This is a genomic window from Paenibacillus sp. MMS20-IR301 (genome assembly GCF_032302195.1).
In the GTDB taxonomy this organism is placed as follows: Bacteria; Bacillota; Bacilli; order Paenibacillales; family Paenibacillaceae; genus Paenibacillus_AQ.
On sequence record NZ_CP135275.1, the window covers coordinates 4,151,399 to 4,209,069 of the forward strand.

54 protein-coding genes (2 of these 54 running past the window's edge) are annotated in these 57,671 nt (G+C 51.2%); 19 read left to right on the forward strand and 35 right to left on the reverse strand.

The window, feature by feature from the left end; all coding sequences use genetic code 11:
* The 3 genes from feoB to LOS79_RS17810 all read left to right on the forward strand — a co-directional run.
* Positions 1 to 707 carry the 3' portion of a ferrous iron transport protein B gene (gene feoB, locus LOS79_RS17800; RefSeq protein WP_315411400.1) on the forward strand. Its footprint begins 1,306 nt before the window's first position, so only the last 707 of its 2,013 coding nucleotides appear in the window; the start codon falls outside the window, past its left edge; its stop codon occupies positions 705 to 707.
* A 44-nt stretch (positions 708 to 751) separates the two neighbouring features.
* Entirely contained in the window at positions 752 to 934 is a 183-nt protein-coding gene (locus tag LOS79_RS17805) for a FeoB-associated Cys-rich membrane protein (protein WP_315411401.1), read from the forward strand.
* A 109-nt stretch (positions 935 to 1,043) separates the two neighbouring features.
* Complete coding sequence (locus tag LOS79_RS17810; protein WP_315411402.1) at positions 1,044 to 1,175, forward strand: hypothetical protein; 132 nt, start codon at positions 1,044 to 1,046, stop codon at positions 1,173 to 1,175.
* A 91-nt stretch (positions 1,176 to 1,266) separates the two neighbouring features.
* Here LOS79_RS17810 and LOS79_RS17815 read toward each other — a convergent pair whose 3' ends face one another.
* The 6 genes from LOS79_RS17815 to LOS79_RS17840 form a co-directional block, all read right to left on the reverse strand.
* Positions 1,267 to 2,802 carry a leucyl aminopeptidase gene (locus LOS79_RS17815; RefSeq protein WP_315411403.1) on the reverse strand — a complete coding sequence of 512 codons (1,536 nt, stop codon included), beginning with the start codon at positions 2,800 to 2,802 and terminating at the stop codon, positions 1,267 to 1,269.
* A gap of 144 nt (positions 2,803 to 2,946) precedes the next feature.
* Positions 2,947 to 4,050, reverse strand: a complete 1,104-nt coding sequence (locus tag LOS79_RS17820; protein WP_315411404.1) for an ATP-binding protein — start codon at positions 4,048 to 4,050, stop codon at positions 2,947 to 2,949.
* Between the two features lie 333 nt (positions 4,051 to 4,383).
* Positions 4,384 to 4,791, reverse strand: a complete 408-nt coding sequence (locus LOS79_RS17825; protein ID WP_315411405.1) for a hypothetical protein — start codon at positions 4,789 to 4,791, stop codon at positions 4,384 to 4,386.
* Positions 4,792 to 5,018: 227 nt separating this feature from the next.
* On the reverse strand, positions 5,019 to 5,558 hold the full coding sequence (locus LOS79_RS17830; RefSeq protein WP_315411406.1) for a peroxiredoxin: 540 nt from the start codon (positions 5,556 to 5,558) through the stop codon (positions 5,019 to 5,021).
* A gap of 214 nt (positions 5,559 to 5,772) precedes the next feature.
* Positions 5,773 to 6,855 carry a 3-isopropylmalate dehydrogenase gene (gene leuB, locus LOS79_RS17835; protein WP_315411407.1) on the reverse strand — a complete coding sequence of 361 codons (1,083 nt, stop codon included), beginning with the start codon at positions 6,853 to 6,855 and terminating at the stop codon, positions 5,773 to 5,775.
* Positions 6,856 to 7,010: 155 nt separating this feature from the next.
* Positions 7,011 to 7,769 (reverse strand): hypothetical protein, encoded by a 759-nt coding sequence (locus LOS79_RS17840; protein ID WP_315411408.1) that lies wholly within the window; start codon positions 7,767 to 7,769, stop codon positions 7,011 to 7,013.
* A gap of 126 nt (positions 7,770 to 7,895) precedes the next feature.
* On the opposite strand from LOS79_RS17840, the gene LOS79_RS17845 reads away from it, so the two are divergent.
* A complete protein-coding gene (locus LOS79_RS17845) occupies positions 7,896 to 8,876 on the forward strand; it encodes an aldo/keto reductase (RefSeq protein WP_315411409.1) in 981 nt (326 codons plus the stop codon).
* A gap of 90 nt (positions 8,877 to 8,966) precedes the next feature.
* On the opposite strand, the gene LOS79_RS17850 is transcribed toward LOS79_RS17845, so the two are convergent.
* From LOS79_RS17850 to ilvB, 9 genes are all read right to left on the reverse strand, one after another.
* The gene (locus LOS79_RS17850) at positions 8,967 to 10,055 is read right to left on the reverse strand and encodes a DUF4097 family beta strand repeat-containing protein (protein ID WP_315411410.1); all 1,089 of its coding nucleotides are present in this window, start codon (positions 10,053 to 10,055) and stop codon (positions 8,967 to 8,969) included.
* A 19-nt stretch (positions 10,056 to 10,074) separates the two neighbouring features.
* Positions 10,075 to 10,572 (reverse strand): hypothetical protein, encoded by a 498-nt coding sequence (locus LOS79_RS17855; RefSeq protein WP_315411411.1) that lies wholly within the window; start codon positions 10,570 to 10,572, stop codon positions 10,075 to 10,077.
* 99 nt (positions 10,573 to 10,671) lie between these two features.
* Positions 10,672 to 11,139, reverse strand: a complete 468-nt coding sequence (locus LOS79_RS17860; protein WP_315411412.1) for a zf-HC2 domain-containing protein — start codon at positions 11,137 to 11,139, stop codon at positions 10,672 to 10,674.
* The gene (locus LOS79_RS17865) at positions 11,136 to 11,684 is read right to left on the reverse strand and encodes an RNA polymerase sigma factor (protein WP_315411413.1); all 549 of its coding nucleotides are present in this window, start codon (positions 11,682 to 11,684) and stop codon (positions 11,136 to 11,138) included. The genes LOS79_RS17860 and LOS79_RS17865 overlap by 4 nt, the downstream gene beginning before the upstream one ends.
* Before the next feature lie 243 nt (positions 11,685 to 11,927).
* Positions 11,928 to 19,682: a SpaA isopeptide-forming pilin-related protein gene (locus LOS79_RS17870; protein WP_315411414.1), complete on the reverse strand. Its 7,755-nt coding sequence runs from the start codon at positions 19,680 to 19,682 to the stop codon at positions 11,928 to 11,930.
* 326 nt (positions 19,683 to 20,008) lie between these two features.
* Positions 20,009 to 21,550, reverse strand: a complete 1,542-nt coding sequence (locus LOS79_RS17875; RefSeq protein WP_315411415.1) for a 2-isopropylmalate synthase — start codon at positions 21,548 to 21,550, stop codon at positions 20,009 to 20,011.
* Between the two features lie 107 nt (positions 21,551 to 21,657).
* Entirely contained in the window at positions 21,658 to 22,650 is a 993-nt protein-coding gene (gene ilvC / locus LOS79_RS17880; protein WP_036727672.1) for a ketol-acid reductoisomerase, read from the reverse strand.
* Between the two features lie 178 nt (positions 22,651 to 22,828).
* Positions 22,829 to 23,308: an acetolactate synthase small subunit gene (gene ilvN / locus LOS79_RS17885; protein WP_315422309.1), complete on the reverse strand. Its 480-nt coding sequence runs from the start codon at positions 23,306 to 23,308 to the stop codon at positions 22,829 to 22,831.
* Positions 23,309 to 23,313: 5 nt separating this feature from the next.
* Entirely contained in the window at positions 23,314 to 25,062 is a 1,749-nt protein-coding gene (gene ilvB / locus LOS79_RS17890; RefSeq protein WP_315411416.1) for a biosynthetic-type acetolactate synthase large subunit, read from the reverse strand.
* Positions 25,063 to 25,684: 622 nt separating this feature from the next.
* Here ilvB and LOS79_RS17895 point away from each other — a divergent pair.
* Positions 25,685 to 26,131: a GNAT family N-acetyltransferase gene (locus LOS79_RS17895; protein ID WP_315411417.1), complete on the forward strand. Its 447-nt coding sequence runs from the start codon at positions 25,685 to 25,687 to the stop codon at positions 26,129 to 26,131.
* A gap of 23 nt (positions 26,132 to 26,154) precedes the next feature.
* Here the strand turns inward: LOS79_RS17895 and LOS79_RS17900 are convergent, their stop codons facing one another.
* The 5 genes from LOS79_RS17900 to LOS79_RS17920 all read right to left on the reverse strand — a co-directional run bounded on the left by LOS79_RS17900 (position 26,155) and on the right by LOS79_RS17920 (position 31,493).
* On the reverse strand, positions 26,155 to 26,499 hold the full coding sequence (locus LOS79_RS17900) for a hypothetical protein (RefSeq protein ID WP_315411418.1): 345 nt from the start codon (positions 26,497 to 26,499) through the stop codon (positions 26,155 to 26,157).
* Between the two features lie 168 nt (positions 26,500 to 26,667).
* The gene (locus LOS79_RS17905) at positions 26,668 to 27,618 is read right to left on the reverse strand and encodes an ABC transporter permease (RefSeq protein ID WP_315411419.1); all 951 of its coding nucleotides are present in this window, start codon (positions 27,616 to 27,618) and stop codon (positions 26,668 to 26,670) included.
* Positions 27,619 to 28,695 (reverse strand): ABC transporter permease, encoded by a 1,077-nt coding sequence (locus LOS79_RS17910; protein ID WP_315411420.1) that lies wholly within the window; start codon positions 28,693 to 28,695, stop codon positions 27,619 to 27,621.
* Complete coding sequence (locus LOS79_RS17915) at positions 28,688 to 30,226, reverse strand: ABC transporter ATP-binding protein (protein WP_315411421.1); 1,539 nt, start codon at positions 30,224 to 30,226, stop codon at positions 28,688 to 28,690. The genes LOS79_RS17910 and LOS79_RS17915 overlap by 8 nt, the downstream gene beginning before the upstream one ends.
* A gap of 184 nt (positions 30,227 to 30,410) precedes the next feature.
* Positions 30,411 to 31,493, reverse strand: a complete 1,083-nt coding sequence (locus LOS79_RS17920) for a BMP family lipoprotein (RefSeq protein ID WP_315411422.1) — start codon at positions 31,491 to 31,493, stop codon at positions 30,411 to 30,413.
* 305 nt (positions 31,494 to 31,798) lie between these two features.
* On the opposite strand from LOS79_RS17920, the gene LOS79_RS17925 reads away from it, so the two are divergent.
* Positions 31,799 to 32,341 carry an acyl-CoA thioesterase gene (locus LOS79_RS17925; protein WP_315411423.1) on the forward strand — a complete coding sequence of 181 codons (543 nt, stop codon included), beginning with the start codon at positions 31,799 to 31,801 and terminating at the stop codon, positions 32,339 to 32,341.
* 169 nt (positions 32,342 to 32,510) lie between these two features.
* Here LOS79_RS17925 and rplT read toward each other — a convergent pair whose 3' ends face one another.
* From rplT to LOS79_RS17945, 4 genes are all read right to left on the reverse strand, one after another.
* Positions 32,511 to 32,870 carry a 50S ribosomal protein L20 gene (gene rplT / locus LOS79_RS17930; RefSeq protein ID WP_189025884.1) on the reverse strand — a complete coding sequence of 120 codons (360 nt, stop codon included), beginning with the start codon at positions 32,868 to 32,870 and terminating at the stop codon, positions 32,511 to 32,513.
* A gap of 32 nt (positions 32,871 to 32,902) precedes the next feature.
* Entirely contained in the window at positions 32,903 to 33,103 is a 201-nt protein-coding gene (gene rpmI / locus LOS79_RS17935) for a 50S ribosomal protein L35 (RefSeq protein ID WP_062320217.1), read from the reverse strand.
* Between the two features lie 56 nt (positions 33,104 to 33,159).
* The gene (gene infC / locus LOS79_RS17940; RefSeq protein ID WP_315411424.1) at positions 33,160 to 33,657 is read right to left on the reverse strand and encodes a translation initiation factor IF-3; all 498 of its coding nucleotides are present in this window, start codon (positions 33,655 to 33,657) and stop codon (positions 33,160 to 33,162) included.
* A gap of 287 nt (positions 33,658 to 33,944) precedes the next feature.
* Positions 33,945 to 35,183 (reverse strand): glycosyltransferase family 2 protein, encoded by a 1,239-nt coding sequence (locus LOS79_RS17945; RefSeq protein WP_315411425.1) that lies wholly within the window; start codon positions 35,181 to 35,183, stop codon positions 33,945 to 33,947.
* A gap of 406 nt (positions 35,184 to 35,589) precedes the next feature.
* On the opposite strand from LOS79_RS17945, the gene LOS79_RS17950 reads away from it, so the two are divergent.
* Together LOS79_RS17950 and LOS79_RS17955 are read left to right on the forward strand one after the other, a co-directional pair.
* Positions 35,590 to 36,117 carry a phosphatase PAP2 family protein gene (locus tag LOS79_RS17950; RefSeq protein WP_315411426.1) on the forward strand — a complete coding sequence of 176 codons (528 nt, stop codon included), beginning with the start codon at positions 35,590 to 35,592 and terminating at the stop codon, positions 36,115 to 36,117.
* A 65-nt stretch (positions 36,118 to 36,182) separates the two neighbouring features.
* Positions 36,183 to 37,298, forward strand: coding sequence for an MGDG synthase family glycosyltransferase (locus tag LOS79_RS17955; protein ID WP_315411427.1), 1,116 nt, complete (start codon positions 36,183 to 36,185; stop codon positions 37,296 to 37,298).
* A 131-nt stretch (positions 37,299 to 37,429) separates the two neighbouring features.
* On the opposite strand, the gene trmB is transcribed toward LOS79_RS17955, so the two are convergent.
* Entirely contained in the window at positions 37,430 to 38,146 is a 717-nt protein-coding gene (trmB, locus tag LOS79_RS17960; RefSeq protein ID WP_315411428.1) for a tRNA (guanosine(46)-N7)-methyltransferase TrmB, read from the reverse strand.
* Positions 38,147 to 38,474: 328 nt separating this feature from the next.
* The gene (locus tag LOS79_RS17965; protein WP_315411429.1) at positions 38,475 to 38,657 is read right to left on the reverse strand and encodes a hypothetical protein; all 183 of its coding nucleotides are present in this window, start codon (positions 38,655 to 38,657) and stop codon (positions 38,475 to 38,477) included.
* A 246-nt stretch (positions 38,658 to 38,903) separates the two neighbouring features.
* Here LOS79_RS17965 and LOS79_RS17970 point away from each other — a divergent pair, with 246 nt between their 5' ends.
* From LOS79_RS17970 to LOS79_RS17990, 5 genes are all read left to right on the forward strand, one after another.
* Entirely contained in the window at positions 38,904 to 39,860 is a 957-nt protein-coding gene (locus LOS79_RS17970; RefSeq protein ID WP_315411430.1) for a tRNA modification radical SAM protein MnmL/YtqA, read from the forward strand.
* Positions 39,860 to 40,474, forward strand: a complete 615-nt coding sequence (locus LOS79_RS17975; protein ID WP_315411431.1) for a tRNA 5-(aminomethyl)-2-thiouridylate-methyltransferase MnmM — start codon at positions 39,860 to 39,862, stop codon at positions 40,472 to 40,474. Before LOS79_RS17970 ends, LOS79_RS17975 begins: the two co-directional genes overlap by 1 nt.
* A complete protein-coding gene (locus tag LOS79_RS17980; RefSeq protein ID WP_315411432.1) occupies positions 40,465 to 40,854 on the forward strand; it encodes a VOC family protein in 390 nt (129 codons plus the stop codon). Before LOS79_RS17975 ends, LOS79_RS17980 begins: the two co-directional genes overlap by 10 nt.
* 45 nt (positions 40,855 to 40,899) lie before the next feature.
* Positions 40,900 to 41,868: a type I phosphomannose isomerase catalytic subunit gene (locus tag LOS79_RS17985; protein WP_315411433.1), complete on the forward strand. Its 969-nt coding sequence runs from the start codon at positions 40,900 to 40,902 to the stop codon at positions 41,866 to 41,868.
* 89 nt (positions 41,869 to 41,957) lie between these two features.
* Positions 41,958 to 42,926: an alpha/beta fold hydrolase gene (locus LOS79_RS17990; RefSeq protein WP_315411434.1), complete on the forward strand. Its 969-nt coding sequence runs from the start codon at positions 41,958 to 41,960 to the stop codon at positions 42,924 to 42,926.
* Between the two features lie 50 nt (positions 42,927 to 42,976).
* On the opposite strand, the gene LOS79_RS17995 is transcribed toward LOS79_RS17990, so the two are convergent.
* The 4 genes from LOS79_RS17995 to recQ form a co-directional block, all read right to left on the reverse strand.
* On the reverse strand, positions 42,977 to 43,522 hold the full coding sequence (locus LOS79_RS17995) for a histidine phosphatase family protein (RefSeq protein WP_315411435.1): 546 nt from the start codon (positions 43,520 to 43,522) through the stop codon (positions 42,977 to 42,979).
* A 39-nt stretch (positions 43,523 to 43,561) separates the two neighbouring features.
* Positions 43,562 to 43,762 (reverse strand): GNAT family N-acetyltransferase, encoded by a 201-nt coding sequence (locus LOS79_RS18000; protein ID WP_315411436.1) that lies wholly within the window; start codon positions 43,760 to 43,762, stop codon positions 43,562 to 43,564.
* A gap of 84 nt (positions 43,763 to 43,846) precedes the next feature.
* Entirely contained in the window at positions 43,847 to 45,778 is a 1,932-nt protein-coding gene (locus tag LOS79_RS18005) for a B12-binding domain-containing radical SAM protein (protein WP_315411437.1), read from the reverse strand.
* Between the two features lie 15 nt (positions 45,779 to 45,793).
* Complete coding sequence (gene recQ / locus LOS79_RS18010) at positions 45,794 to 47,620, reverse strand: DNA helicase RecQ (RefSeq protein WP_315411438.1); 1,827 nt, start codon at positions 47,618 to 47,620, stop codon at positions 45,794 to 45,796.
* Between the two features lie 189 nt (positions 47,621 to 47,809).
* Between recQ and LOS79_RS18015 the strand changes: the two genes are divergently transcribed.
* The 6 genes from LOS79_RS18015 to LOS79_RS18040 all read left to right on the forward strand — a co-directional run bounded on the left by LOS79_RS18015 (position 47,810) and on the right by LOS79_RS18040 (position 53,698).
* Complete coding sequence (locus LOS79_RS18015; RefSeq protein WP_315411439.1) at positions 47,810 to 49,462, forward strand: spore germination protein; 1,653 nt, start codon at positions 47,810 to 47,812, stop codon at positions 49,460 to 49,462.
* Positions 49,410 to 50,507, forward strand: a complete 1,098-nt coding sequence (locus tag LOS79_RS18020) for a GerAB/ArcD/ProY family transporter (RefSeq protein WP_315411440.1) — start codon at positions 49,410 to 49,412, stop codon at positions 50,505 to 50,507. The genes LOS79_RS18015 and LOS79_RS18020 overlap by 53 nt, the downstream gene beginning before the upstream one ends.
* Positions 50,504 to 51,733 (forward strand): Ger(x)C family spore germination protein, encoded by a 1,230-nt coding sequence (locus tag LOS79_RS18025; protein WP_315411441.1) that lies wholly within the window; start codon positions 50,504 to 50,506, stop codon positions 51,731 to 51,733. Before LOS79_RS18020 ends, LOS79_RS18025 begins: the two co-directional genes overlap by 4 nt.
* A gap of 27 nt (positions 51,734 to 51,760) precedes the next feature.
* A complete protein-coding gene (locus LOS79_RS18030) occupies positions 51,761 to 51,946 on the forward strand; it encodes a CLC_0170 family protein (RefSeq protein WP_315411442.1) in 186 nt (61 codons plus the stop codon).
* A 116-nt stretch (positions 51,947 to 52,062) separates the two neighbouring features.
* Positions 52,063 to 53,103: an RluA family pseudouridine synthase gene (locus LOS79_RS18035; protein ID WP_315411443.1), complete on the forward strand. Its 1,041-nt coding sequence runs from the start codon at positions 52,063 to 52,065 to the stop codon at positions 53,101 to 53,103.
* Positions 53,104 to 53,281: 178 nt separating this feature from the next.
* Entirely contained in the window at positions 53,282 to 53,698 is a 417-nt protein-coding gene (locus LOS79_RS18040) for a GNAT family N-acetyltransferase (protein WP_315411444.1), read from the forward strand.
* Between the two features lie 90 nt (positions 53,699 to 53,788).
* Here the strand turns inward: LOS79_RS18040 and LOS79_RS18045 are convergent, their stop codons facing one another.
* The 5 genes from LOS79_RS18045 to LOS79_RS18065 form a co-directional block, all read right to left on the reverse strand.
* Entirely contained in the window at positions 53,789 to 54,052 is a 264-nt protein-coding gene (locus LOS79_RS18045; RefSeq protein WP_315411445.1) for a hypothetical protein, read from the reverse strand.
* Between the two features lie 847 nt (positions 54,053 to 54,899).
* Positions 54,900 to 55,781, reverse strand: a complete 882-nt coding sequence (locus tag LOS79_RS18050; RefSeq protein ID WP_315411446.1) for a cysteine ABC transporter substrate-binding protein — start codon at positions 55,779 to 55,781, stop codon at positions 54,900 to 54,902.
* A gap of 20 nt (positions 55,782 to 55,801) precedes the next feature.
* The gene (locus tag LOS79_RS18055; RefSeq protein WP_315411447.1) at positions 55,802 to 56,560 is read right to left on the reverse strand and encodes an amino acid ABC transporter ATP-binding protein; all 759 of its coding nucleotides are present in this window, start codon (positions 56,558 to 56,560) and stop codon (positions 55,802 to 55,804) included.
* A gap of 22 nt (positions 56,561 to 56,582) precedes the next feature.
* Complete coding sequence (locus tag LOS79_RS18060; protein WP_315411448.1) at positions 56,583 to 57,260, reverse strand: amino acid ABC transporter permease; 678 nt, start codon at positions 57,258 to 57,260, stop codon at positions 56,583 to 56,585.
* Positions 57,241 to 57,671, reverse strand: the 3' portion of a protein-coding gene (locus LOS79_RS18065; protein ID WP_315411449.1) for an amino acid ABC transporter permease. Its footprint extends 235 nt past the window's final position; only the last 431 of its 666 coding nucleotides appear in the window; the start codon falls outside the window, past its right edge; the stop codon is at positions 57,241 to 57,243. Before LOS79_RS18065 ends, LOS79_RS18060 begins: the two co-directional genes overlap by 20 nt.

Sequence of the window (57,671 nt, forward strand, 5' to 3'; positions counted from 1 at the left end):
CCCGACTCCCGGTATATCTGCTGTTCGCTGCAGTCTTCTTCCCCGCGCAGCAGGCAACCGCAGTACTGGCAATGTACGTGATGGGTGTAGTCTTCGCACTGCTGCTGTGCAAATTATTCTCGAAGCATCTGTTCAAGAATGAGTCCTCCATCTTCATCATCGAGCTGCCTCCATACCGGATGCCGCAGCTCAAGACGCTTGGCCGCAGCACCTGGGAGAAGGGCAAGGGCTTCCTGCGCAAGGCAGGGACGATCATTCTCGCCGGTTCGGTTATTATCTGGCTGATGTCTTATGCCGGTCCCGGCGGACTCAATGTGGACATGGATCACTCTTTTCTGGCTAAATTCGGCGGATTCATTGCTCCTCTGCTGCATCCGCTTGGATTCGGCACCTGGCAGGCCGGCTCCACACTGGTTCCCGGCTTCCTGGCCAAAGAGGTTGTTGTCTCTACCATGAATATCATCTACCATGCACCGGATACAGCCGGGCTGGAAGGTCAAATTGCTGCTGTATTCACACCGCTAAGCTCAATCAGTTTCATGGCCTTTATCCTGCTCTATATTCCCTGCCTGGCCACTGTGGGCGTAATCAAGAAGGAGACTGCTTCCTGGAAATGGACCTTCTTCTCCATGGGCTATTCCCTGGTGCTTGCTTATGCCGTGTCGCTGATTATTTTCCAGGGCGGCCGTCTGCTCGGCTGGTCGTAGAAGCATCAAGTCCAAGCTACATTTGAGAGGAAGCGAAAGCTGCGATGATCGTAAATGTCCTGATTGTAACGCTAATCTTCGGATATTCCGGCTGGATGATTTACCGCCATGTGCAAAAGGGCAAAGAAGGCGCCTGTGCCGGCTGTGACAAGAGCAAGAGCTGCTCTGCTGCAGCGATGGATTCACCTCTGTCCTGCTGCGGAAGTACGGCTGACAGCAAACATTAGTGCAGCGCTGTAACCCGGCACACAGAATTTATTTCGTTTAGAATCCTTGGCATGCGGGTATGTTAATTATAAGCTAATGACAGCCAGACCATTCCAAGGAGGAATTGCCATGAACACCAAGAAAACTTTGATTACTACGGTAGCCCTGGGAGCAGCCTACTTGCTGAAGAACAAGAGCACCCGGGATAAAATCATGAACGGTGTACAATCCATCACCTCACAGATGAAGGCCAGAAGATAGTACTATATAGAGCAAGCCGCAGCGGGCTGAAATGTCCGTCTGAACAAATAGCCGCAGGTCCCCGGAGTTCCGGAGTCCTGCGGCTATTATGTTATAACAAGGGCTGCTCCGCCTTGATGCCGGGCCGGGCAGCTGAACGCAGCAGATATTCCAGCAGGGTACGGACCATCACCCCGGTTGCCCCTTTGGGATTCACCCCGCGCTCCTTCGGAAGAAAGGCCGTTCCGGCAATATCCAGATGAACCCAGGGCAGCCCTTCTGCAAACTCCCCGATGAACAAGCCGGCGGTAGTGGCACCGCCATATCTTCCCGCAGCATTACGCAGATCGGCAACATCGCTCTTCAGCAGTTCTCGGAACTCCGGATATGCCGGAAGCTCCCAGATCTGCTCACCCGCGCAGCCGGCGGCTTCCAGAATCTCCTCCAGAAAAGCTCTATTATTAGTTACTGCTCCGGTAGCTATATCGCCCAGAATGGACACCACAGCGCCTGTCAGCGTCGCTACGTCAATGATCCGTTCGGCTCCCCATTCACGGGCATAGGTGATGGCATCACCAAGCACTATTCTGCCCTCGGCATCCGTATTAAGCACCTCGATCGTTCTTCCGCTTAGTGAGGTTATGATGTCACCGGGCTTGAATGCGTTCGCTGCCGGCATATTCTCAGCAGCAGGTATAAGCATGATCACATTCACCGGCGGGCGCAGGCGCCCGAGCGCCTCTATTACACCCAGTACAGCGGCTGCGCCGCCCATATCGCTAATCATGTCCTCCATTCCCGGTGCCCGCTTAAGCGAGATGCCTCCAGTGTCGAAGGTAATGCCTTTACCGACAAGTCCCACTACATCCTTCCATTCACTTCCTCCCTGGTAACGTATGGCAATCATCCGCGGCGGATGATTACTGCCCTGGCCGACAGCGAGCAGGCCTCCCATTCCCTTCAGCGCAAGTTCCTGTTCATCCAGCACCTCGGCCGGAAGCCCGTGACGCTCCGCCACTGCAACAGCTGCTGCTGCAAGCCCCGAGGGAGTCAGCATATTCCCCGGAAGGTTGGTCAGCTCCCTGGCCAGATTCGTGGCCTCCCCCAAAGCCAGCCCCCGGGCGATGCCCAGCTTCCAGGAGGCATCCTCCAGCGCTTCGCTCTGCCGCTGCATATGCAGCCGCACACGGCCGGGCCCGCTGTATGCCGGCTGCTCCAGCTTGTAATGCCTGCGGCGGTACGCGCCAAGCACCAGGCCTTCTGCAATGGCCTGCCCGGCGCTCTCCGCCGTCAGTGCAGACTGGCGGTGCAGTTCATCCGGCACCGCCACAATTAGTAGGGCTGCCTTCAGCCTGGCAGCCGCCCGGACTGTCTGCGCCATGAGCAGGCGCAGCTCCTGCATGCCAAGCCGGCCATCGCCGCTTCCCGCCAGGATGATAACCGGCAGCTCCGGCCGGTCCAGCACAGGCAGGATATAGATCTGGCCCGGCTTCCCGCTGAACAGCCCGGCTCCGGACAGCCGGCTGAGCCGTCCAGCCCATTCTGCCGGGATTCCTTCGCCCTGTATCTGTGCTTCCGAGATTATGAAGCATAAGGCATCGCCTTCCAGCAAAGCAGGGTCTGTACCACTGCCCCATTCAATATTCATGCTTCATCCCTCCAATGGATCGTTCATCGACTGCAGATAACGCAGATAAGGCTGATCTCCCGCACTTGTCCGTGCACCGCAGGAATCAGCCCTTAAGTATATTTATTATAACCGGCTTGTCTCCGGAATACCTCTCCTCTGTCCTCAATGCATCAGCGGCAGTGAGATTACGAACCGGGTGCCTTCATTCACCCTGCTGCTGACCGAGATGCAGCCCCCGTGATTCTTGATGATCCGGTCACTGACCGAAAGCCCGAGTCCTGTTCCATTCTCCTTCGTGGTGAAAAAAGGGTTGAACAGCCTGTCAAGTGTACAGACGTCCATCCCTTTGCCATTATCAGAGATGAAGATCCTGACCTCCGCCCCTTCTTTGCGTGCTCCTACTTCTATTCTGCCGGCCGAATCATCCGCTCTCTCCGAGATCGCTTCCATTGCATTTCTGATCATATTCAGAACAACCTGCTTCATCTGCTTGATGTCACCTGAGATGAACAGATCATCCTGCAGTACCTGCAGATTAATCTGGCAGCCCTTCATCAGTGCCTCACTCTCTGTAAGCAGTACTACCTCCTTGAGCAGCGCTGAGACAGGAATCATGCTAACCTGCGGGGCAGAAGGCTTGGAAGAGGTCAGAAATTCATGAATAATGTCATTGGCACGGTCGATTTCAGCTAATATAATCTTGGCATATTCCTCTTTACCGAGCAAATGCAGGTGAGGATGCAGCAGCTGGATGAAACCGCGGATGGCTGTTAACGGGTTGCGGATCTCATGGGCAATGGAGGCCGATAATTTGCCTAGCATTGCAAGGCTGTCATTCTGGTATGCAGTCTGTTCAATCAGCTTGTAATCAGAGATCTCCTTAAGGGTAAACAGATAGCAGCCTTTCATCTGCTCTCCGCTGCAGAGCGAAGCACGCCAATACCGGCCGTATTCATCTACAAATTCATAGCTTGGCTTACCTTTGAGGACCATTTCACGATAGCTCCGCAATACCTGCTTCTTCTTGAAACGGCTGAGTTTGATATGGGATAACAAATGGGTCAGAGTGCAGCCGAGAAGCGAATGGCGGCTCAGCTCCAGTATGCCGTACATTTGCTTGTTAACAAAAGTCAGCACACCCTCATCATCAAAAAGTAAAATTCCGCTGTCGATATGCTCCAGTACATCCTCATATGTAGTATCCATTGGACCAGATTGAAACGTTCTTGCCGGTAACAGCAAGCTTTCCTGATATTGGCTTATCACGATACGAAGTTCCCCCTTTTACTGCAATTGACGAAGACGCTTAAGCGACATCAAATTACTATGTATTTGAGTATATGACGAAGCCGCCAGAACATTCGGAAATCGTATTATATTATCCAACCGTTTCAACTATATTCCAATCATATCCAAGAGAAGAAGACAACGCAATCAGAGAAACTGTCGAATGAAGGAAATTTTCTTAAAATGATTCTTAGGACACATTAAATATTATTAGAATGATTTGTTTCATGAAAATACACATGAAAAGAGCCTCCGCAGACCGCGAAGGCTCTCTCATAACAGACATTGAAGCTAAGCTCCGCCCATGTAATCTCAGGCTTTCTGCTGGAGCCGGTGGCGCCGTTGACTCATCACTGCCAGCCGTTTCTTCAGCTCACGCTCCCACTTCGTATCACCGATCTGCTTGGCTACAGCCAGCAGGTCCAGTGACATATCAATCTGGCTGCGTACGATGGCAAGCGGATCTTCACTTTCTATATTTATAACGTTCTCGAAGATCGCTTCCTCATCTTCCATTACATAATCCTGGAAATCAACATCCGTAACGCCGTCGCCATGGGCATATTCCGCCAGTATTTCATATTCATTCTCGACTTTGTAATGGACCTCTACCCGGTGGCATACCGGACAAAAAAGCAGGGGAACATTATGGACTTGCGTGCGATAATGCTTTAGGGTTCCCTTCGTTCCAACCATACTCGCTCCACAGCAAAAGCTCATTTTTGTTCACCCTCCTTGGTATTTTCGTTGATTTCGTATTATTGTATTACAGGCCGGCCGGATAGATTCCTCTACCCGCCGCTATTCATTAACCTTTATGCCCATTTTCAAACGGCTTGTCCGGGATTATAGGCTGTTTGGTGCAAAAAACCCCCTTGCCGGGAAATACTCCCGCAAGGAGGTTCTCTTCGTATCTCAAAGATCGCGGCTGATGAGTCACCGGCAGCTTACAGGTTCTTGTCGCCCGGCTTCCAGTTCATAGCGCACAGTCCGCCCGATTGCAGAGCCTGCAGTACGCGCAGGGTTTCTTCTACACTGCGGCCTACATCGTTGTGGTTAACCACTTCATACTTCAGTTCGCCATCCGGGTCAATGATAAACAATCCGCGGAGTGCAATACCTTCTTCTTCGATCAGGACGCCGTAATCACTGGCAACCTTCTTCGTAATATCGGAAGCAAGCGGGAAGTTGATCTGGCCGAGACCGTTCATATCCTTAGGTGTTGTAAGCCAAGCCTTGTGGCTGTGGATTGAGTCAATGCTCACACCAAGAATTTCTGTATCAAGCTCAGCGAAATCAGCTGCCGCATCGCTCAGGGCTGTAATTTCAGTTGGACATACAAATGTGAAGTCAAGCGGATAAAAGAAGAATACAAGCCATTTACCGCGATAGTCGGACAAGCTCACCTTACCGAAATCCTTACCGTCGCCCGTTACTGTCTCCATGAAGAAATCAGGGGCTGGTTTACCTACCAAACGTTCTGCCATTGCTTAAATCCTCCTTTGATTATGTAAGAAAAACATTATGCTTTTCTCTGATTTTGATGGATGGTTACTTTCTTGCTTCTACAGAACAAATGTTATCATCGTACAAAATCAAAGTCAATATTACACTCATTACTTTTTTATAATAATTATAAATAAGCAACATTTTGTGAAGTTTTTCTTCCTTTTGCGTCAAAAGAGGCTCTATGTGGTAGAACTAGGCTTTGCGGATAGCTGCCACAATCAGATCGCCCATCTCAGTAGTGCTGATTGCCTTGCTCTTGTCTACAGCAATATCGCTGGTCCGGTGGCCGGCATCCAGCACTTCAGCTACAGCTGTCTCAATGGCCGCTGCAGCCTCCTCGTAACCGAAGGTAAGGCGGAACATCAGGGCAAGCGACAGGATCGTAGCGATCGGATTCGCCAGTCCCTGGCCGGCAATATCAGGCGCAGAGCCATGCACCGGCTCGTACAGGCCATAGCTGCCTTCTCCCAGTGAAGCTGATGCCAGCATCCCGATGGAGCCTGTCAGCATTGCTGCTTCATCGCTGAGGATATCTCCGAACATGTTCTCGGTAACAATGACGTCGAAGCTTGAAGGACGGCGCAGCAGCTGCATTGCACAGTTATCCACCAGTACATGCTCCAGCTCTACCTGCGGGTATTCCGGCGCCACTCTGTTTACCACCTCACGCCACAGGCGGGAAGTTTCCAGCACGTTCGCCTTGTCGACACTGGCCAGCTTATTGCGGCGTTTGCCGGCAATTTCGAACGCCTGGCGGACAATCCGTTCCACCTCAGTTACATTGTACACGCAGGTATCCACTGCTTCTTCCCCATGCTCGCCTTGACGGCGCAGCTTGTCTCCGAAGTAAATCCCCCCGGTCAGCTCGCGCACTACCATCAGGTCCGTACCCTCCAGCACTTCCGGCTTCAGCGTTGAAGCATCCTTCAGGCAATCGAAGACAACTGCCGGACGCAGATTGGAGAACAGTCCCAGCGCTTTGCGGATGCCCAGCAGTCCTGTTTCCGGACGCAGCTCCTTCGGGTTATTGTCCCATTTCGGTCCGCCTACAGCTCCAAGCAGTACTGCATCGGCATTGCGGCAGATTTGCAGCGTATCCTCAGGCAGCGGTGTTCCCCGTTCATCAATCGCAATTCCCCCAAATAGCGCATGCTCTGTTTCAAACGAATAGCCAAACACTTCTTCTGCCTTCTTCAATACTTTTTCCGCTTCAGCCACAACTTCAGGTCCGATACCGTCCCCGGCAATTACGGCGATCTTTTTAACCTCGCTCATTTCAGTCACTCCTTAGGTAGTCCTGCTGCTCGCAGACATAGTTCTTCTGTATATTGTTGTATCATAATGGCGGGCAAAGGACAAAGATACAGATTCTATTGAGCTGATAGGCAAAAGCTATAGGCCTTGATAAGCACCGGATAGCCTGAAAGAGATTACTGGTTTAACCTGTACAGCTTATAGTCGAAGAAGGCTTTTAACTCTGCGGACTCAATATGGTATTGCTTTTGATTCCTTTTTTTGTTGATTTTCACGTATACGTTCCGGTTATCGTATTGGATATGAACAGACATATCCCTATCTGATGCGAGGCTAATGCCAATGTCTGCAACGAGGCTATTTTCGTCATTGCGGACCTCAGTGGCTTGACTCTCCTGTACCAGATTGAGCATAGAGCAGACTTGGTTTATCTCTTGCTCATTTAGATCTATATAACGCCGCTCACCCTTCGCTGCATCGCCATAGATCCACATTCCCGCCCCCGCAACCTCATCTGCGGCTACCTTCTCCCAGCGGATGGGAGGTTCGTACATCAACCGGTTGATAAGCCCGCCCGAGAACAGCAATCCCGCCAATCCTGCAAGAATTACTGCAGACATGATCGGAATTAACCTTTTACTGCCGCGCATGTAGCCATATACCGCACACAGCAGACTAGTCACAAATGAAGGAATGACAAGAAAGCTCATAAATCCGGATTTCACTGAGTAGTCAATCATAGCCGCCAGCGACAATAAGACCCCGGGATCTTTGATGAATGAATACAGAAACGGGATTGAAATACTGCTGGCGAGACATAAAGGCACAAGGATCCAATATATTCTCAGGCGGCTTCTGTTATGGATAGACCGGAGCATCTTATACAGCAGCACCGGATACAGAATGGAAACTGCCAATATGAATACAACGCCCACGCTAAACCTCCTCTAACGCGATAACTGCTCCCTCACAGTTTGCTCTTGATTCTTAAGTTGTTTACAATTAGTATGCAATTGTTGGGCACAACCGTTAACCTATCTTATTTCAGGGAGTGATCATGAATGCAATATACCAAGCTTGGCAAATCAGGCATGAAGGTCAGCCGTCTCTGCCTGGGCACGATGAATTTCGGTCCAAGCACCGATGAGAAGGAAGCCTTCCGGATTATGGATGCTGCACTGGACGCAGGCGTTAATTTTTTTGATACCGCTAACATTTACGGATGGGGTGAGAACTCGGGCCTCACTGAGACTATTATCGGCCGCTGGTTCAAGCAGGGCGGAGGCCGCCGCGAAAAGGTGGTGCTGGCCACTAAAGTCTACGGCGCCATGAGTGACAAGTCGGATGGCCCGAACGACGAGGCCGGCCTCTCCTCCTATATTATCCGCCGCCATCTGGAAGGCTCTCTGCGGCGTCTGCAGACCGATCACATCGAGCTCTACCAGATGCACCACATTGACCGTAACGTGTCCTGGGACGAGCTGTGGGGCGCCTTTGAGCTCGCTGTCCATCAGGGCAAGATCGGTTATGTCGGCTCCAGCAACTTCGCCGGCTGGGATATTGCTATTGCCCAGCAGGAAGCGAAGGCACGCGGTTTCCTGGGGCTGGTATCCGAGCAGCATAAATACAGCCTGACCTGCCGGCTGCCGGAGCTTGAGGTCCTTCCTGCAGCCCAGCACCTGGGGCTGGGCATCATTCCGTGGAGTCCGCTGGACGGCGGACTGCTTGGCCGAAATGCCCTGAAGAAGATTGAGGGCAGCCGCAGCGGCGGCAACGCCGAGCGTATAGAGCAGCATAAGAGCCAGCTGGAGGCTTTCGCCGAGCTGAGCCTTGAGCTTGGTGAGCCGCAGGACACCATTGCTCTGGCATGGCTGCTGGCCAACCCTGCCGTGGCCGCTCCGATCATTGGACCGCGCACGCTGGAGCAATTCGAAAGCGCACTGCGCAGCCTCGAGACCGTTCTGGACAGCTCCGTGCTGAAACGGCTGGATGAGATTTTCCCGGGACCCGGCGGAGCCGCCCCGAAGGCTTATGCCTGGTAAACAAGACATAACAGCCTCACGTTAAGCCTCATACTAGTACGACAAAGAGCTGTTCTCCGGCAAATTCCGGATAACAGCTCTTTATGCATTTTACTCTGCTGTATCTACCGTCACAGATCCGTTACTGGTCGATAGGCTTACCTTATGTGTTCCGCCGCCAAGCACAACTGTGCCATGATTCTCATCGCCGTCCCAGGTAACATTGCCCTTAAGCGAACCATTGCTGGTATCCGCAGTAATCTCCGCATCCGTTACCGCCGGCAGCCCGGCTATAATTTTACCGTTGCTTGATTTCAATTCCCATTCACCGGTAACTGCAGAATTGATTGTAATCTTACCGTTGCTGCTCTTGGCAGACAGTGAGCCGTCAATATTACCGAGCGTGATTGCCCCGTTAGAGCTCACCAGCTCCACTTCGCCCTGTACATTCTGAACATTCACTGTGCCATTGCTGGTGTGCGCCTTCACACCTCCGGTAATATCATGTATATCCATCGTTCCGTTGCTGGTATCGACATCCAGTCCGCCTGTTAAGTTAGCCGCTTCAACCGTTCCGTTGCTGGTCTCCACTTCTACAGCCAGATTCCCGGGAATGCTGACATTCAGATATGGATCTTTGATATTGAAGCCGATCTGGATATTCGACAGCCAGTTCGAATCGCTTTCCAGCTCCATGATGAGCGTGTCGCCTTCAACTGTCACTTTCCACTTACGCTCAAGTGCGCTGGCCGCCTCACTCTCCGTTTTGCCCGGCAGCTCCAGCTTTCCTTCATAGTCCAGCGTGTTACCTGCCACGCCTTCAAGCTTGATTTTACCGCTGGGCAGCTCAATCTTCACATTCTTGATATCCTGCTGTACCTCAACCGACCCGCTGACCGGAGCAAGCGCCGTATTCCCTATAATGCTGCTCAGGGAACCGCCTGCCAGCGCATTCTGCACACCGCTTGCACCTACAAGAATGATAATCAGGACAACCGCCCAGCCGCTGACACGGCTCTTGGCATCCGATTTAATGAAGAGCCTCAGCAGCATCTCAAGTCCGAACAGGATAAGCAGAGCCGGCCACAAATAACCAATCACATCATAGTTAATAAAATTGAACTGTGCGAGTACTACAATAACACCCAGCACTATGCAGCCGATTGCGGCGGTAAAGCTGCCGATTTTCCATCTCCCCATAGTTCATTTCCCCATTTCGCTATACTTTTGAATTGTTCTTCAGCATTCTGAGACCATAACCGATCAGAGCAAGGGACAGCAGGATCGCTCCGATATTCAGATCGTTAAGTATTGCCCAGAGCGCCGGGAATGCAGTGATCAGCATCAGCAGAATACCGGCGGTAACGCAGCCAATGCCGACCCAGACCGGATTAACATCATCATGCGGATACATCGGCGGAGCTGTCATCCCCATCGTCCAAGGCGCTCCGAAGCTGTCCGGATGAAACATCATCCGTTCATGCTCGGCAGCAGACAGCTTCATCCAGGCTGCCTTCTGCAAAGCATCGAATAACTGGTAGAACCAGAGTGCTGCCAGGGCAAACGGAAATACCGCAGGCATGGACGGAATGAAGATAATACACAGTGATGCTCCAATCATATACTCCAGGCCCATTTTTTTGAAGCCTAAATACATATGTCCGAGTCCCGGAATCATTGCCAGGAGAAAAGTGAGCCAGCGTCTTTTTTTAATCATTGATAACATCCTCCTAAATTTTGAACATGTACTCCTGAAGTGAAGCTCTATTCCACACAGGCTCGGCCAGTCATAATGCACCGGGACGGCCTTGATTTTTTACGGATTATTGCTTTGCGGGTTAAACCAGGTACTGACGGAACTGGACATTTGCCCGTTAATTTCCGTAATCCCATAAGCAAGATGTTCGAATACACCGAATTGCAGCAGCAGGAAAGTTAATCCGACGGCAACACCATAATGCATCCAGGAGGTTCCCGGTGCTGTACGCCGTCTGGACATCGTTGATTTCATAACCCGTTCCCTGCGCCCGTTCTCCAAACGGTCAATTTGCGCCATCACATCCGCCGTAAGATCAGGGAAGTCCGGGGACATTGCTTCAGGGCTTGCAGTTCCGAGCTCTGCTTCCATATCACTCCAGAGCGCCGCAAGTCCGCGCGCCTCCTCCAGCCATTCCGCGCAGCCGGGACAGGACTGAATGTGCTGGCGGATACTGTAATCCGCCTCAGGAGACAGCTGGCCATCGATATAATGCGGCATCCATTCTTTTACTGTTGCACAATTCATCGCCATTCCTCCCCACTTTTACGCATCATCTGTCTGGCCCGATAGAGCTGCGATTCAACCGTTTTAACCGAAATCCCTTTTTGATCAGCAATCTCCTGGTAGGAGTGGCGCTGAAAATAGTACAGCTGGACAACCGACCGGTACGGTTCTGTCAGACTGTTCAAATTCTCACCGAGCTCCTGGGACGCTTCCTTGCGCAGTAATGTCTGCTCGGGCGTCTGTGAAGACACCCAGTCATTTTCCGTGTAGTCCGCTGTACTGCGATGCCGCCATTCCCGGTCATTGGCCCGTTTCCAGTCCAGACAGGTCCGGTAAGCAATCCGGTACAGCCATGTAGAGAATGAAGACTGTCCTCTGAAGGAGGGGAGCGCCTTATAGGCTTTAATGAAGACTTCCTGGGCCATATCCTTAGCCGACTCGGCTTCTCCTGTAATCTTGATGCATACACTGTATACCATGCCTTGATAGCGCGTTACCAGTTGCCCGAAGGCCTGATGCTCGCCATTCAGCACGGCAGCAATCCACTCCGTCTCTTCCAAAGTCATTCTCCCCTCCTTCTGCTACATAACGTTAGACGCCGGAGTTTCAGATACCCCTGCAGCCCGCACAACTTTTTTTCTAGAAAAATATCCGGTCCCTCAGCTTACCTTAATATATCCTGTATAGGCCTTAAATCTCTACATTTTTTTGGGGCCTTCAGCTGTCCCCGGATACAAAAGAACCCGCCCGAAGCATGGCTTCAGGCGGGTTTCCGTGCATAGCTGTGAATTTGTACTTATTATTTCAGCTTATTCCGGTTTGTTGCGTGTCTTGAACTTCCGGGCCAAAACAATACCGGCAACAATCAATCCTCCGCCAAGCAGATAAAGCGGAAGCGGGCTGTCTTCCCCTGTCTTAGGGAGATTGCCAGGCAGTGTCTTGCCACCCGAATCTGTGTCTGTGCCGTTATCAGTGTTGGTTACAGAGCCAGTCGGCACTTCATCAACACCAACCTCAATAATTACATCCTGCTCATTGCCGTCTTCATCCGTTACGGTAATTGTGAACTTATCCTTACCAATGAAGCCTGGATCCGGCGTATATGTCCATTTGCCGTCAGGTGTAACTACGACTGTACCATGGGAAGGCTGTACGGTAATTTCCGGAATACCGCCCAGAGGAATCTCACCATTAATCGGAATATCCTCGACAGTAGTTGCCGATGTTGCCTGTGGTGTCACCGCCGGAGCACTGCTGGTTGCAGGCTGCGTAGGAGCTGCAGTAGGAACTGCAGTTGGTCCCGGAGTTACCGTAGTGCCCGGGGCCCCAGTCGCTGAAGGAGCCGGCGTAACCGTTGCAACCGGTGCTGCCGTACCTACTGGAGTAGCTGTCGGAGTAACCCCGGGGTTCGGTCCTGGCGCTCCTGTCGGTGCCGGTATGTCTTTATTAGTAATTGGATCCAGCACCTTCTGTACCTTCGAATCAATTGTAATGCTGCGCTCTGTGGAATCCAAATAATATCCGGTTGGAGCCACCGTTTCCTTCAATGTGTATTTTCCAAGCTTCAGGTCCTTGAATTCAATCTCGCCGTTTACATCAGTAACAGCCGTTGCAACTACATTCTTGCTGGAGTCATACAATTTAAATTCTGCTCCGGCAAGCTTTCTTGCCTCATTTCCTTCAGCTACCTTAACGACCTTGATCGAACCCAGGGTTTCCTGGTTGGTGATCGGAGGCAGCACCTGCTGCGTCTTCCCGCTGATCGTGACATTGCGCACCGTAGCATCCAGATTGAATCCGGCTGGCGCTTCGGTTTCCTGCAGGGTATATGACCCCAGCTTCAAATCAGGGAAAATAATTTCACCGCTGGCATTAGTTGTGCCCGTTGCCACCACAACATTGCTGGAGTTCGTGAGCTTGAATTTCGCTCCGGCTAGCTTCTTCGCCGTATCAGCTGCATCCACCTTCACTAGCTTGAGTGACCCCAAGGTTTCCACGTTCTTAATTGGAGCCAGCACCTGCTGCGCTTTTCCGCTGATTGTGATGTTGCGTACAGCCGCATTCAGATCATATCCGGCTGGTGCTTCGGTTTCCTGCATCGTATATGCACCGAGTTTCAAATCATTAAATACCAGTTCGCCATTAACATTGGTAGTGCCTGTTACTACTTTACCAGTACTTGTATTCGTAAGTTTGAACTCTGCTCCCGTAAGCTTCTTCGCATCATCCGCCGCATCCACCTTCACGAGCTTGAGTGAGCCCAAGGTTTCCTGGTTCGTAATCGGAGCCAGCACCTGCTGCGCCTTCACAGTGATCGTGATGTTGCGTACTGTGGCATCCAGATCATATCCGGCTGGCGCTTCAGTTTCCTGCAGAGTGTATGACCCCAGCTTCAAATCATTGAATACCAGTTCACCATCACCATTGGTAGTACCTGTTACTACCGTTTTCGTGGCCGTATTCGTAAGTTTGAATTCTGCACCGATAAGCTTCTTCGTGCTGTCTCCTGCATCCACCTTCACGAGCTTGAGTGAACCCAGCGTTTCCACGTTCTTGATTGGAGCGAGTACCTGCTGGGCTTTCCCGCTGATTGTAATGTTGTGTACCGTAGCATCCAGATCATATCCGGTCGGAGCTTCAGTTTCCTGCAGCGTATACGCACCTAGCTTCAGATCGTTGAATACCAGTTCACCATTAACATTGGTTGTACCTGTTGCTACCTTACCGGTAGTTGTATTCGTGAGCTTGAACTCTGCTCCGATAAGCTTCTTCGCTGAGTCAGCCGCATCCACTTTCACCAGCTTGAGTGAACCCAGGGTTTCCTGGTTCGTGATTGGAGCAAGCACCTGCTGCGCCTTCTCAGTGATCGTGATGTTGCGTACTGTGGCATCCAGATCATATCCGGCTGGCGCTTCAGTTTCTTGCAGCGTGTATGACCCCAGCTTCAAATCAGGGAAAATAATTTCACCATCAGCATTGGTAGTACCTGTTACTACCGTTTTCGTGGCCGTATTCGTAAGTTTGAATTCTGCACCGATAAGCTTCTTCGTGCTGTCTCCTGCATCCACCTTCACGAGCTTAAGTGAACCCAAGGTTTCCACGTTCTTAATCGGATCAAGCACCTGCTGCGCCTTTGCACTAATCGTAACGTTGTGTACCGTAGCATCCAGATCATATCCGGCTGGTGCTTTAGTTTCTTCCAGGGTATATTTGCCCAGCTTCAAATCTTCGAATACCAGTTCACCATTAACTTTGGTAGTGCCAGTTACTACCTTACCGGTAGTCGTATTCGTGAGCTTGAACTCGGCTCCGATAAGCTTATTCGCACTGTCAGCTGCATCTACCTTCACTAGCTTGAGCGAGCCCAGCGTTTCCTGATTTGTAATCGGAGCCAGCACCTGCTGCGCCTTCTCAGTAATCGTGATATTGCGTACCGTAGCATCCAGATCATATCCGGCTGGCGCTCCAGTTTCCTGCAGCGTGTATGTGCCCAGCTTCAAATCACTGAATACCAGTTCGCCATTTTCCTTGGTAGTACCTGTTACTACCGTTTTGGTGGCCGTATTCGTCAGTTTGAATTCTGCGCCTTCAAGCTTCTTCGTGCCATCAGCTGCATCCACCTTCACGAGCTTGAGTGAACCCAAGGTTTCCACGTTCTTAATCGGATCAAGCACCTGCTGCGCCTTTGCACTAATCGTGATGTTGTGTACCGTAGCATCCAGATCATATCCGGCTGGCGCCTTAGTTTCTTCCAGGGTATATTTGCCCAGCTTCAAATCTTTAAATACCAGTTCACCATCACCGTTGGTTGTATCTGTTACTGCCTTACCACTGATGATATTGGTGAGCTTGAACTCGGCTCCGATAAGCTTCTTCGCTGAATCAGCCGCATCCACCTTCACGAGCTTAAGCGAGCCTAAAGTCTCCTGGTTCTTAATCGGATCCAGTACCTTCTGTACCTTGGAATCAATCGTAATATTCTGTGGTGTTCCATCCAGGTCGTATCCGGCTGGAGCCCCGATCTCCTCAAGTGTATAAACTCCGACCTTCAGATTGTCGAAGACAATTTCCCCAAATTCATTGGTAGTCTTCGTACCTATCACAGTCTTACTGGAATTTGTGAGCTTGAACACTGCTCCTTCCAGTTTTTTCGCAGCGTCCGCTGCATCGACCTTAACCAGCTTAATCGAGCCTATGGTTTCTATGTTCGAAATTGGGGTCAGAACCAGCTGAACATCCGAAACAATCTTGACATTACGTACCCTTGCATCCAAATCATATCCGTACGGGGCCTTGGTTTCCACCAAAGTGTAGTCCCCCAGATTCAGATTATTGAATTCAATCTCACCATCGGAATTCGTTATATCCGTTACCGCCACATTTGTACTGGTATTCGTGAGTCTGAATTCTGCTCCGGCAAGCTTCTTATTTACATTACTATAATCTACCTTACTCAGCTTGAGTGAACCCACGGTTTTGGTGTTCTTGATTGGGCCCAGCACCAACTGAGTTGTCGAATCTATTTTGATATTACGCACTGTGGAATCCAATACATATCCGGTTGGAGCAGTAACTTCCACCAGCTTGTAATCCCCGAACTTCAAATCAGTGAATATAACTTCACCACTTGCTTCGGTAATAACAGAGGCAACAAAACCATTGGTGACAGCATTGTACAGATCGAACTTGGCGCCTGCGAGTTTCTTGGTCCCGTCAGCCGCATCTACCTTAAGGAACTTAAGAGAGCCCGTTTTGGCTTTATTTGGGAACGAGGCCAGAATCTTTTGTGACTTTTCCGAGATCTTGACATCGATTACTGAAGCACTCACCTCATACCCGGCTGGAGCCTCAATTTCCTTCAGTTTATAATCTCCCAGGTTCAAATTAGTGAAGATAACTTCACCGCTCGGACTGGAAGTAGCCTCATAAACCTTAGTATCACTGGAATTAAACAGCCCGAACTTTGCTCCGGCAAGCTTCTTTGTTGCATCTGCTGCATCTACTTTATCAAACTTGAGTGACCCCATAGTTGATGTATTCTTTACCTCCAGCGTCTGCTGATCCTTCGAGGTAATTGAGATATTCCGGATTGTTCCATCCAGATCGTATCCGGCCGGAGCTTTGACTTCCTCCAGTTTGTATGACGCAACCTTCAAATTCGGGAAAATAACTTCACCGCTGGCGTTGGTAGTTGCTGCTGCAACCTGAACACCGCTGGTATTGCTCAGCTCGAACTTCGCTCCTTCGAGCTTCTTCCCTGAGACAGCATCTACCTTGATGACCTTAAGTGAGCCTATTGTTGCCGTATTCTTAATAGGATCCAGTACCTTCAGCACTTCCGAGTCAATCTTCACGCTCAGCATCGTACTATCCAGATCATATCCATATGGAGCGGTTACTTCCTTAATGAAGTAATCTCCGAATTTCACATCAGCGAATACAGCTTCACCGTTAGCACCGGTAGTAGCAAATTTATTCAATGAAACTTTGCTGGCATTAAATAACTCAAACTTCGCACCTGCAAGCAACTTGGCCCCATCATCTTTATCCACTTTGATAACCTTAAATGAGCCGTAAGGATCATTCGTTAAAGTCAGTTCCGCTGGTGTTGTTGAATTGATAGTAACCGGGCGTGATGTGGTATCAAGTATATATCCTGCTGGTGCTTTGGTTTCTTTCAGGACATATTTACCCAGCCGCAAATTCGGGAAGCTAATGACACCATTCGCATCACTTTTAAATGATCCTGTAACAGCAACCAAATCTGTACCTACTTTTCGCTTCAAGGAGAACTCGGCACCGGCCAGAACTTTCGTGCTGTCTGTATTCGTTTTGGTCAGCTTGAGTGAACCTCTTATCCCGCTGCCCGTGCCTCCGCTCTCACTAATAAACACGCTATCGGTGGTTGAGGTTGATGTATTTACCTGCGTATAACCCGATCCGCTAAAAGCCACGTAATTTGTTACTTTTACAGTATCTACCGCGGTAATAGCAGTTTTGTACTTGAGTATATAAGGTTCAGCAATTTCATTCTTAAATGTCAGTTTAAAGCTGTCGTTCCCACTGGAATCAGTACTGATAACAAGAGTATAATCTTTATCCTTTTCCAGTGTTGTCGAAGTGGGCTCCACATCCCCATTTGGTTTAACTAGGGTTGTATAGAGCTGGAAGCTTTCCGGCAGCAGCACCTGATTTGTACTTGGTGTATCTATAATCTGTACACCGCCCACCCTGGACTGATTCGCGTTAATGATCAATTGCCAGTTTACGAGCGTATTATCAGAACCATCAACAGCTCCGGATTTCGCTATATATTCTCCACCATGTATTACAGATGCATCTCCAGTTAATTTTTCTGATACCGCGGTATTTCCTGCATTGTACAATGTTGCACTATTGGTCACGGTTTTCAGATTAACGTCGTCATCTTTAAACTTAGTTTTGAATTCCACATAGAAGGCGTAGTCGATTTGTTTCGTGAATTCAACTCTAAGCTTCTGTCCGTTGTCAATCAAGCTTGCAGTGTAATCCGCTGAATCTACAGGAGTTCCCGGCTGAGGGCTGCCTGAGGCACCATAAGTCAGCTTATACACCTTAATTGCTGTAATGTCCCCGGACAAAATCTGGCTTGCAGGAAGCGTATCAACCAGGTAAGCACCTGCAGGCAGCACTCGCTTGTTATAATTCGCTCCAACCTTCCAGGTAATCTGCTTGCTCAGCACATCATAGCTGCCTGTCTTCAAGCCGTTATTCTTAACCTTGATATCAGGATCGAATTTACCTATCGAGGTATAAGGTGAGCCAGATGTATTCTCAGTCCAATTAATGGATGCGGTATTCTCAAAAGTCTTACCGCTTGTTAAGCTGTAAAGATCAAAATTGGTAGTGTACGTAATTGTATAAGGCTGATTGATAACCTTATTAAAAGTTATTATAAAGCCATCATTTTTACCAAATGTACTTCCTACCGGAGTAATTGAATAGTCGGGAGAAGCATTCGGCAATCCAATCAGCTTCAGTCCGCCGAGATTAAATGTATCCGTCAATACCAGATTACTCATTGTTTTCTCGTCTTCATTAATTTTAATCGTCCATTTTACGGTTTTATTCTCGTAGTCTATATCATAACCATCCTGCTTAGTCAAAATTTGTTGTGCAGTACTGACGTCAGCCGTTTTCTTTATACCATTGTAATTGACTTCATTCGTAATGGTCTGTTTCTCATAAACACGGATGTTCGATTTTGTATTGTAAATGATCTTGTATGCGTTTTGGATATCATTATTGAAGCTAATCTGGAAACCGTTCTGAGTACCCACTCTATCCGTTAAAGTAGTGATGGTATAATCCGTATCTCTTACTAAAGTTCCATCATTAGTAGCAGTTCCGTCTGAGCTGATCTTCATTTTATATATAACAATTGAACTATCCACTAAATCCTGGGTTTTATTAAAATAGTCCTTTAGAACCGCCTTGTCCGCCGTAATGGCTTTCTCATTGTAGTTATATCTGATCTCCCAGTTAATGGACTCATCAGCTAAATCATATGATCCGCCAATCTTCTCCAGGGTCTGGCCCAGCTCAATACCAACTGATCCGTTTGCCTCGCCTTGGCTGGTACCATTAGCAGTGAGAATGGCTTTGTTAGTATAAGTTGTCGTCTCCGTTACGGGGAGCTTCGTTGTAAATTTCACCCGGTAAGCTTCGCTGACCGGATAGTTAAATTTAATATTTAATTTATCTTTATCGCTGCCATCTATGCTGTAAAGCCCTGCACTGACCGGCTGGCTGCCCGGGGTCAAGTCTCCGTTAATTTTTACCGCCAGCGGATATACAGCAATCGAAGTAAGATCCAGTTCCTGGCCATTCAGCATCGTATCTGTGATTGCTGCATCGCTAAGCTTATTTAAGAGTGTGTTGACATCTACCGTCCACTCGATTTTATTCGCATTATACTTTTGCGGCAGAGGTATCCCCGATTTGGTAATCACACTTCCTTTTTCAGGTTTAATTTGGATGGTGATTGCATAATCAGGATTCCCAGAGATCGGGAAAGGAAGCACCTGTACGGTACTACCGGTGGTTCTAGTCTGGCTGAGTTTAATTTTCACCCAGAAGGTACCTTTTATTTGTGAGTAATAATCACTAATATTGTTGAAGTTAAATACAACTGTGTTGTCAGTTTTTACAGTATAAGTTCCGACATCGCCAGTTGGAGAATCATTGAAATACAATTTATCCGTCATTTCTTTATCAATTTGCAATTGATCAGGAAGCTTATAGGTATATGTAGAATTCCCTGTATAGATCGGATTGTTATCTTCATCCTCCGGCAGCTCATAGGTCAAATCCAGCCTAATGGTCGAATCGATCTTATATACAGTATCAGTAACCTGTGTGCCATCACTTTCGTACACGGATAATGTGACGGATTTAATAATATTTTCAGTAATCGGGGTTTCTCCGTTAGCTGCATTGATGCTGGAAAAGAAGCCCATAGAATTAGCGACTAGTATTGCAAGTAATAATCCCCCGAGCCACATAGCCCATTTCTTCTTTTTCATTAATCTCAAGACATCTCCCTCTTCCCTTTATATTTTTCTCTAGTGCCGGACATGTAAAAATTGTCAAAAGCGTCTGATCAACTATGTAAATTCGCTCTTTCTCGTTTAAAACCTCCTGAAATTTTGCAAAATTGACAGACGAAAAATTTAAAAGTCGTAAGAATGACAAATCTCATAGTAAACACTCCCACTGATAAATCACTGATAAATCACTGTAAATGAATCCCATATTTTAACTTACATAAAAAAACCATTCAGCCAGCAGACTATTTCTGCTGATCGAATGGCTAATTTACAGGTTTTAGGTTGAATATTAACTTTTTGGTTTAAAGGCTGGAAGGGTCGGCCGGCTGCAATGTTTTACGTTTCTCAATCAGCTTGTTCAGCGCATCCAGGTAAGCTCTGGCACTTGCTTCAAGAATATCAGTGCTGAGCCCGCGGCCCTGGACAGCAATCTCGCCTTGCGAGAGCACAACATGCACCTCACCCTGCGCATCTTTGCCCCTGCTGACAGCTTTAATCGAATAATCACCCAGGGTGACCTCTTCGCCCGTAGCCTGGTCAATGGCGTTATAGATTGCATCAACTGAACCATTGCCTTCAGCACTGGCCACGATCGGCTCAGGCTCCTGCCCGTTAATAATAACCTTGGCGGTTGGGGTAGCCTCATTGCCATACGTCACATAAATTGTCTGCAGGCTGAATGTCTCCGGCGTATCAATCAGCTTCTCTTCAAGCAGAGCCAGAATGTCCTCATCCGAGACTTCCTTTTTCTTATCAGCCAAATCCTTGAATTTGGCAAAAGCGATATTGATCTCTTCCTCAGAGACATCAAAGCCCAGATCATTCAGCTTATCACGGAAGGCATGGCGGCCGGAGTGCTTGCCAAGTACCAGCTTGCTCTCCTTGAGTCCGATCGTTTCCGGTGTCATGATCTCATAGGTCGTTTTCTCCTTCAGCATGCCGTCCTGATGAATCCCGGATTCATGCGCGAAGGCATTCGCGCCAACGATGGCTTTATTGCCGGGCACTACCATCCCGGTCAGCTTGCTGACCAGACGGCTGGTCCGCGAAATTTCGGACAACACCAGTGAAGTTTTGGCATCAAAAAATTCACTGCGTGTTTCCAGTGCCAGTGCAACCTCTTCGATTGCGGTATTACCGGCACGTTCGCCGATTCCGTTAATCGTTCCTTCAATCTGGTCCGCACCATTCTGAATAGCAGCCAGCGTGTTCGCAGTTGCCATACCCAAATCGTTATGACAGTGGGCGCTTAGCTGCACACGCTCAATCCCAGGTACTGTATCCTTCAGGAATTTGAAGATTGCGCCATATTCTGAAGGATTCAAATACCCCACAGTATCAGGGATATTGACTACATTTGCCCCTTCGCGAATCGCCATTGCCACCACTTCTGCCATGAATTCACGTTCCGTCCGTCCGGCATCCTCCAGAGAGAACTCCAGCTTGGAGAAATATTTCTTGGCATAACGGATTGCGGACTGCGCAGTTTCCAGTACCTGTGATTTATCCATGCGCAGCTTATGCTGGCGGTGAATGGGAGAAGTCGCCAGGAAAATATGGATGCAAGGATCTTGCGCTCCCTGCAATGCTTCCTTAACAGCATCAATATCGCTCTCTCTCGAACGGGAGAGGCCAATTACCGTAACGTTCTTAACGGCTCTGGCAACTGCGTTCACTGCAGCCAGATCTCCGGGTGAAGCGGCAGGAAAGCCTGCTTCCATCCGGTCAATTCCCAGCTTCTCAAGCTGATAAGCGATTTCCACTTTCTCACGCGTATTGAGGTTCACACCCGGCGACTGCTCTCCGTCACGCAGTGTCGTGTCGAACACATATATTTTCCGCATGCTGAGCACCTCCTGAAGAAAAGTCCATAAACCCTCAAATGCGGCTCGCAAAATTACGGCCGCATCTGAGAGTCATCTATGGTTCATTGTAATCTTAAGTATATGACCTACTTCTTGATCCAGTGCATCATTTCGCGCAGCTGGCTGCCTACCACTTCAACCGGATGAGCGGCTTCATTGCGGCGGGTAGCGGTCAGGAAGGCACGGCCGGACTGGTTCTCAAGAATAAAGTCGCGGGCGAATTTACCCTGTTGAATATCAGACAGTACTTCTTTCATAGCTTTCTTAGTCTCAGCAGTAATGATGCGTGGTCCAGTTACATAGTCACCATATTCCGCAGTGTTACTGATGGAATCGCGCATGCTGGACAATCCGCCTTCATATACCATGTCAACGATCAGCTTCAGCTCATGCAAACACTCGAAGTAAGCCATCTCAGGAGCATATCCGGCTTCAGTCAATGTCTCGAAGCCAGCCTTGATCAGTTCGGATACACCACCGCAAAGCACGGCTTGCTCACCGAACAAATCGGTTTCTGTTTCTTCACGGAAGGAGGTTTCAATTACTCCTGCACGGGTACAGCCGATGCCTTTGGCATAAGCAAGGCCGATTGCCTTCGCATTGCCGGTTGCATCCTGTTCAATAGCGATCAGGCCGGGAACGCCGAAGCCTTCAACATAAGTACGGCGGACCATGTGGCCCGGGGACTTAGGTGCTACCAGCAATACGTCAGCATCCTTAGGAGCAACGATCTGGCCGAAATGCACGTTGAAGCCGTGGGAGAACATCAGAGCCGCACCATTCTTGAGGTTCGGTTCGATATCGTTCTTATATACAGAAGCCTGTGTTTCGTCAGGCATGAGAATCTGCACTACATCTGCGCGGGATACTGCTTCAGCTACAGACAACACTTCGAAACCGTCATTCTTGGCAGTTTCAAAAGATTTACCTTCACGCAGGCCGATAACAACCTGAAGGCCGCTGTCACGCAGGTTCTGCGCCTGGGCATGTCCTTGGCTGCCGTACCCGATTACTGCAATTGTCTTTCCTTTCAAAACGCTTAGTTCTGCATCCTGTTCATAGTACGTTGTAACTGCCATTGTCAATATCCTCCTTTAATTTGGGACCCATCGTAAAGAGCGGGTGCTTCAAGAGCATAACTTCTATTATAATCTGCTGTGCTCCTCAAGCCCCCGCTCTTTCGCGGGTTAAATGTACATAATCTTATTAAATTAATGCAAGCAAGCAGTAATTCGTTAAAGCTGTAAATTATGACGATCAGGCATTACCGCGGATCATCGCCGTTACTCCAGTTCGTGACAGCTCTTTAATGCCGTATGGCTTGAGCAGTTCAATCATAGCATCAATCTTCTGGGTATCGCCAACTACCTGTACCAGCACGCTGGTTGTTCCGATATCGACTACCGAAGCGCGGAAGGTTTCAACTACACCCATAATCTCAGGACGCTCAGCAGGCTCTGCCTTAACCTTAATCAATGCCAGCTCGCGGGCAACCATCGGCTTTGAGCCCAGGTCAACAACTTTAATTACGTCAATCAGCTTGTAGAGCTGCTTCTCAATCTGCTCCAGTGTGTGCTGATCACCAAGTGTAACAATAACCATCCGGGACAGCCCGATTTCTTCGGACTGGCCTACAGTAATGCTCTCAATATTGAACCCCCGGCGGCCGAACAGTCCGGATACCCGCTGCAGCACACCTGGCTGGTCATTTACAAGCACGGAAATCGTATGCTTCATCACCGTTATTCATCCCCCATCAGCATTTGATCAATGGTTGACCCTTGGGTTACCATCGGGTAGACATTCTCGTCTTTTGGAACAACGAACTCTACCAGGACGGGTCCAGGTGTTTCCAGTGCTTCCTTCCATACAGCTCCGGCTTCCTCTTTGTTCGTAGCCCGCAAGCCCTTAACCCCATAAGCTTCAGCCAGCTTTACAAAATCCGGGCTGCCGGCAAGATCGGTGTAGCTGTAACGCTTCTCATAGATCAGATTCTGCCATTGGCGGACCATACCCAGCACCTGATTATTAATAACAACAATCTTAACCGGAATGTTATTGATCGCACAGATTGCGAGTTCCTGGGAACACATCTGCATTCCGCCGTCACCGTTAATGGAGACTACCAGACGTTCAGGCTGCGCCATCTGCGCTCCGATCGCAGAAGGGAATCCGAAGCCCATCGTTCCAAGTCCGCCTGAGGTAATCCAGGAGCGCGGGTGGTTGAATTTGTAGTATTGTGCCGCCCACATCTGATGCTGCCCTACATCTGTAGTAACAATAGCTTCACCCTTTGTGGTGTCGTTAATCATCTCAATCACCCATTGGGGCTTGAGCTCTGTCTCCGAATCCTTGTACTTCAGCGGATGTTCCAGCTTCCACTGTGCAATCTGCGTTCTCCAGGCATCTGCATTCGCAGCGCGCTTAAGGTCAGGAATCAGCAATTCCAGTACAGTCTTCACATCACCTACGATTGGAATATCGGGCGATACATTCTTGCCGATCTCTGCCGGATCAATATCAATATGCACAATCTTAGCTTTAGGAGCAAATCCGTCCAGCTTACCGGTTACGCGGTCATCAAACCGGGCACCGATATTAATCAGCAAATCGCATTGTTGAATTGCATTGTTCGCCGTGTAAGTTCCGTGCATGCCGGGCATTCCCATCCACAGCTCATCCGCACTCGGATAACAGCCAAGACCCAGCAAAGTTGTAGTAATCGGAATTTCAGTCCGCTTCACAAATTCATGCATCGCCTCATGCGCCCCGGAGTAAATAACCCCGCCGCCTGCAATAATGATCGGACGCTCAGCTGCAGCAATTGCCTTCACCAGCTTATCCAGCTGTAGCTTATTAGGCACTGTGCGCGGATTGTAGCCGCGAAGATTCACACCTTGCTGCTGGATTGGCGTGAATAAGGTTTTAGCCGCCGATACATCCTTAGGAATATCGATCAGAACCGGTCCTTTGCGCCCTGTGTTGGCAATATGGAAAGCTTCATGAATGATCCGCGGCAGATCTTCTACATCCCGCACCAGATAGCTATGCTTCGTAATCGGCATCGTTATACCTGTAATGTCTGCTTCCTGGAAAGCATCTGTTCCGATCAGGCTGGAGAATACATTCCCCGTAATCACCACCAGCGGAACGGAGTCCATATATGCTGTTGCAATTCCCGTCACCAGATTGGTTGCCCCGGGTCCTGAAGTAGCAATACATACGCCTACTTTGCCGCTTGCTCTGGCATATCCGTCAGCGGCATGGATGGCCCCCTGCTCATGGCGGGTCAGGATATGTTTGAAATCATCGAATCCATAAAGAGCATCATAGATATACAGTACAGCCCCGCCCGGATATCCGAATACAGTGTCCACATCCTCCAGTACAAGACTGCGCAGAAGGACTTCAGATCCCGTAATCACCTCAGGATTTTTCCATTTCTCACGTAACTGCTCTATCGACCGCACTTCCGGTAATTGCGCGCTCATCAGTATTCCTCCCTTCGATAGTTCACATGCATTATTCAAATGACAGGCTGCCCTCATATCCAACACTTAATATTTGCGATTAGGCCGTAAATTCTCCCTATTCAACAAAAAAACCTTTCGCCTCCCACGCGCCGAATAAGCGCGTGAGGGACGAAAGGTTTAGCTTCCGTGGTACCACCCATGTTTGCATTACATCTCACGATGCAACACCTTATCAGGATACAAAAATCCATCGATGTAGGCAGGGCCCAAATCTTTGTAACCTGAAGTCCCTAACGCGGACTAAACGATTCCCCCTAATAATTCCACCGCTCTTGCTGGAAGACCTTTCAGGGAAACAGCTCCGAGGTGAGCTCGTATATAAGGGATTCTGGTGGAGGTTGCAGCAATTCCTCTCACTCTCTGAACAAAAGAGCCCTTAAAACTTCGTCCTCTTCATCGCCGATACATGTATGTTCGTTAAAATGTTTAGACACATTATATGATTCCTCACATGGTTAAGTCAATACCCATCTTCCGTAACTATATTAAATTCTTCACAAAATGTTGTTCTACCCTTTCCGGAACGCCCACACCAGGCAGGGCATATGATGTACGACAATGCGTGGAAAGGGGGCATCTTATGATTCGTTACCGCAGACCCAAGCAGGATGACACCGTCATTTTCGACTTGATTGAAAAGCAGCTTGTCCCGTTATCCCATCTTCCGCAAACGATCATCAATCAGGTCCGGAAAGATCTGCCCCGCCGTCTGGGGCAGGGCGTCACTCTTGTCGCTTGTCCAGATTACGAAAGTGATCCGCTGGGGTTCGTGCACTTCATGCTGCACGGGGATTTGTTATATATCGATATGCTTGCTATTGCACCGGGTGCAAGGCGTAAGCGTTATGGAAATATGCTTATGGACCGGGCAGAGCGGTTTGCACTATCCCGTGCTTGCCGCAGGGCTAAAGTCTCCGTCGATACCGGAAATACCGCCGGTCTCGCCTTTTATGAAAAATCGGGCTACAATGTAGCCCGTTATCAGCCGCAAAACTACTGTTATGAGCTTGAAAAACAATTCATCTGATAATTTTCTCTATAGGCCGGCCATTAAAAAAATCCGATTGGCGGAACTCCATAACCGGGACCAGGACCATAACCGCCGTAAGGACCGGGAACAGGGCCAGGGCCATAGCCGCCATAAGGAACCCCGCCATAACCGTAGCCTCCGCCTCCATAAGCATAAGGAGCCGTACCTACAGCAAGCAAATCAAACAGCACGAGCGGGATCAATGCTTTCGTTTGTACTTTTTTACCACTGATCCTTTGCAGAACAAGACGGTTTCCTGATACACGCAGCAATTTCCCCGTTACCTTGGAGCCGTCTTTTTTGACCGCAACGATATTTTTGCCAATCAGCTTCATCACTTGTTTCTTCGTAACCGGCTGTGCCATAATATCCCTCCTACTTAGTTCTAAAGCAGTCTATTCGCCGCTGCCGGTCTTTGCCTGTACATCTGCCCTGTTCAGGTTATGAGGGCTGCTTCAACAAAAAAAGCACATTCCCGGATAACCGAAAATGCGCTCTTTTAAATAGCATACCTATTGAAGCGGATCAGAAATTTAGCGTTTGCTCGGGTCGTATGGTTCACCCAATGCTTTAGGAGCCGAAGACCGGCCGACCGCACTGACCAGCACGATGATGGTAAGCACATAAGGAATCATGAAAATAAATTCCTGCGGAATACTCTTCGACCATTCAAACAATTGCACATAGTTGCGGATCGCCTGGGACAGGCCGAAGAATACAGCGGCTCCGAAGGCGCCGAGCGGGTTCCATTTCCCGAAGATCATCGCTGCAATTGCAATAAAGCCTTGCCCGGAGATCGTGTTATGCGCAAATGTACCCGTAGTAGTTAAAGTAATTGTCGCTCCGCCGATACCTGCCAGCATTCCGCTCAGCATTACGCCGACGTATCTCATCTTGTTTACATTTACACCCAGCGTGTCAGCAGCACTCGGATGTTCGCCGACTGCACGCAGCCGGAGACCAAACGGAGTTTTGAACAGGACAAAATAAATGACAATTACCAGAATGATCGCTAAATAAGTCGTTGGATAGGAATTGAATATCCCTTCACCAATTACCGGAATCTTGGAGAGTCCGGGAATAGACACTTTGCTGAAGCCGTCAATCAGCGGTGTCTCACCGGAACCGTCGAAGATCAGCTTAACCATGTAAAGTGTACTACCTGCGGCCAGGAAGTTAATAACCGTACCGCTGATCGTCTGATCGGCCTTGAAGGTTATAGAGGCCACCGCATGAATCAGTGAACCGATCACGCCTACAGCCATTGCACTAAGCACACCAACCCATGGAGCCCACTCGCCCATTCCCGCTTCCTGGGCATAATAACCGCCTACAGCAGCAGCAAAAGCGCCAAACATCATCAAGCCTTCCAGACCGATGTTAACGACACCGGAGCGTTCAGAGAAGATGCCGCCAAGGGCAGCGAATATAAGCGCCGTGGAAAAAACAAGCGTAGTATTAAGTAATTGGCCTAAGATTTCCATCTACAACACCTTCTCTTTCTTGCGCTTGAAGTAAAACGGTTTAAGCACCCAGCGTACAATGCCCTGCGCAGCAATAAAGAATATGATCGAACCGATGACAATACGGATCAGCTCGGGAGGCACATCTGCACCAAAGCTCATGCCCGCTGAACCATAGGTTAGTGTACCGTACAGAATAGCCGCAAGAATAACACCAAGCGGATGCGTCAAGCCAAGCAGGGCAACAGCGATCCCGTCAAAGCCATAGCCCGGGGAAGCTGCGAATACCGATTGATAATGGAACACGCCCAGCACTTCACCTGCTCCGGCCAGTCCGGCAAACACACCACTGATAAACATGGCTTTGATTACATTACGTCCCACATTCATTCCGGCATATTCTGCAGCATGCGGGTTCAAGCCAACTGCACGCATCTCATATCCCTGTTTGGTCTTCCACAGGTAGATATAGAAGAACGAAGCAGCTGCAAGGGCAATAACTGTTCCCCAGTGCAGACGGGCATTATCAAATGTCGAGAACAGGAATGTCATGGAAAGGGATGCCGGATTATCTTCCGACCGGTTCTGCCCTTGTAACAGCAGGAACGTCCGGACAATATAGTTCGACAGGAAAAGCGCAATCCAGTTCAGCATGATGGTTGTTATAACTTCATTGATTCCGCGCTTCGCCTTCAGATAGCCGGCAATACCGGCCCAAAGTCCGCCGCATACCCCGGCAGCAATAACTGCAAGCGGGACAAGCAGGAATGCCGGCAGTATGCCGCCCAGCTTAATGCCGACTACAGAGGCAGCTGTCATCCCGATCATGACCTGGCCATCGGCACCAATGTTGAACATCCCCGAACGGAAGGCAAAGGCTACAGCAAGACCCGTTAACATCAGCGGTGTCATCTCACGAACCGCCTCACCAAAGTCATACGGGCTGCCGAAGACGCGTTTGAACAGCGCGGAGTAAGCAGCGACTGGGTCGTATCCGCCAATCAGCATGACAATAGCACCGACCAGGAAACCCATCAGAATCGCTACAACAGGAATAACATAGCTGTCTGTTGCGAATATTTTTTTGATTCTAGACATCCGCCTGGCCCCCCCGCTTCAAGCTTCCCGCCATCATAAGACCCAGTTCCTGGTCATTCGTATCCTGCGGGTATACTTCTCCGACGATCTGGCCTTCATAAATAACGGCAATTCTGTCGGATACATTCATAATTTCATCCAGTTCGAATGAAATCAGCAATACTGCTTTGCCCTGATCACGCTGTGCGATCAGCTGCTTTTGTACGAACTCAATCGCCCCGACATCAAGACCGCGTGTCGGCTGCGCAGCAATGAGAAGCGTCGGATTTTTGTCTATTTCCCGCGCAATAATCGCTTTCTGCTGATTACCGCCGGATAATGACCGGGCTTTGTTCTCGATCGAAGGCGTACGCACATCGAACTGCTTCACCAGATCCTCTGCATGCTTATCAATAACATCCTTGTTTAGGAAGCCGTTCTGGTTATACGGGCTCTTATAATACGTTTCCAGAACCATATTTTCACTCACAGTGAAATCGAGCACAAGCCCATGCTTATGCCGGTCTTCCGGAATATGGGAAACGTTCATCTCAGATACTTTACGCGGAGACAGATTAGCAATTTCCTTACCGGAAACCGTGATTGAACCGGAGTCAATTTTACGCAGCCCGGTTATTGCCTGAATCAGCTCGCTCTGACCGTTACCGTCTACCCCGGCAATCCCCAGAATTTCGCCCGCCTTCACTTCAAAGCTAAGCCCATTCAGCACAGGAACGCCGTCTTTGCTTTTACTGCTGACGTCAGACAGCTTCAAGATGCTGGTTCCGATATGTGCAGGCTGCTTGTCCACCTTGAAGGTGACTCCGCGCCCAACCATCTTCTCTGCCAGTTCATTAGGGTTCGTTTCGGAAGTCTTAACCGTATCAATTACCTTCCCGCGCCGGATAATGGTTACCCGGTCGGAAATCTGCATAATTTCTTTGAGCTTATGTGTAATAAGAATAATGGACTTGCCTTCAGCAACGAGCCGCTTCATAATCGCCATTAGTTCCGTAATTTCCTGTGGCGTTAGCACAGCAGTAGGCTCGTCGAATATAAGTATATCCGCTCCGCGGTACAGGGTTTTCATAATTTCTACCCGTTGCTGCATGCCTACCGAAATGTCATGAATTTTAGCATTCGGATTGACTTGTAGACCGTACTGCTCCGATAGCTTACGAACCTGCTCCGCAGCGGATTTATAGTCAATTTTAAGACCTTTTTTCGGCTCCATGCCAAGAACAATGTTCTCGGTTACCGTAAAAGGCTCTACAAGCTTGAAATGCTGGTGAACCATACCAATGCCCAGCTCAATAGCCTTATTGGGGTTATCGATAATAACCGGTTTCCCGTCGATTTCGATGCTGCCTTCATCGGGCTGGTACAGTCCGAATACGATATTCATCAAGGTTGACTTGCCTGCCCCGTTCTCACCAAGCAGCGCATGAATCTCCCCTTTTTCCAGCGTCAGACTGATGGAGTCGTTCGCTATAATACCGGGAAAGCGTTTTGTGATTTGCTTCAACTCTACGACAGGAGCCGCAGCACTCATGGAATCACCCTCATCACAGAATATATAATATTGCCAATTTTGCTCTATAGACACGGCTGTACCGCCCCGGACAGGACGGTACCGCTGTGAAGTCTATAACCAGTGTTGTAACAGGGAACAAGGCCAGTGTATTAACCGGCCTTGTTCCCTGTTATGTCAGATCCGCAAAAGGTGAAGCAAAAAATTACTCGGCAGGAACAACGATTGTTCCATCGATGATTTGTTTGCTGTATTCGTCAACTTTAGCCAGAATTTCAGGAGTTACGTTGGCTTTAGAAGTTTCAGGAAGACCTACACCGTTGTCTTTCAGGCTCAATACAGTTGTAGTACCGCCTTTGAATGTACCATCAACTACCTGCTGAGAAACCTTCTTAACCGCTTCGTCAACACGTTTGATCATGGAAGTCAAAGTTACGTCATCGCCAAATTCCAGGGATTGGTCTTTGTCAACGCCGATAACCCATACTTTAGTACCGCCTGCTTTGTTGCGGGATTTAGCTTCGTTGAACACACCGTTACCAGTTGCGCCAGCTGCCGGGAAGATGATGTCGTTGCCGGCATCATACAGAGTAGCTGCCAGAGACTTACCAGTATCAGGCTTGTCATAAGCGCCTGCATAAGTGATTGTTACAGTTGCATTAGGGTTAACCGCTTCTACGCCGGCTTTGAAACCAACTTCAAAACGTTTGATAACCGGGCTTTCCATACCGCCGATGAAGCCTACTTTGTTAGTTTTGGTTGTCAGACCTGCAACAACACCCACCAGGAAGGAACCTTCATTCTCAGCAAAAGTTACGGACTCAACGTTAGGAGCTTCAACTACGCTGTCAATGATTGCCAGGTTTGCAGTAGGGTTCTCGTTAGCAACTTTAAGAACTGCATCACCAAGGTCGAAACCGATACCCCAAGTCAGATCGTAGCCGCCTTTAACGAATTGGTTAAGGTTTGGCTCGTAGTCTGCATTGGATTTACTTTGCAGGTATTTGATTTCAGCACCGGCTTCTGATTCCAGAGCCTGCAGTGCTTCCCAAGCGGATTGGTTAAAGGATTTGTCGTTAACTCCGCCTACGTCAGTTACGAGACCGAGTTTAACAGCTTTAGGAGCCTCAGTTGCTGCTGGTGCTTCTGTAGCTGCTGCATCAGTTGGAGCATTAGTTGCAGCACCAGCGTTAGTGCCGGAATTTGCATTGTTATTGTTTCCGCATCCTGCCAAAATGACAGTGAATGCCAGAACCATAACCAAAGACAGTTGGTAAAGCTTCTTCATCGAATGTGATCCCCCTTAATAAATTGGATGTCTTCTGTGTTCTGCTTGGACATACCATTAGTACAAATTATACCTGCAAAAAAGGCTAAAATCCAGTCCATTAATGACCTCAGGTCAATAATAATTTGCATTTTTCAACAAGAAACCGCTTACCTTAACATGACTCGTCACATCCATGTCTGGTGTGCGTTAGAAAACCTCGAAATTCCTGCTATGGCACCATTGCATTAACATTATTATTGCACGAGGATGGCTTTTCTATTATCATGTATTTTTACATATTGTTCGCAAAGGGAGTTACTGAAATGGATCAAGAGAACCCGTCCCAAGCTATGCCGGCCTTCAAATACTGCCATGAATCACGGGTATTCAAAACCGGCCGTGTTTTCCCGAATGATGTAAACAACCACAAGACGCTGTTCGGCGGGAAGCTGATGAGCACCATTGACGAAGTCGCCTCAATCTCAGCTATGCGCCATTGCCGCACTAATGTAGTGACCGCCTCCACTGACTCTGTCGACTTTCTCCTGCCGATCAGGCCTACGGACTCCGTCTGCTTCGAATCCTTTGTCTCCTGGACAGGCCGCACCAGCATTGAGGTGTTCGTCAAAATCATTTCCGAGAATCTCTACACAGGAGAGCGCCGCGTTGCCGCCACCTCCTTCCTGACCTTCGTAGCTGTCCAGGAAGACGGCACCCCGTCTCCGGTTCCGGGAATCATCGCCGAGACCGATGAAGAGAAGCTGATCTGCCAGTCTGCCGGCGAACGCTCGGAGCTGCGTAAGATCAGACGCACCAGCAGCAAGAAGCTGGCCTCCCAGCTGGGAACTACAAAGTACTGGGAATAGTCTGAGCCCGGCAGCCCTCTTCGTTCAGAGGACCCTGATCGCCCTGGCCTCACCGCACAAAATAACCCCACAGAGTGGGGCTTGGCTTCGAGGCTGATTCTTATCCCTCAAAAAAAAGCACCGTCACACGGGTACTCCCGCAGGCGGTGCTTTTCGGTTCATCTCGTTCTTACGCGTTGATCTTCTCTTTGGCTACAACAGCCAGGGAGTTGAATGCGTTCAGATCGTTTACTGCCAGGTCAGCCAGCATCTTGCGGTTCACTTCTACGCCAGCCAGTTTCAGGCCGTGTACAAGCTTGCTGTAAGAAAGACCGTTCAAACGTGCTGCTGCGTTGATACGAACGATCCACAGTCTGCGGAAGTTACGTTTAGTCTGACGACGGTCACGGTAAGCGTAAACCATCGATTTCATTACTTGCTCTTTAGCTGTTTTGAAAATGCGGTGTTTGGAACCGAAATAACCCTTTGCCAGCTTCAATACTTTTTTATGTCTACGACGAACTACAAAGCCGCCTTTAACTCTTGCCATATTAATAAACCTCCCAAAAATGTGTAATCAAACTATTTCAAGTTAGCAAGTCCTTGTTTCAAACGTCTCACGTCACCGGCAGCCATAACCGGATTGCCGTTCAGTACGCGCTTAGCGCGTTTGGACTTGTGGGACAGCAAGTGGTTCTTGTGGGCTTTGTAACGCAGTACTTTACCAGATCCAGTGATCTTGAAGCGGCCTTTCAGGCTGCTGTGGGTTTTCATTTTAGGCATGGTGTTTCCTCCTTGATTATTATGCGGCGCCAAATTGCTATGCAAGTGACTCCAGATTATTGGGCTTTAGGAGCCAGAATCATAATCATGCTGCGGCCTTCCAGCTTAGGCTGGCGCTCAACAACAGACAACTCTTCCACTTCGTTCTTCACGCGCTCCAGAATTTTCTGACCGATATTCGCGTGGGCAATTTCCCGTCCGCGGAAACGTACGGAGCACTTCACTTTGTCGCCTTCGCCCAGGAATTTGACCACATTGCGGAACTTGGTCTGATAATCATGTTCATCAATGTTGGCACGGAACCAGACTTCCTTGATGTCAACGATCTTCTGGTTCTTGCGCGCTTCCTTCTCTTTCTTCTGTGTTTCATAACGGAACTTGCCGTAATCCATGATGCGGCATACCGGCGGTTTCGCCTGCGGTGCTACGTTGACTAGATCCAGATTAAGATCGATTGCCATCTGCAACGCCTCGCGGATCGGTTTGATCCCGATTTGTTCGCCTTCCGCTCCAACCAGCCGAACCTCTTTGGCCCGAATTTCATCATTGATCATATGTTCCTTACTGATAATACTCCACCTCCGGATCTTCTTTGGGTAATTTATTTACGGTTCTCCATAAAAAAGGGATGCCGGTAACTCCCCGACACCCCGTTTGATCAACGTTCATGAATTATAACATCCATAAAGCATTGAGATCAAAACCAGCCGGCATATAGCCGTTCAGGTGAGAAGCCGGTGCTTCTGCTTGCAATCCCTATGTTTTGCATACTTGAATAATATACAGCAATGAGCAACTGGTGTCAACACCTTTTAGTGAAAAAATCAGTTGCCTGCATAATTTAGACTTGCTTGCTCTGCACCTCTTCAAGCCGTACTACCCGTGTATGCTTCGTATGGCTCCATTGCTTGTTGTTCTGCGTGAAGAACGCATAGAACGTAATGGGATACCAGGACAGCAGATAGAAAGGGAAGGCCAGCAGGTACAGATACACCTTCTTGAACTTCACCTTCTCCAGGGCCATGGCCAGCAGGAAGGTCAGAATGTTGGCACCGACAGCAAAATAGCTGAGCCACAGCGGCAGATGCCCATAGATATTGGCAATATGCGGGCCGCCAAACATGGAGTTGTCGATCCACATTACGGCGGTCATCAGGAACGTCAGCAGAACGATGTAGACATTCGCTCCGTACAGCGCCAGGTCAAACTTCGTCAGGCTGCGCTCTTTAATACCCTGCCACAAGAGCGGGAAGAAATAACGGCGGGCCACTGTGAAATGCCCCTGCATCCAGCGCAGCCGCTGTCTCGAGGAAGCTTTGAACGTCAGCGGCTTCTCATCGAATACCTTAGCATCATAATTGAATCTCGGATAGACGCCCTTTGAGGCACTGCGCATGGTGAACTCTAAATCCTCAACCAGGCTTGTTGCACCCCAGCCCATTTCCTTCAGCAGGTTAGTCTCGAAGCACATGCCCGTTCCGCCGAGGAAGTTAGCCATCTTCAAATTGTGGCGTGACAGCTGCCAGAGACGGTTGATGTACCAGTACGATACGCCGTACGCTGCAGTGATCCAGGAATCCTCAGGGTTCTTCGTATCGATATACCCTTGAATGACCCGTCCGCCTGAACAGAGATCATTGTTCATCTCGGTCAGGAATTCCGTATGCGCGAGATTGTCGGCATCGAACATTACGACGGCATCATACTGGCGGGGCAGCGCCCACAGCTCCTTGAGCATCCATTCAATGGCATACCCTTTTCCGCGCAGGTTACTGTTGGTGCGTACACAGGCATTCATGCCGTGCTCCCGCACGATGGCAGCCGTATTATCCGTACAGTTATCGCAGATGACAAATACATCGTACAGTTCCCGGGGATAATTAAGCTGTTTCAGATTTTCCATTAATGCGCCGACCACTTCTTCCTCGTTGTGCGCTGCAACCAGTACGGCAAATGATTTCTGCGGCGCATGAATTACCTTGTTCTTTTGCCTGCGCAGTCCGAACAGCGAAAATCCGAACTGATACACGGCAATTGCCGCCAAGATCACTTGGAGCGTAACAAACAATGCGTCTGTCATGATCTTTTGATGCCCCCTTTTCCAGTCTGTTGTTTTTCTCTGTCTCTGGTTTTTGAACGTTCTTGCTGACCCTTTTGTTGCATCCCTTAGAATAGACGAGCGTAATCCCTTTTTTCGGGCAGGCTGCCGATTTTGTATTTGTTCCGTCTCTTGAAGATATGAACGGGGTTTCCAGGTACTGGCTGGAACCTCATTTCTCTGTTACCTTTTAAACGGGATCTGCCTGCTTGAATCATTGTACGGCGTAAGGGGTTAACAAGTCAAAACTGTCATTTTTCGACCGCACGCGAGCTTTTTCTTGAAATGGACTGCCTGAAAAAAGTATGATAAGGACAGCTTCAGGTCATAAAACCTGCCCTTAAAGCTGCGCCAAATATCTTTAGCCGGACTATCGGAGGGACAAGATATGAGACCTTTATTCAAGAAACTGCATCTCTTGGAGCGGCGTCTTTTTCAATGGATTAACGGACGGTTACACAATCCTTTTCTGAACTTCTGGCTCTATTACATCACCCATCTGGGGGGAGCCACCTGTGCCATCGGCATTAACGTTCTGATCTGGGCACTGTGTCCGCAGCCATGGAGAACCACCGGACTGCAGGCGCTGACTTCACTGGCTGTAAGTCATCTGCCGGTCGCCGTCGCCAAAAAGCTATATCCGCGCATGCGGCCTTATCTCGCGCTGCCGGGCACCAATACGTTCCATAATCCGCTTAAGGATCATTCTTTTCCTTCAGGCCATACTACAGCTATCTTCGCCTCAACGGTTCCTTATATGATGGCTTACCCTGCCCTGACCATTATCCTGCTTCCGCTCGCGTGCACGGTCGGCTTCTCCCGGATCTATCTGGGGCTGCATTATCCGTCTGACGTGATTGCCGGCGCGGTCATCGGCTCTGGTGTTGCAGCAGGTACGCTTGCGCTATGGGTCTGATGCCCCGCAGGCACCGGGCTAATGAATACCACTAAATTTTTATATTAGAACAGGTGAATGCTACATTGCGCAAAAAAAGAGTATTACTGCTGTCGGAAGGTTTCGGCGCCGGGCATACCCAGGCAGCATATGCGCTGTCGAGCAGCCTGCGTAAATTGTCGCCGGATGTGCAGACCAAGGTGCTCGAGCTCGGCAGCTTCCTGAATCCCAAGATGGCTCCGCTGATCGTCTCGGCCTACCGCAAAACGGTGACATCCCAGCCCCGGCTGATGGGGTATGTATACCGTCACCAGAAATCATTCAACCGTCTTACCACACTTGCCCTGCACCGCATATTTTATACTCATACGCAAAATATTGTGAAGCAGCTGAAGCCGGATATCATTGTCTGCACCCACTTCATCCCCGGTGCTGTCGTCTCCCGGCTGAAACGGCTGGACCCGTCGCTTAAAGCGCCGCTGATTACGGTCATTACCGATTACGATGCCCATGCCAGCTGGATCAGTCCCGAGGTCGACCGCTATCTGGTCTCTACTCCGGAGGTCAAAGCCAAGCTGCGCCGCCGCAGCGTCTCTGCTGCCAAAATCCGGGTCACGGGCATGCCGGTGCACCCCATATTCTGGGAGCACCCGGGCCGGGAGGAAATCCAGCAGCAATTCAGCCTGCGGAACATGCCTACCGTGCTGGTCATGGGCGGCGGCTGGGGAATGATGAATGATGAGGTAGTGAACGAGGCGCTGGCCGGCTGGCGGGAGCAGGTGCAGCTCATCTTCTGCCTCGGCCAGAATGACAGGCTGCTGCAGGAGATGAAGAACCATCCGCTCTATAATCATCCGAACATCCTCCTGCTGGGCTTCACCCGTGACATCGACAAGCTCATGGAGGTCTCAGACCTGCTGGTGACCAAGCCCGGCGGCATGACCTGCAGTGAAGGGCTGGCCAAAGGCATTCCGATGCTCTTTCATCATCCGCTGCCGGGCCAGGAGGAGGAGAACAGCCGTTACTTCACCGCGGCCGGCTTCGGCGAGCTGATCTCCTCCCTTGAAGTGGTTGACCGGTGGATGAACCGGCTGCTGAACGATTACGGGGATGTGCGTACAAGGCGCAAGCTCCATCTGGAGGACATCTCCCGTTACAATCCGCTGCAAAGCGCCCAGAGCATTATTGATATGCTGGAATAGAGCTATTCAGAATGACGTTATGAATACCAGCAATATTCCAAAGGATACAAATAAAAGGCAGTCCGGTTATTTCGTCCGGACTGCCTTTTATGCTGCTGCGTTTGATTAAACTCTTGATTAGCGTGTAGAAGCTATAGACGGTACTTCTCCAGCCGTGTGGCCTGGTACTGCTTCAGCGCTTCTTCGCCGACAATGGCCTCGCAGCGGTGAATATTAACCCCGCGTCCATAAAATTTAGTCTCGTACTCCGTCATCACATGCTCCTCATTAATTATGCCGCCCTCATGCAGGTCCAGAGAGATATTCTTCATCTGGAGGCCGTAATCAGCAAAGGAATTCAGTGAGAATTCGAACAGGCTGCGGGAATCCGTCTTCAGGTGAATTTCGCCAAGCGGACTTAGCAGGCCGCGGTATTTGTCAAGAAAACGCGGATGCGTCAGGCGGCGGCGCGCATGTTTGCTTTTCGGCCAGGGATCACTGAAATTCAGATAAATCCGCTCCAGCTCCCCCGGAGCAAACACTTCCTCGGCATAATCGATATTAGCAAGAGCGACCTTAAGGTTCGGCGGGGTCTCTTCCCCTGCCGGCTCCCATACCAGTCTGGCCTTCTCGGCTGCACGGCGGATCAGCTCGTCGTACATATCAACGCCGATAAAATTAATTCCCGGATATTTGAAGCTCATCTGGCTGATAAACTGGCCCTTGCCCATTCCGAATTCCACATGAATCGGATGACCGTTGCCGAACAGCTCGGACCACCGGCCCTTAAGACTGCGTGGATCAAGAATGACCAGGTCAGTCTGTTCTTCAAGGCTTTCACGTATTCCTTTTCTTCCGCGTAAACGCATTAAGTATTCCTCCGCTTATCTCTTATTCCATAACTGTGAACGGGATAACTGCCACTTGCAATATTGTGCCGAACTTACCGGCAAAAGTAAAGGGATTTTAAGCGGGCAGCCGGAGCAGATCCGCTATATTCTTCTGCTTTGCCCCTTAATAAAATAACCCCACAAAGTGGGGCTTTGGCGCAGGTGATGACTCAGGTACTTTGCGGGGACCCCAAAACATATAAATTCTTATAAAAAAGGGATTCTCGCCCAGTCTGGATATGACCGGACGAAAATCCTTTTTTTGTTGTATTTGGAATTGGGGTCCATATGATCAACAGTACATAGTTTATCTTGCCGGAGAATTAAAATCAAATGTCTTCTCAAATGCACTGCGGATCTTACGCTGCGCCTCTGTCTTAATCTTGTGGTTGCCGTTAAATTCCACGCCTGTCAGGGCAAGGGCTTCATCCGGAGTCAGCTGCACATCAATCGAACCTTTGCTTTCAGGATATACGGTTTGCGAATTCATCGATATCACCTCTATGGTTTATTATGGACCGGACGACACGAGATTATGAATTCAATAAATGTGATTGTGGTTATTGCAGCGGCTTTTTTACACTTTAAATATAACATAATGTGTAAGCATTTTCAAGCGGAATTCCGCTGTCCGCTGCCTATTTTCACAGCTTTTTCTGCTGAACTTCCGGCGCTTGCTTGTTACGCTCTATGCTGATTTTTGATACAATGAAAAGGTTCATGAAAGGAGCTGCACATGTCTAATTTATTACAGAGTTCTTCTCCGCTTCTGTGGGGGGATAAACGTTTCCATACCTGGAACTATGAAATGCGCGGGGAGATGGATACCAAGGTGTTCAAGGTTATGCTTGATGCCGGCTTCACCTGCCCGAACCGTGACGGTTCCATTGCCAAAGGAGGCTGTACCTTCTGCAGTGCCAGAGGGTCCGGGGATTTCGCCGGAAGCCGCCGGGATGATCTGGTTACCCAGTTCAACAAAGTACGCGACCGCCAGCATCTGAAATGGCCGAACGCCAAGTATATCGGATACTTCCAGGCCTATACCAACACTTATGCTCCGGTAGAGGAGTTAAGGGAATATTATGAAGTTATTTTGCAGCAGCCGGGGGTTGTAGGCCTCGCAATTGCCACCCGCCCGGATTGCCTTCCTGATGATGTGGTCGAATATCTTGCAGATTTGAACAAACGCACTTATCTGTGGGTAGAGATGGGGCTGCAGACGATTCACCAGTCCACCTCCGATCTGATCAACCGGGCTCATGATACTGCCTGTTATATAGAAGCTGTTGCGAAGCTCCGCAAGCACGGCATCCGTGTCTGCACCCACATTATTCACGGCCTGCCGCAGGAGACTCATGAAATGATGCTGGAGACCGTCTCTGCTGTTGCCGCCATGGGCGTGCAGGGCATCAAAATCCATCTGCTCCACCTCATGCGCAAGACGCCGATGGTGAAGCAGTATGAAGCCGGGCTGCTGCGCTTCCTGGAACAAGGCGAGTACGTAAAGCTTATTGCCGACTCCCTGGAGCTGCTGCCGCCGGAGATGATTGTCCACCGCCTGACCGGCGATGCCCCGCGCGAAGCCCTGATCGGCCCGATGTGGAGCCTCAAGAAATGGGAAGTGCTGAACGCGATCGACCAGGAGCTGATTGCCCGCGACTCCTGGCAGGGTAAGTACTGGAGGAAGAGCTGATGGGCTTCATGTCCGTGCTTAGCTTTGCCCATAAGCTGACCGAAGGGCGCCTGTCCTCCGGCGGGCTGGCCATCGATGCCACCGTAGGCACAGGTAGCGATACCCTGTTCCTCGCCAGGACGGCCGGGCCGCGCGGCGGAGTCTACGGCTTCGACATCCAGCCTGCGGCGCTGGAGCTTGCGGAAGAGCGCCTGCGGCTGGCCCGGGAGGAAGCGACGGCTGCGCTGTCTCCCGTAACCCTGCTGCAGCAGAGCCATGCAGCAATGGCTGAAGACGTTCCGCCCGGCTGGCGCGGAACGGTCTCGGCGGTGATGTTCAACCTCGGCTATCTGCCCACGGGCGATGCCGATAAGACCATCATCACCGAGCCGGCGAGCACGCTGGCCGCGCTGCAGGCGGCGCTCGCGCTGCTCCGTCCGGGCGGGATCATCACGGCCGTGCTGTATCCCGGCCACGCGGGCGGCGGCAGTGAAGCCGCCGCCGTAGAAGCCTGGGCCGCGGGCCTGGCCCAGCAGGAGGCGCAAAGCATCGTGTACCGCCAGCTGCAGCGGGCCTCCGCCCCTTATGTTGTGGCTGTAGAGAAGAAAAAAGGAGCTGATCAATCATGGCAGTAACAAAGATGGAGCATGTCGGAATCAAGGTAGACAAGCTTGAGCGTTCGCTGCAATTCTACCAGGAGGTCATCGGCCTCACGCTGCAGGGAATAATCGGAGAGCCGGAAGACGGGCTGCGGCTGGCTTTTCTCAGTTTTCCCGGCCAGACCAGCGTAGAGGTTGAACTGATCGAACGGGTATTTGAAGGTCTGCCGCAGGAAGGCAGGGTCAGCCACACCGCATTCACAGTCGACAACATTGATGAAGAGCACAGCAGACTTGCCGGGCTCCGCATCCCTGCCCTGACCGGTATCTCTACACTTGCTAACGGCAGCCGCTACTTCTTCTTCGACGGGCCCGATGGGGAGAAGCTTGAATTCTTCCAGTCCACACGCAATTAATTAGCCGCATTTACTAATTCTATAATTAGAAAGGAAGATCTTGTAATGACCAAGCCATATCCTCTGAAGTTTCAGCCGGAGTTCAAAGAACGTGTCTGGGGAGGCCGGGCGCTGGAAAAATTCGGCCTGGAGCTGCCGGAAGGCCACATCGGTGAAGGCTGGATGATTGCCGACCATGCGAATGGTGTCTCAACCGTAGTTAACGGGGAACTGGCCGGACAAGGCCTTGATGCCATCCGGGAACAGCTTGGAGCAGAATGGTTCGGCAGCAAAGGCAATGCGGAGGGCGGCGGAAGATTCCCGCTGCTGATCAAGCTGCTCGACTGCAACGACAACCTCTCTGTACAGGTGCATCCTACGGATGATTATGCCGGACTGCCAAAAGGCGAACTGGGGAAAACTGAAATGTGGTATGTCCTCGATGCCAAACCGGGAGCCAAAATCATCTACGGCCTGAAAGACGGTGTAACCCGGGAAATGCTGCAGGAAGCGCTGGAAACCGGAACCGTTATGGACAGCCTGCAGGAGATTACGGTATCGGCCGGAGACTCCTTTTACATCCCTGCAGGTACGGTTCACGCCTTGTGTGCCGGAGTGGTTGTAGCCGAAATCCAGCAGAATTCCGACACTACATACCGGATTTATGACTATGACCGGCCGGGTCTTGACGGCAAGCCGCGTGAGCTGCATATTGAGGATTCCCTGAATGTTACGGCCTACGGGGGTGCAGGTGCGACTTCAATGAAGACAGACGGCGCTGTGGCCGGAGAGTGGCTGCAGATTGCCTCCTCCCCGTACTTTATCGTAGAAAAAGGGGTGGTCTCCGGTGAATGGCAGCTTGCTACCACGGAGGACAGCTTCACTATCCTTGTAATCTGTGAAGGCAGCGGCCATCTGATCTGGGAGGGCGGCTCCCAGCCTTATGCCGCAGGTGAATGCTATCTGCTCCCTTCCAGCCTCGGCGCTTACAGCATCGAAGGCATGTCCACCGTGCTCCGCTCTTATTTGCCTTAAGCTGCAGCCTTTCTGCAGCTCAGTTTTGATAAATCTAACTTGGCCTAACCTGTATAAGACGCTGAACTTAATGATCAGGAGGACAGGCGATGCGACAGAACACCTTTACCATGACTGACCCCACCGGTGTCCTAATCCATGTCTACGAATGGCTGCCGGATACGGAAGCAGACGCCAAGGTCAGAGGAATCGTGCAAATCTCCCACGGGATGTGTGAAACGGCTGCGCGGTATGCACGGTTCGCAGAAGCACTTACCTCTGCCGGCTATGCAGTCTATGCTAATGACCACAGGGGCCACGGCCTCACCGCCGGCAAAATCAATCTCCTCGGGGATACCGGGGAGAACGGATTCTACTGGATGCGGCGCAATCTGCTGCAGCTTGCAGCTATTGCCTGCTCCAGGCATGAGCATGTACCGATTTATCTTCTGGCCCACAGCATGGGCTCCTTCCTGGCCCAGAAGCTGATGTGTGAGGAAGGCCATGACATTTACAGCGGCTTCATCTTAAGCGGCACTAACGGCCCCCGGGGGATGCTGAAGCTGGGGGAATCCTTATCGGCAGTGCAATTAAGGCTGCAGGGTGATCATCACCGCAGTGTCCTGTTAAACGGAATCGTCTTCGGTGCGTATAACCGTTCCTTCTCTCCGGTCAGGACTGCCTTTGACTGGCTGTCCAGCGACCCGGCTGAGGTAGACCGCTTCATTGCCGATCCGTATTGCGGGGCAATCTGCACCACCCGGTTCTTCCGGGACTTCTTCCACATGCTGCGGGAGCTCCACATGAGGCAGACGCTGCTCACCTTATGCCACAATAAGCCTGTCTACCTGTTCTCCGGGGAGAAGGACCCTGTGGGCATGAACGGCCAGGGGGTGAAGCGCCTGGCTGAGCTGTACCGGAGGCAGGGGCTGCAGGATGTGGAAATCAGGCTGTACCCTGAAGGCAGACACGAAATGCTGAACGAGGTTAACCGTGACCAGGTGACCGCAGATGTGCTGGACTGGCTCGCCCGCCACCTTCCTGCCGGATCGCTGAGGCTGCAGCCGGCAGCCCGTTAAGGTTTAACCGCTGCAGCGGTCAACGGTCTATAACAAAGAAAAGGCACCCGTTAAATACGGAGTGCCTTTTCTTTGTTATAGGCAATAATTGAAGCATGCGGAATATCGCCTATCTCGCCTACCAGAGTGCGGAAGGCCATGCCGTGACCGGTAATGATTATTTTGCGATAATCGAGATAACGGTCAATTACCTGCTCCACGCGGTTCTTCAGCAGCTCTCTGGATTCCCAAAGCTTGGCTGCTCCCGGAGGATAGACGCCCTGATGTGCAACATAATCATTTCCGAGCTCGGTCAGCCGCTGCACAGAAGCGTATTCAAAGCTTAAGTCCGGCTGCCATTCCCGCAGGTCGAATTCAATCCTGATGTGCAGGCCAAGCTCCTTGGATAAAATTGCTGCCGTTTGCAACGCCCGTGGGTACGGTGATGAAACAATGATTTCCGCATCCTGCAAACGTTCATCCCCGGCTGTCAAATATACCTGCTGAACTCCGGTCTCGGTAAGAGGTACCAAATCCCGGCCATGCCCTTTTAACCGGTATTGCTCATTGATCCCCCAATCCGGTTCACCATGGCGGATCAGATAAAATTGCGTCATGCGTACACCCCCTGTCAGTCTTTCATATCTGTGCCTTGCTCAGGCAGAGGGAACTGCAGGCTTAGGAGCCAGCTTATACTGTAAAATCATTTGCGGGCCTTTGCTTCCGCTGCGCCGCAGCCCGTTATCCTGAAACCCTGCACGAAGATACAGCTGCCGGGCAGCCGTATTGCGCTCATTTACGGCCAGCACAATCTGCTCCGCCCCGGGATATTGGATACGGACGAAATCCGGCAGCACCGCACTATGATAATCTTCAAAGAAATTAGCGATGCCTGCTCCGGGGGCAGGTTGAAGTTCAGCAGTGACGAAACGGATTGAAGACTACACGGGCAGCGCATAATACTGCGCCCGCTGGCTCTCGTCCTGCTGATACAGCACGATCAGCAGCGTACGGCCATCGCCGGCGCCTGGGTGCGGATCGGCCATCGCCGGAGCTGCGCCCTCGGCCAGAGCAACGGCCGCATGTCCTGCAGCCGGCTCCGCTCCATCCCCGCCGGACCCGCCGTCCGCCAGGCCAGCCGCCGGACTCTCCACCTTACCCGCCGCCTCAGACTCAGCAGCGGCAGCAACAATTCCGTCAAACCGCAGCCCGCTAAGCGACTCCAGCACCGGTTCAAGCCGGAACGGCAGCACATCGAGCACGATGTACTTTTGCAGCTCGCGCTCGCTGAGGCCCGCCTCGGCCAGCCTGGCCGAGAGCAGCTCCGGCTGCCGGGCAATGTGCTGCAGATGCTTCGCCCACTCCGACTTATCAAGGACATCGTTCCACCAGATTTTGCGCGGCTTGTACTTATGTCCAAGGAAGTAATCCAGCTTCATCAGTCCGGTGATGATATCCATGGAGCCAGTGCCCCGGTCCGTAAGGAAATCCTGCAGCCGGGTGAACAGATCCTCCAGCTGATGCCCGATCTTCTGCCAGCCCCGTTCTTCCCAGTAGTCGCCGAACTCCTGGAAGAAATCGAACGGCGAAGGAAACACATGGCGGATCAGATATTTAACCGCATGATCCATCCGGTGGCTGTTCCAGTACTTCTCCAGCACATCCTCCAGCCGCTTCAGGCGGATGATGTCGGAGAACGGCATCACATGGCTGCTGAGAATTTCGTAGGGCGCATTCTCCATATACGTATAATCGTATTTGGCCGCCTGGGCGCGCAGCCCGGTGCCGCGCAGCATTTTGAGGAAACCCAGCTGCAGCTCCTCCGGCTCCATGGCGAACACATCGTTAAAAGTCTTGCGGAAGGTGGAATAATCCTCCATCGGAAGCCCCGCAATCAAATCCAGATGCTGGTCGATATTGCCGCTGGCCTTGATCTTCATCACGGTACGGGAGAGCTTCGCGAAGTTCTGGCGGCGCTTGACCAGCTCATTCGTCTCATCATTGGTCGACTGCACGCCGATCTCGAACCGGAAGATACCCGGAGGCGCATTCTCGGCAAGAAAATCAAGCACCTCAGGCCGCATAATATCCGCCGTAATCTCGAACTGGAACACGCAGCCCTGATGATTATCGATCAGGAACTGGAACATCTCCATCGCGTAATTCCGGTTAATGTTAAAGGTCCGGTCGAGGAATTTGATAACCTTGGCTCCGCCCTCAATCAGATAGAGAAGATCTGACTTCACCCGCTCTATGTCGTAATACCGCACGCCGACTTCGATACTGGACAGGCAGAACTGGCAGTTGAACGGGCAGCCCCGGCTGGTCTCAAAATACACAATCCGCTTGCTCAGCTCCGGCAGATCATCCGCGAACCGGTGCGGAGTCGGCAACGTATTCAGATCGCTTTTGGGACGGGGAGGGTTGACGATCAGCTCTTCGCCCTTGCGGTAAGCAGCCCCATATACAAAGTGATACTTGTGCCCGTCCCGGATCTCCTGCAGCAGATGATGAAACGTCTCTTCCCCGTCACCGTTAACCACAAAGTCGATTCCGGCTTCCCGCTTCATCCAGTACAGCGGCTCATAGGATACCTCCGGCCCGCCGAGCACGATCTTCACCTCCGGCAGAACCTGCTTCAGAATCGCGACCAGCTTGACTGTCTCCTCGATGTTCCAGATATAACAGGAGAACCCGATCACATCCGGCTGCTTCTGGTACAGGTCAGACACGATATTCATCAGGGGATCTTTGATGGTATATTCCGCCAGTACGATATCTTCAAATTCATGCTCACTGTATGCCTTCAAGAGCCGGATCGCCAGCGACGTATGAATATATTTGGCGTTTAATGTGGCCAGGATGATTCTCATGCCTTACAACCTTCTTTACATTTCATTTTGAAAAAACTCCAGGAATGCCTTGCCGTACTTCCGGTATTTCACTTCGCCGACACCCTTCACCCTCAGCATCTCCGCTTCCGTCTGCGGACAAACCACGCTCATCTCACGCAGTGTAGCATCGTTGAAAATGATATAGGACGGCACATGCTCGCGTCCCGCCAGCTCGCGGCGGATCAGCCGAAGCTGCTCGAAGACGGTCTCGTTCACGGCAGATGGTGAGTGGTCGCGCGTCCGGCTGCGGTCCCGCGTGCCGGAGGTGACAAGCGTACGGGCTACACGCTGATGAACCTCACGCTGGCCCCGCAGCACCTCGGCAGCCAGCGGCTGCAGCCGCACGACAGGGTACTGCCCTTCCGATAAGGACAGGTAGCCCTCCGAGATCAGCACATTGATGCTCTCGGTAATCTCCTTCTCCGTGCGGGTGGACATCGCGCCATGGGTCGGCAGGTTCTCGAAGCCGTACTGCAGCACCTTCTGGTTGCGCGAGCCCTTCAGCACAGAAGATACCAGCGCCACACCATAGCGCTCACGCATGCGGTGAATGCAGGAGAAGATCTTCTGGGCGTCCACGGTCATATCGATTAGCTCACGCTCATCCGTACAGGAGCTGCAGATGCCGCATAGCTTGTCCTCATGCTCCTCGCCGAAATAATCCAGCTGCGCACTGCGCAGGCAGCGTGTGGTATAGCAGTAATCGATCATCTGCTGCAGCTTGCGGTATTCATTGGCCTTGCGCTCCGGGTCCTGCGGGTTCTGCTCAATCAGGAACTTCTGGGTCATAATATCCTGGGCGCTGAAGAGCAGAATACAATCACTCGGCTCGCCGTCACGCCCGGCGCGTCCGGCCTCCTGGACATAGGCCTCCATATTCTTCGGCATGTTGTAGTGGATGACATACCGGACGTTCGACTTGTCAATTCCCATCCCGAACGCATTCGTAGCCACCATGACACGGATATCGTCATAGAGGAACCCTTCCTGGCTGTCCGCCCGCTCCTGATCATTCATCCCGGCGTGGTAACGGCCGGCAGCAATGCCTGCCGCCTGCAGCCGCTGATAAAGATCATCCACCTCTTTGCGGGTGGCGGCATAGACAATGCCCGGCTGGTTCGCATGCTGCGCCGCATAATCCATTACGAATTCGCGTTTGTTCTCGCCGCGCAGCACGGACATGGCCAGGTTATCCCGGCCGAGTCCGGTCATGAAGACGCCCGGTTCACGCAGCCGCAGCAGCCGGACCATATCCTCCATAACCTCCGGTGTAGCTGTGGCCGTGAACGCGGCCAGTATCGGCCGCTGCGGCAGCTCTTCGACAAACGGAGAAACCGCCAGATAGCTGGTCCGGAAATCATGCCCCCACTGCGAGACGCAGTGGGCTTCATCGACAGCGACGCAGGAAATGGGCAGGCCTGCCATCTCCAGGCGGAACCAGTCCAGCTCCAGCCGCTCCGGCGCAACGTAGAGCAGCTTGAGTTCGCTCCGGCGGGCGGCGCGGATCCGCTCATTCACTTCCTTGCCGCTTAAAGTACTGTTGATATAAGCAGCAGCAATCCCCGCTGTAGTGAGCGCATCCACCTGATCCTTCATCAGGGAGATCAGCGGCGATACGACCAGCGTAAGCCCCGGCAACAGCAGCGCCGGAACCTGGTAACAGATCGATTTGCCGCCTCCGGTGGGCAGGATGCCCAGCGTATCGCGGCCTTCGAGCAGATGCTTCACAATTTTCTTCTGGCCTTCCCGGAAATCGGGGTAGCCGTAATATTTCTGCAGGACCGCCTGCGCTTGTTCCATCATGTTTTCTTGCATTTTCATATCGCTTCGGACTCCTTAACACTTTCTATCTTTTAGTTTACCGGGCAACCCGCTACGAAAGCAACCGCCTGAAGCAACTATCCTCATGCAGCTTTTGGGTCTACCGCAGCAAATTTACATAAAAATCCGGCTTCCAAGCAACACTTAAGAGAAATAGATTCAAAGCGCCCCGGAGAGGAGGCTATCCCTTTGGCAGCCTGGAAAGAAAAATATAATACTTACCTGCAAAAACAACAACATCAGGCTATTAAGGAAGAGCATACAAACAGCCGGTTAACCGGCGGGCTGCAGGAAGACCTGCAGCGGCTTATGGCCGCCCTTGGCGATAACGGCGACCTCGTCGTGCGCGACTTTCTGCTCTTCGGCAACCGCCCGGCTGCGATGATCTTCTTCTCCTCGCTGGTGAGTGCGGAGCAGATCCGTGAGCATGTGCTTAAGCCGCTGATGGCCCCGCTGCCGCTTCACCAGGATCTTCCTGAGCCTGGTCCGGCAATGGCGCATTACATCTGGAGTACAGCTGTCCAGGTTACTGAAGGCAGGGCGGCAGCTGATATCGCCGGGCTTCCTGAATCAGCTGTGAAGGGCGAGCTGATTCTGCTCATTGATGGTGTCCCGGAAGCACTTCTGATGGATATGCGCCAGGTTGAGCTGCGCGGCGTGGAGGCCCCGCAGACCGAGCAGGTTATCCGCGGCCCCCGCGAAGGCTTTGTCGAGAAGCTGGAGAACAATCTCTCCCTTCTCCGGTACCGGCTGCAGAGCAACGATCTCCGGATTGAGATCAGTCCCGCCGGAGCCCGCACCCAGTCGAGGATTGCGTTATGTTATATCGAGAGCATCGCCGACAGCAGGCTGATTGCTGAAGCAATGCGCAGACTTTCACTGATTCATACCGACGGCATTCTCGATGCGGGATATATCGAGCAGTTCATTGAGGACCAGCCGCTCTCCCCGTTCCCCCAGGTACAGAACACCGAACGGCCGGACAAGACCGTTGCCGCTCTGCTGGAAGGCCGCTTAGCAATCCTTGTTGACGGTTCTCCCTTCGCCCTGATTATTCCGGCCCTGTTCAACCAGTTCTTCCAGACCGTGGATGATTACACAGAGCGCTTCATTATGGGCAGTCTGATCCGCATGATCCGGCTGATTGCGCTGGCTTGTTCACTCTTTTTCCCGGCGCTGTATGTTTCTGTAATCTCATTTAATCCTGAGCTTATGCCTACGGATTTCGCAGTTGCCATTTCCGGGGGACGGGCCGGTGTACCCTTTCCGGCAGTGCTGGAGGTGCTCATTATGGAAGTGTCGATGGAGGTGCTGCGTGAAGCTACCATCCGTCTTCCGCAGATGATCGGCGGGGCCTTGTCTATAGTCGGCGTCCTGGTCATCGGGCAGGCAGCGGTAGGAGCCGGACTGGCGAGCCCGATCACAGTGGTTATTGTGGCGCTAACGACCATCGGCTCCTTCGCCACACCAGCTTATAATGCGGCGATTGCGCTGCGGATGCTGCGGTTTCCGCTGATTATTTTGGCAGGCATGTTCGGCCTCTACGGTGTAATGATCGGGACGATTCTCATTCTGAACCATTTGCTGTTTCTGGAGTCCTTCGGCGTTCCATACATGTCCCCCTACATTCCGGGCAAATGGCGTGACCTCAAAGATACCCTGGTGCGTGTGCCGCTATGGTGGATGCGCCGCCGTCCCAGCTTCCTCCATGCAGAGGATAAAGACAGGCTGGCCCGGCAAGTTCCTTCAATATATGAAGACCAGATTCTCAGGCAGGAGGGCGAGATCCGTGAACAATCCCCGGCAGATCACAACACTGCGCGCAGCAGCCGTGATCAGTAGCACAATTATCGGTGTCGGAATCTTGAGCTTCCCCCGTTTTATGGCTGCCGCCGGAGGCAGCAGTGCACCGTTCATCGCTTTTTGCGGTGTGGTGTTCTCTTTCCTATGCTACTGGCTGCTTGTCTCTCTGTGCCGGCGTTTCCCCAAAGACTCCCTGTTCGTGTTCAGTAAGGCTCTGATCGGCCGGCACCCGGCTACTGTCTTCACCGCAGTAATCATGATCATGTTCATTATGCTGACAGGTCTGACTGTACGCCAATTCGGGGATGTGGCCACTACGGTGCTGTACAAAAAAACACCGATCGAAGCGACGATTTTCCTGATGCTGCTTACCTGTCTGCTCTCCTCCCGGCGCAATATCGTGAAGTTCTCCTATATTCATTTCTTTTATCTGCCGCTGATTATTAGCTCTATCCTGGTGACCATTCTTATCTCACTCAAAAGCGTCGATCTGCTCAATCTGCAGCCTGTCCTGATGACCCCTACTCCTGAATTCTGGAAAGGTGTGCGGGAGGCCAGCTATCTGTTCCAAAGCTCCTTTGTGATTGTGCTGCTGATTCCGTTCATGGAAAAGCCGGGTCAGGCTGTCCGGGCAGGTGCTCTGGCTATAGTTATCTCCGGGGCTATCTATGTGCTGATCGTAATTGCTTCTGTCGGGATGTTCGGTTCCGAAGAAACCAAGCTGCTGATCTATCCCACGCTGGAAATGGCCCGCTCCACCGCCTTCGGCGAGGGCTTTCTTGAACGGCTGGATGCTCTTTTCATGATTATATGGGTCATTTCGGTCTATACGACGGTGTACACCACCTACTATATTTCCGCCTATCTGCTGCAGGTCCTATTCGGCTTCCGCGATCAGCATATGGCTGCAAGCCTGCTGCTCCCGCTGATGTTCACCCTGTCCTTGCTGCCTTCAAACGTGTTCGAATCCTATCAATGGGCACTGCATCTGGGCAATGCCGGAATGTTCCTGCTCTTGGGTTATCCGCTGCTCCTGTGGTCGGCATATCTGATCCGGCGGTTCCGTAAGGAGGCTGCTTCATGACAAAAAAGTATTCTTGTTCAAGGAATGTTATCCTGTTCCTGCTGCTGTCTCTTGTTGTCCCGCTGCTCGGCGGCTGCTGGGATCAGGTTGAGATTGAAGACCGCGCACTCGTGCTCGGCTTGTCCATTGATACAATATCCGCAGCGGAGGCGGAGAAGGAAGACAAGGTCACCCATGGCTATGCAGATAATCTGCCTGCAGAACTGATCAGTGTGACTGCACAGATCGCTGTTCCCGGCAGAGTTCCCCTCGGCCCCGGCAACGGCGGAAGCTCCGGCAGCGGCAACGTCAGCCCGGTGTGGGTGGTAAGCGTAAAGGGAATTTCCCTCGACGATGCGATGAATAATCTGCAGCAGCAGATCGCCGATCCGCGTTATCTGGTTCACCTGCGGATTATCGTAGTCAGCGAAGCTGTCGCCCGGGGCCGTCTTGAAGAGCTGAATGATTATCTCCGGCGTAATCCGGAAATCCGGCGCAGAACCTGGCTGCTGGTCTCTGAAGGCAGAGCTTCGGCATTTATGGATGTGAATCCGCCGCTGCAGCGTGTCCCGACGCTCTATATTTTATCGATGATGGAGAAAGCCGTCGCCTCCGGCAAGTTCCCGCGCGATTATATCGGCACCTTCTGGTCAGCGGACTCCAAGTGGGGGCAGAGTGCCTACCTTCCTTATGTCGCCCTGCGTAATAAAGATAATATTCTGATTGAAGGACTGGCCTGCTTCAGCGGAGGCCGGATGGTCAGCAAGACCACCCCGATTGAGATCGGGGGATTCATGGCTATGCAGGGAATGGACCCGGGCGGTTATTCCACACTGTTCAGAACAGGCAGACTTGGCATTGTAATGACCAAAATCAACGAAAGATTCACCCGGACCCGAAGCTACATTAAGAACGGCAAACCGCATCTGTCTTACCAGATCTTCCTGGAAGGCGACCTAGACGAGCATTACGGCAGTGATATCCCGGTCAATTCCTCTGCCAGGCTGCATGAGATTGAGGCGGATTTCGAGGAACAGATTCAGAGTGTGCTGACCGGTCTGGTGAAGCAGACCCAGAAGGAGCGCTCGGATATTTTTGGCATGGGCGAAAGAATCCGCAGCCATCACCCCGCATACTGGAAAGAGCATATCCATGATAAAAGCGACTGGGAGAACATGTATAGCAGCATTGCGGTGGATATCAAGATGACCCTGCATCTGCGGCGGATCGGGCTTAAGGATCAATAATCAGCTGTCACGGGAAAGGAGGCCCTCATGGTTCGCGTATTCGGAAGTATCGCTTGTGTGCTGCTGGTCTCTGCAGTGCTGCTGCTGACGGTGGATTGCCGCATTTACAGCAGCCGGGGCTGGCTCAGGGAGAAAAAATATGCCAAAGTGCTGGGCTGGAGCTACAGTATTCTCTTCCTGCTCATCCTTGCCGGGCTGCTCATTTATGTCTAGCTGTTCACCTGCCTTATGCCCGTTGCAGTGCCCCCGTTCCATGCGCTCTCCGTGGTATTTCTTCACGGCCCGTGGTATATTGAGGAGTACCCTATTAGAGGACGGAGAATGTTGTCATGAACACAAGAAGAAATCCCAAATCGGCCCCGGGACGCAGCGCGAAACCCGCAGCGGCTTCCAAAGCGCAGCCGAAGGCAGGAACCAGAAATTCGGGGACTAAATCTCTTAACCATAAGCCCGGACTCAGATCCGGAGCAGCGAACAAGCCGGCAGCCGCGCCAAGACCCTATACGGTAGCCGAACCTGCTGAACTGCTGCCTTTTCTGCTGGACAAGATTACGGGCAAGGGGCGGAATGCCGTCAAATCGATGCTTTCCCGGGGGCAAATCTCGGTGAACGGCAAGCCTGTAACACGGCATGACCATCCCCTGCAGCCCGGTATGACCGTTACTATTGACCAGGAAAAGCATGCTGAGGCCAAAGAGCTGCTCGGCCTGACCATTGTCCATGAGGATGATGATATCATCGTCATCCAGAAGGATGCCGGGCTGCTGTCGATTGCTACCGGTGAGGACAATGAGCTGACGGCTTACCGCCAGCTGATGGAGCATGTCCGCCTCGCGGGTCCGAAGAACCGCGTGTTTGTTGTACACCGGCTGGACCGTGATACTTCCGGCGTGATGATGTTTGCCAAAAGCGAAGCTATTCAGCAGGCCCTGCAGAACAGCTGGAAGGAAACCGTCAAGGAGCGCTCCTATATTGCACTCGTGGAGGGTGCCGTTAAGAAGCCGGAGGGCACCATCACCTCCTGGCTCAAAGAAACCTCCACGCTGAAGATGTACTCCAGCCATCATGAAGGGGACGGGCTGCATGCCGTAACCCGTTACAAGCTGATTCAGGCGAACCGCCACTTCTCCCTGCTGGAGGTTCACCTGGAGACCGGACGGAAGAACCAGATTCGTGTGCATATGTCAGACATCGGTCATCCGATTGCCGGGGACAAGAAATACGGCGCGGAGACCAAGGCTGTAGGCCGCCTCGGCTTACATGCCCGTGTGCTCTCGTTCGTTCACCCGACTACGGGGGAAGTGCTAACCTTCGAAAGTCCGATTCCAAAGACATTCCTGAAATATACTGCACCAGCGCCTAGCAACTGATCGAGGCCGGCAGAAGCGTTTGTCTGTTAATCATCCAACCCGATCCGGAGGAGGCTGATTCAAGTGGAGTTTACTACGGTTACTACACAGCAATCGCCACAATAAGCGGCGGTTACCTATACAATTAGATCACAACATATAGAGAGCCGCCGCACCTCCAGAAGGGCGGAATGTATTTATGGCTAATTTTGAACTTATTGAGCGACTTCCTACGGTAGGGGAGCATGCTGCACTATGGGCAGCTGTAGGCTGGGGAACCGTGAACCAGGACATGAGCGCTGCCTCGCTAGGCGGCTCCGTGTATGGGGTGGTGATCCAGCATGAGGACAGGATTATCGGCATGGGCCGGATTGTCGGAGACGGAAGCATGTATTTCTACATTCAGGATGTGGCCGTGCTGCCGGAATTCCAGTCCCGCGGAGCCGGACAGCAGATTGTGGAGCAGCTGCTTAAGTACATTGCTGCCCATAGCCGGCCGGGTGCGGGTGCGTTCACCGGGCTGTTCGCCTCACACGGCAACGACTCCTTCTATGAACGCTACGGCTTCCGCAACCATGCCCCCGGCATGACCGGAATGTTCAAGGTAATGGAATAGCTGCGAAGCTGCCCCGCTGTGTTTCGGCGGGGCAGCTTTTGTGTGTATTACCTCGCCGGTTGGGTGGATTGTCTAATACACTGGGCGAATTCAATAAAACACCATTGACGGGATACCTCTCCGGCTTGCTTCCGCCGGATTTAGGGGCACTTCTGCCCCTATTCCCAGCCATTTTCCCGTTTTAGCTGAAATCAGGGGCACTTCTGCCCCTATTTCCGGCCATTTGCCTGTTTTAGCTGAAATCAGGGGCACTTCTGCCCCTATTTTCAGCCATTTGCCCGGTTCGGCTGAAATCAGGGGCACTTCTGCCCCTATTCCCAGCCATTTTCCCGTTTTAGCTGAAATCAGGGGCACTTCTGCCCCTATTTCCGGCCATTTGCCCGTGTCCCGGAGATGATAGAGAGAAAAGTGCCTGCGTGCCGGGCCGGGACGGACACCAGCGTCGTTATTCTGCTAGAAAAGTGAAGATAGTACATCAAAATTGGCCAATAAGGCCGTGGTGTCAGCAAACCCGTCAAGTGGAACAAGAACGGGCGGATAAGGGCAGTGATATCCGGAGTACCTGAACTCTCAGATGTACCAAAAGTATCCAAAGCACCCGAAGTGTCTGCCAAACGGTGTTTGCATTCGACTCGGAGAGTTAATATTTCTTCCTCTATATTCTACTCTTAAGCCACATTCAGATGTACTTATCTAGAGCTTTTGAACCGCCGCAATCCTAGCCTGCTTCCGCGGATAATAGTGGGACTTTTCACTTTATTTTATCCATTTGGCCCGCTTCCGCCGATAATAGAGGGACTTTTCACTTTATTTCATCCAATTGGCCTGCTCCCGCCGATAATAGAGGGACTTTTCACTTTATTTCATCCAATTGGCCCGCTTCTGCCGATAATAGAGGGACTTTTCACTTTATTTTATCAATTTGGCCCGCTTCCGCCGATAATAGAGGGACTTTTCACTTTTATCCTCACTAAAAAGCCCCCTCGGATGTTCAGGGGGCTCTAGAGATTTCTATAGATGCCCATAGCATCTTCTTCTTCATTCTTCATTTTTCATTCTTCATTCTTTACTCTTTACTCTTTACTCATCATTCATTACTTGTCACTCTCCGCTTGTCACTCTCCAACCACTACTATCCACTCGCTAACCCTCATTAGCCACTCTTGACCAACATTCATCCCGGAACCGCAGCCCGGGCAGCCTACTCCAGCTTGCCGCCTTCTACTACCAGCTCATCCGTGTAGCCTTCTCCATATACCTCATTTAAGGTATCTTTATAAGCCTGATGAATGAACTGCTCTTTACCGATGGTCTCAAGCTCCGTGTTGAGCCAGTTCAGCAGCTCCGTGTTGCCTTTGGCTACTGCAGGTGCAATCGTGTCCTGTCCGCCAAAGGCCGGGATACTTACCGTGAAGCCGGGATTGGACTTGGCCCAGGCAATCAGCTCGGTGTTGTCATTGGCAATAGCTGCGCCGCGCCCGTCCTTCAGTGCTGCAAAAATCTCGGTATACTGGTCAAATTTCAGCAGCTCGATATCCGGATATTCTTTGGTGAAGTAAGTTTCTGCGGTTGTGCCCTTGGCAACGATCAGCTTCTGGCCCTTTTCCTTCAGCTGGTCAATCGAGGTGATTGGCGCACTGTCAGGAGATACGATCCCGAAGGACAGCTTCATATACGGGTTGGCAAAATCAACCTTTTCTTTTCTTTCATCCGTTACAGTGAAATTAGCCATAATGATATCCACTTTGTTAGACTCCAGGTAGGCTACACGGCTGGCGGCATCCACCAGGACGAATTCCGCCTTGGATTCATCACCGAGGAGATCCTTGGCGAATCTTTTGGCGATATAGACGTCGAAGCCCTGATTCTTGCCGTCCGCATCCACATATCCAAACGGCGGTTTATCCGCGAAGACACCGATTCTAATCTTGTCATTCTTCTTCAGCTGTTCAATAGAAGCGAATTTGGAAGAGCCTGATCCCGCACTATTATCTTTGTTATCCGAATTTCCGCAGGCGGTCAAACCCACCAGCAGCAAACTGGCTGCCATAAGTGCCACTGCGAACTTTAATCCTTTTTTCATTCCTCTTCATCCCCTGTTTTCTATGAATTTGTTTGGTACTGAAATATATCCAGAAAGTGCTGGGCACGCTCTGTGGACGGGTGGGTGAAAAACTGCTGCGGCTCCGCGGTCTCGCAAATCCTTCCTTGATCCATAAACACAATCCGGTCACCTACAGACTTTGCAAAGCCCATTTCATGGGTAACAATAATCATAGTCATGCCTTGTCCGGCAAGCCCGAGAATGACATCCAGCACTTCACGGACCATCTCAGGATCAAGCGAAGCCGTTACTTCATCGAACAGCATAATCTCAGGGTTCATACACAGCGCCCGGACAATTGCAATCCGCTGCTTCTGTCCTCCGGACAGCTGCCGGGGATAGGCATCCTTGCGGTCAAGCAGTCCAACGCGGTCCAGTAACTGTTCAGCCTGCTGCTGCGCCTCCTTCGCTTCTCTCTTTTGCACTTTAAGCGGTCCAAGCAGAATATTATCAAGCACGGTCATATGCGGGAACAACTCATAATTCTGAAAAACCATCCCGATATGCTGCCTGATCTCCCGCCAATCCGTATCCGGCCGGGCCAGATCCTGTCCACGGTAGCCAATCTTTCCTCCCTGCACAGGCTCCAGCCCGTTAAGACATCGCAGGAGGGTGCTTTTTCCGCAGCCGGAGGGGCCAAGAATAACGGTCACTTCCCCCCTAGACACCTGCAGGTCAATACCGTCCAGAACCAGACGGTCACCGAAGCTTTTCTGCAGATCCTTAATCTCAAGCAATAATTCGCTGGTATTTGTCATGCTCACCGTTCCTTCCTATATGCTAATTCTGCCATCTGCGTTCAACTCTTCTGGAAAAACGGGATAATGGAAAGCATACTGCGAAATACAGGATGAAAATGAATCCATACACCCAGAACGAAGCGTTCGGTGCCTTGATCACCCCAAGCTCGATAATCTGCTGCCCGATCTTCACGACCTCTATGACTCCTATCAGCACAACCAGCGAGGTTGTCTTGATCATCCGGGTAGCCAGGTTAATCGCACCGGGCACCATTCTGCGGATAGCCTGCGGAATCAGAATGTACCGGTACAGCTGAATCCGGCTGAGGCCCAGTGCAGCCCCCGACTCCTCCTGATGCTTCGGCATGGACTGCAGCGCCCCCCGCACAATATCCCCGATCTCGGCTGCCCCCCACAGGCTGAAGACCAGAATGGAGGTTGCTTCGCCGCTAATATCGATATTTAACAGCGGAGTGAAGCTGAAATGTACAACGTAGAGCCAGACCAGAATCGGGATAATCCGGAATGCCTCCAGGTACAGCCGGAGCACTGCCTGCAGCGGCTTCAGGTTCAGCGTCCGGAGCAGCCCCATCAGAACACCCAGCACCGTCCCGATTACAATCGATACGAAGGAGATTTCAATGGTGACCAGCAGGCCGCCCAGCAAACGCTCCAAATTCGAGCCTTCAAACAGCACTTCAATTCCCGAATTCTGCATATCTTACCTTCCTTTCCAGCCAGCTCAGCACAATGGACAGAGGCAGCACCAGAATCAGATAGGCTAATACCAGCAGCAGCAGCGATTCCGCTGTTTTGTAATGCATGCCGATCAGATCCTTCGCCACATTCATCAGATCCATCAGCGCGATCGCTCCGACAATCGACGTTTCCTTCAGGAGGAATATCACATTCGCGCCAAGCGAAGGAATACTGATAGCAAAGGCCTGCGGAAGAATAACATATCTGGCCAGCTGGGTTCTGGATAATCCGATGCTCAGACCCGACTCTACCTGCGGCTTGCTTACAGCCTCCATACCGCTGCGGAAAGCCTCCGTCATATAGCTTCCCCCCAGGAACGTTAAGCCAACGATGGCACAGGTTACTTCACTCATCTTGAGGCCAACCTTGG

What these genes read in the sequence shown, in the direction of transcription:
- LOS79_RS17860 (WP_315411412.1), bottom strand. Translation starts at nt 11,139, where the DNA reads ATGAATTGTGCAACAGTAAAAGAATGGATGCCGCATTATATCGATGGC.
- LOS79_RS17830 (WP_315411406.1), bottom strand. Translation starts at nt 5,558, where the DNA reads ATGGCAGAACGTTTGGTAGGTAAACCAGCCCCTGATTTCTTCATGGAG.
- LOS79_RS18060 (WP_315411448.1), bottom strand. Translation starts at nt 57,260, where the DNA reads ATGCAGAATTCGGGAATTGAAGTGCTGTTTGAAGGCTCGAATTTGGAG.
- LOS79_RS18050 (WP_315411446.1), bottom strand. Translation starts at nt 55,781, where the DNA reads ATGAAAAAAGGATTAAAGTTCGCAGTGGCACTTATGGCAGCCAGTTTG.
- LOS79_RS17990 (WP_315411434.1), top strand. Translation starts at nt 41,958, where the DNA reads ATGCGACAGAACACCTTTACCATGACTGACCCCACCGGTGTCCTAATC.
- LOS79_RS17865 (WP_315411413.1), bottom strand. Translation starts at nt 11,684, where the DNA reads ATGACTTTGGAAGAGACGGAGTGGATTGCTGCCGTGCTGAATGGCGAG.
- ilvC (WP_036727672.1), bottom strand. Translation starts at nt 22,650, where the DNA reads ATGGCAGTTACAACGTACTATGAACAGGATGCAGAACTAAGCGTTTTG.
- leuB (WP_315411407.1), bottom strand. Translation starts at nt 6,855, where the DNA reads ATGAGCGAGGTTAAAAAGATCGCCGTAATTGCCGGGGACGGTATCGGA.
- LOS79_RS17855 (WP_315411411.1), bottom strand. Translation starts at nt 10,572, where the DNA reads ATGATTAAAAAAAGACGCTGGCTCACTTTTCTCCTGGCAATGATTCCG.
- LOS79_RS17905 (WP_315411419.1), bottom strand. Translation starts at nt 27,618, where the DNA reads ATGGAAATCTTAGGCCAATTACTTAATACTACGCTTGTTTTTTCCACG.
- LOS79_RS17965 (WP_315411429.1), bottom strand. Translation starts at nt 38,657, where the DNA reads ATGAATTCGCAAACCGTATATCCTGAAAGCAAAGGTTCGATTGATGTG.
- LOS79_RS17920 (WP_315411422.1), bottom strand. Translation starts at nt 31,493, where the DNA reads ATGAAGAAGCTTTACCAACTGTCTTTGGTTATGGTTCTGGCATTCACT.
- LOS79_RS17925 (WP_315411423.1), top strand. Translation starts at nt 31,799, where the DNA reads ATGGATCAAGAGAACCCGTCCCAAGCTATGCCGGCCTTCAAATACTGC.
- LOS79_RS17915 (WP_315411421.1), bottom strand. Translation starts at nt 30,226, where the DNA reads ATGAGTGCTGCGGCTCCTGTCGTAGAGTTGAAGCAAATCACAAAACGC.
- LOS79_RS18040 (WP_315411444.1), top strand. Translation starts at nt 53,282, where the DNA reads ATGGCTAATTTTGAACTTATTGAGCGACTTCCTACGGTAGGGGAGCAT.
- recQ (WP_315411438.1), bottom strand. Translation starts at nt 47,620, where the DNA reads ATGAAAATGCAAGAAAACATGATGGAACAAGCGCAGGCGGTCCTGCAG.
- ilvN (WP_315422309.1), bottom strand. Translation starts at nt 23,308, where the DNA reads ATGAAGCATACGATTTCCGTGCTTGTAAATGACCAGCCAGGTGTGCTG.
- LOS79_RS17875 (WP_315411415.1), bottom strand. Translation starts at nt 21,550, where the DNA reads ATGCGGAAAATATATGTGTTCGACACGACACTGCGTGACGGAGAGCAG.
- trmB (WP_315411428.1), bottom strand. Translation starts at nt 38,146, where the DNA reads ATGCGTTTACGCGGAAGAAAAGGAATACGTGAAAGCCTTGAAGAACAG.
- LOS79_RS17845 (WP_315411409.1), top strand. Translation starts at nt 7,896, where the DNA reads ATGCAATATACCAAGCTTGGCAAATCAGGCATGAAGGTCAGCCGTCTC.
- LOS79_RS17950 (WP_315411426.1), top strand. Translation starts at nt 35,590, where the DNA reads ATGAGACCTTTATTCAAGAAACTGCATCTCTTGGAGCGGCGTCTTTTT.
- rpmI (WP_062320217.1), bottom strand. Translation starts at nt 33,103, where the DNA reads ATGCCTAAAATGAAAACCCACAGCAGCCTGAAAGGCCGCTTCAAGATC.
- LOS79_RS17850 (WP_315411410.1), bottom strand. Translation starts at nt 10,055, where the DNA reads ATGGGGAGATGGAAAATCGGCAGCTTTACCGCCGCAATCGGCTGCATA.
- LOS79_RS17870 (WP_315411414.1), bottom strand. Translation starts at nt 19,682, where the DNA reads ATGAAAAAGAAGAAATGGGCTATGTGGCTCGGGGGATTATTACTTGCA.
- rplT (WP_189025884.1), bottom strand. Translation starts at nt 32,870, where the DNA reads ATGGCAAGAGTTAAAGGCGGCTTTGTAGTTCGTCGTAGACATAAAAAA.
- ilvB (WP_315411416.1), bottom strand. Translation starts at nt 25,062, where the DNA reads ATGAGCGCGCAATTACCGGAAGTGCGGTCGATAGAGCAGTTACGTGAG.
- LOS79_RS18055 (WP_315411447.1), bottom strand. Translation starts at nt 56,560, where the DNA reads ATGACAAATACCAGCGAATTATTGCTTGAGATTAAGGATCTGCAGAAA.
- LOS79_RS17810 (WP_315411402.1), top strand. Translation starts at nt 1,044, where the DNA reads ATGAACACCAAGAAAACTTTGATTACTACGGTAGCCCTGGGAGCAGCC.
- LOS79_RS17805 (WP_315411401.1), top strand. Translation starts at nt 752, where the DNA reads ATGATCGTAAATGTCCTGATTGTAACGCTAATCTTCGGATATTCCGGC.
- LOS79_RS18030 (WP_315411442.1), top strand. Translation starts at nt 51,761, where the DNA reads ATGGTTCGCGTATTCGGAAGTATCGCTTGTGTGCTGCTGGTCTCTGCA.
- LOS79_RS17815 (WP_315411403.1), bottom strand. Translation starts at nt 2,802, where the DNA reads ATGAATATTGAATGGGGCAGTGGTACAGACCCTGCTTTGCTGGAAGGC.
- LOS79_RS17995 (WP_315411435.1), bottom strand. Translation starts at nt 43,522, where the DNA reads ATGACGCAATTTTATCTGATCCGCCATGGTGAACCGGATTGGGGGATC.
- LOS79_RS17900 (WP_315411418.1), bottom strand. Translation starts at nt 26,499, where the DNA reads ATGGCACAGCCGGTTACGAAGAAACAAGTGATGAAGCTGATTGGCAAA.
- LOS79_RS17825 (WP_315411405.1), bottom strand. Translation starts at nt 4,791, where the DNA reads ATGAGCTTTTGCTGTGGAGCGAGTATGGTTGGAACGAAGGGAACCCTA.
- LOS79_RS17945 (WP_315411425.1), bottom strand. Translation starts at nt 35,183, where the DNA reads ATGACAGACGCATTGTTTGTTACGCTCCAAGTGATCTTGGCGGCAATT.
- LOS79_RS17910 (WP_315411420.1), bottom strand. Translation starts at nt 28,695, where the DNA reads ATGTCTAGAATCAAAAAAATATTCGCAACAGACAGCTATGTTATTCCT.
- LOS79_RS17970 (WP_315411430.1), top strand. Translation starts at nt 38,904, where the DNA reads ATGTCTAATTTATTACAGAGTTCTTCTCCGCTTCTGTGGGGGGATAAA.
- LOS79_RS18005 (WP_315411437.1), bottom strand. Translation starts at nt 45,778, where the DNA reads ATGAGAATCATCCTGGCCACATTAAACGCCAAATATATTCATACGTCG.
- LOS79_RS17975 (WP_315411431.1), top strand. Translation starts at nt 39,860, where the DNA reads ATGGGCTTCATGTCCGTGCTTAGCTTTGCCCATAAGCTGACCGAAGGG.
- LOS79_RS17985 (WP_315411433.1), top strand. Translation starts at nt 40,900, where the DNA reads ATGACCAAGCCATATCCTCTGAAGTTTCAGCCGGAGTTCAAAGAACGT.
- LOS79_RS17980 (WP_315411432.1), top strand. Translation starts at nt 40,465, where the DNA reads ATGGCAGTAACAAAGATGGAGCATGTCGGAATCAAGGTAGACAAGCTT.
- LOS79_RS17895 (WP_315411417.1), top strand. Translation starts at nt 25,685, where the DNA reads ATGATTCGTTACCGCAGACCCAAGCAGGATGACACCGTCATTTTCGAC.
- LOS79_RS18035 (WP_315411443.1), top strand. Translation starts at nt 52,063, where the DNA reads ATGAACACAAGAAGAAATCCCAAATCGGCCCCGGGACGCAGCGCGAAA.
- LOS79_RS18025 (WP_315411441.1), top strand. Translation starts at nt 50,504, where the DNA reads ATGACAAAAAAGTATTCTTGTTCAAGGAATGTTATCCTGTTCCTGCTG.
- infC (WP_315411424.1), bottom strand. Translation starts at nt 33,657, where the DNA reads ATGATCAATGATGAAATTCGGGCCAAAGAGGTTCGGCTGGTTGGAGCG.